Source organism: Azospirillum picis (assembly GCF_017876115.1).
Taxonomy (GTDB): domain Bacteria; phylum Pseudomonadota; class Alphaproteobacteria; order Azospirillales; family Azospirillaceae; genus Azospirillum; species Azospirillum picis.
Genome location: NZ_JAGINO010000012.1, coordinates 112,947 through 169,831 on the forward strand (window position 1 = coordinate 112,947; position 56,885 = coordinate 169,831).

General features: G+C 70.9%; 50 protein-coding genes (2 of these 50 cut by a window edge). 31 read left to right on the forward strand and 19 right to left on the reverse strand.

The genetic code is table 11. The features are described from left to right. A protein-coding gene (locus tag J2850_RS17185) for a FecR family protein (RefSeq protein WP_209983813.1) crosses the window boundary here: on the reverse strand, positions 1-865 show its 5' portion. The gene continues 146 nt to the left of window position 1, outside the view; only the first 865 of its 1,011 coding nucleotides appear in the window; it begins with the start codon at positions 863-865; the stop codon falls past the left edge of the window. Between the two features lie 148 nt (positions 866-1,013). After that, positions 1,014-1,529, reverse strand: coding sequence for a sigma-70 family RNA polymerase sigma factor (locus tag J2850_RS17190; protein WP_209983815.1), 516 nt, complete (start codon positions 1,527-1,529; stop codon positions 1,014-1,016). A gap of 349 nt (positions 1,530-1,878) precedes the next feature. On the opposite strand from J2850_RS17190, the gene J2850_RS17195 reads away from it, so the two are divergent. The 19 genes from J2850_RS17195 (at position 1,879) to J2850_RS17285 (ending at position 20,626) form a co-directional block, all read left to right on the forward strand. Further along, a complete protein-coding gene (locus J2850_RS17195) occupies positions 1,879-2,073 on the forward strand; it encodes a hypothetical protein (RefSeq protein ID WP_209983816.1) in 195 nt (64 codons plus the stop codon). A 29-nt stretch (positions 2,074-2,102) separates the two neighbouring features. Further along, on the forward strand, positions 2,103-3,434 hold the full coding sequence (locus tag J2850_RS17200) for a phenylacetate--CoA ligase family protein (protein WP_209983818.1): 1,332 nt from the start codon (positions 2,103-2,105) through the stop codon (positions 3,432-3,434). A 27-nt stretch (positions 3,435-3,461) separates the two neighbouring features. After that, positions 3,462-4,106, forward strand: a complete 645-nt coding sequence (locus tag J2850_RS17205; RefSeq protein ID WP_209983819.1) for a malonic semialdehyde reductase — start codon at positions 3,462-3,464, stop codon at positions 4,104-4,106. Positions 4,107-4,165: 59 nt separating this feature from the next. Continuing rightward, positions 4,166-5,206 carry an ABC transporter substrate-binding protein gene (locus tag J2850_RS17210; RefSeq protein WP_209983821.1) on the forward strand — a complete coding sequence of 347 codons (1,041 nt, stop codon included), beginning with the start codon at positions 4,166-4,168 and terminating at the stop codon, positions 5,204-5,206. A gap of 26 nt (positions 5,207-5,232) precedes the next feature. Beyond that, complete coding sequence (locus J2850_RS17215) at positions 5,233-6,297, forward strand: ABC transporter permease (RefSeq protein ID WP_209983823.1); 1,065 nt, start codon at positions 5,233-5,235, stop codon at positions 6,295-6,297. Continuing rightward, on the forward strand, positions 6,291-7,100 hold the full coding sequence (locus J2850_RS17220) for an ABC transporter ATP-binding protein (RefSeq protein ID WP_370878941.1): 810 nt from the start codon (positions 6,291-6,293) through the stop codon (positions 7,098-7,100). Before J2850_RS17215 ends, J2850_RS17220 begins: the two co-directional genes overlap by 7 nt. A 10-nt stretch (positions 7,101-7,110) precedes the next feature. Next, positions 7,111-7,737 (forward strand): cysteine dioxygenase family protein, encoded by a 627-nt coding sequence (locus J2850_RS17225; protein WP_209983826.1) that lies wholly within the window; start codon positions 7,111-7,113, stop codon positions 7,735-7,737. 73 nt (positions 7,738-7,810) lie between these two features. Further along, positions 7,811-9,403: a rhodanese-like domain-containing protein gene (locus tag J2850_RS17230; protein ID WP_209983828.1), complete on the forward strand. Its 1,593-nt coding sequence runs from the start codon at positions 7,811-7,813 to the stop codon at positions 9,401-9,403. 20 nt (positions 9,404-9,423) lie between these two features. Next, complete coding sequence (locus J2850_RS17235; protein WP_246513153.1) at positions 9,424-10,458, forward strand: ABC transporter substrate-binding protein; 1,035 nt, start codon at positions 9,424-9,426, stop codon at positions 10,456-10,458. Positions 10,459-10,467: 9 nt separating this feature from the next. Beyond that, the gene (locus J2850_RS17240; RefSeq protein WP_209983831.1) at positions 10,468-11,346 is read left to right on the forward strand and encodes a TauD/TfdA dioxygenase family protein; all 879 of its coding nucleotides are present in this window, start codon (positions 10,468-10,470) and stop codon (positions 11,344-11,346) included. A 71-nt stretch (positions 11,347-11,417) separates the two neighbouring features. Next, entirely contained in the window at positions 11,418-12,410 is a 993-nt protein-coding gene (locus J2850_RS17245) for an ABC transporter substrate-binding protein (protein WP_209983834.1), read from the forward strand. A gap of 36 nt (positions 12,411-12,446) precedes the next feature. Beyond that, positions 12,447-13,343 carry a LysR substrate-binding domain-containing protein gene (locus J2850_RS17250; protein WP_209983836.1) on the forward strand — a complete coding sequence of 299 codons (897 nt, stop codon included), beginning with the start codon at positions 12,447-12,449 and terminating at the stop codon, positions 13,341-13,343. A 150-nt stretch (positions 13,344-13,493) separates the two neighbouring features. After that, entirely contained in the window at positions 13,494-14,306 is an 813-nt protein-coding gene (locus tag J2850_RS17255) for an ABC transporter permease subunit (RefSeq protein WP_417281584.1), read from the forward strand. A 7-nt stretch (positions 14,307-14,313) separates the two neighbouring features. Next, positions 14,314-15,147, forward strand: a complete 834-nt coding sequence (locus tag J2850_RS17260) for an ABC transporter ATP-binding protein (protein ID WP_209983837.1) — start codon at positions 14,314-14,316, stop codon at positions 15,145-15,147. Between the two features lie 32 nt (positions 15,148-15,179). After that, a complete protein-coding gene (locus J2850_RS17265; protein ID WP_209983839.1) occupies positions 15,180-16,211 on the forward strand; it encodes an ABC transporter substrate-binding protein in 1,032 nt (343 codons plus the stop codon). A gap of 77 nt (positions 16,212-16,288) precedes the next feature. Beyond that, positions 16,289-17,401 (forward strand): LLM class flavin-dependent oxidoreductase, encoded by a 1,113-nt coding sequence (locus J2850_RS17270; RefSeq protein WP_209983842.1) that lies wholly within the window; start codon positions 16,289-16,291, stop codon positions 17,399-17,401. 115 nt (positions 17,402-17,516) lie between these two features. Beyond that, the gene (locus tag J2850_RS17275) at positions 17,517-18,326 is read left to right on the forward strand and encodes a class II aldolase/adducin family protein (RefSeq protein WP_209983844.1); all 810 of its coding nucleotides are present in this window, start codon (positions 17,517-17,519) and stop codon (positions 18,324-18,326) included. A gap of 40 nt (positions 18,327-18,366) precedes the next feature. Further along, positions 18,367-19,359 (forward strand): ABC transporter substrate-binding protein, encoded by a 993-nt coding sequence (locus J2850_RS17280; protein WP_209983846.1) that lies wholly within the window; start codon positions 18,367-18,369, stop codon positions 19,357-19,359. Between the two features lie 43 nt (positions 19,360-19,402). After that, positions 19,403-20,626: an acyl-CoA dehydrogenase family protein gene (locus J2850_RS17285; protein WP_209983847.1), complete on the forward strand. Its 1,224-nt coding sequence runs from the start codon at positions 19,403-19,405 to the stop codon at positions 20,624-20,626. A 125-nt stretch (positions 20,627-20,751) separates the two neighbouring features. Here J2850_RS17285 and J2850_RS17290 read toward each other — a convergent pair whose 3' ends face one another. The 5 genes from J2850_RS17290 to J2850_RS17310 form a co-directional block, all read right to left on the reverse strand. Further along, positions 20,752-21,456, reverse strand: a complete 705-nt coding sequence (locus tag J2850_RS17290; RefSeq protein WP_209983849.1) for an aspartate/glutamate racemase family protein — start codon at positions 21,454-21,456, stop codon at positions 20,752-20,754. A gap of 14 nt (positions 21,457-21,470) precedes the next feature. Further along, positions 21,471-22,301: an ABC transporter permease gene (locus tag J2850_RS17295; RefSeq protein WP_209983852.1), complete on the reverse strand. Its 831-nt coding sequence runs from the start codon at positions 22,299-22,301 to the stop codon at positions 21,471-21,473. 3 nt (positions 22,302-22,304) lie between these two features. Continuing rightward, on the reverse strand, positions 22,305-23,222 hold the full coding sequence (locus tag J2850_RS17300) for an ABC transporter permease (RefSeq protein WP_209983854.1): 918 nt from the start codon (positions 23,220-23,222) through the stop codon (positions 22,305-22,307). Between the two features lie 117 nt (positions 23,223-23,339). Next, positions 23,340-24,644, reverse strand: coding sequence for an ABC transporter substrate-binding protein (locus J2850_RS17305; protein WP_209983855.1), 1,305 nt, complete (start codon positions 24,642-24,644; stop codon positions 23,340-23,342). Positions 24,645-24,712: 68 nt separating this feature from the next. After that, complete coding sequence (locus J2850_RS17310; RefSeq protein ID WP_209983857.1) at positions 24,713-25,714, reverse strand: ABC transporter ATP-binding protein; 1,002 nt, start codon at positions 25,712-25,714, stop codon at positions 24,713-24,715. 236 nt (positions 25,715-25,950) lie between these two features. Between J2850_RS17310 and J2850_RS17315 the strand changes: the two genes are divergently transcribed. After that, positions 25,951-26,724 carry a GntR family transcriptional regulator gene (locus J2850_RS17315; RefSeq protein WP_246513154.1) on the forward strand — a complete coding sequence of 258 codons (774 nt, stop codon included), beginning with the start codon at positions 25,951-25,953 and terminating at the stop codon, positions 26,722-26,724. A 103-nt stretch (positions 26,725-26,827) separates the two neighbouring features. Here the strand turns inward: J2850_RS17315 and J2850_RS17320 are convergent, their stop codons facing one another. From J2850_RS17320 to J2850_RS17330, 3 genes are all read right to left on the reverse strand, one after another. Further along, positions 26,828-27,031, reverse strand: coding sequence for a hypothetical protein (locus J2850_RS17320; protein ID WP_209983859.1), 204 nt, complete (start codon positions 27,029-27,031; stop codon positions 26,828-26,830). A 132-nt stretch (positions 27,032-27,163) separates the two neighbouring features. Further along, positions 27,164-28,627, reverse strand: coding sequence for an N-acetylglucosamine-specific PTS transporter subunit IIBC (gene nagE / locus J2850_RS17325; RefSeq protein ID WP_209983861.1), 1,464 nt, complete (start codon positions 28,625-28,627; stop codon positions 27,164-27,166). Positions 28,628-28,743: 116 nt separating this feature from the next. Next, a complete protein-coding gene (locus tag J2850_RS17330) occupies positions 28,744-29,658 on the reverse strand; it encodes an N-acetylmuramic acid 6-phosphate etherase (protein WP_209983863.1) in 915 nt (304 codons plus the stop codon). Between the two features lie 229 nt (positions 29,659-29,887). On the opposite strand from J2850_RS17330, the gene J2850_RS17335 reads away from it, so the two are divergent. Further along, positions 29,888-30,643 carry a GntR family transcriptional regulator gene (locus J2850_RS17335; RefSeq protein WP_209983865.1) on the forward strand — a complete coding sequence of 252 codons (756 nt, stop codon included), beginning with the start codon at positions 29,888-29,890 and terminating at the stop codon, positions 30,641-30,643. Between the two features lie 45 nt (positions 30,644-30,688). Further along, a complete protein-coding gene (locus tag J2850_RS17340; RefSeq protein ID WP_209983867.1) occupies positions 30,689-31,357 on the forward strand; it encodes an HAD-IA family hydrolase in 669 nt (222 codons plus the stop codon). 56 nt (positions 31,358-31,413) lie between these two features. On the opposite strand, the gene nagA is transcribed toward J2850_RS17340, so the two are convergent. From nagA to ptsG, 3 genes are all read right to left on the reverse strand, one after another. After that, on the reverse strand, positions 31,414-32,583 hold the full coding sequence (gene nagA / locus J2850_RS17345) for an N-acetylglucosamine-6-phosphate deacetylase (protein ID WP_209983868.1): 1,170 nt from the start codon (positions 32,581-32,583) through the stop codon (positions 31,414-31,416). Next, a complete protein-coding gene (locus tag J2850_RS17350; RefSeq protein ID WP_209983870.1) occupies positions 32,583-33,629 on the reverse strand; it encodes an SIS domain-containing protein in 1,047 nt (348 codons plus the stop codon). Before J2850_RS17350 ends, nagA begins: the two co-directional genes overlap by 1 nt. Before the next feature lie 152 nt (positions 33,630-33,781). After that, the gene (ptsG, locus tag J2850_RS17355; protein WP_209983871.1) at positions 33,782-35,599 is read right to left on the reverse strand and encodes a PTS glucose transporter subunit IIBC; all 1,818 of its coding nucleotides are present in this window, start codon (positions 35,597-35,599) and stop codon (positions 33,782-33,784) included. Positions 35,600-35,930: 331 nt separating this feature from the next. Here ptsG and ptsP point away from each other — a divergent pair, with 331 nt between their 5' ends. Beyond that, on the forward strand, positions 35,931-38,516 hold the full coding sequence (ptsP, locus tag J2850_RS17360; protein WP_209983873.1) for a phosphoenolpyruvate--protein phosphotransferase: 2,586 nt from the start codon (positions 35,931-35,933) through the stop codon (positions 38,514-38,516). 120 nt (positions 38,517-38,636) lie between these two features. Here ptsP and J2850_RS17365 read toward each other — a convergent pair whose 3' ends face one another. Beyond that, entirely contained in the window at positions 38,637-39,839 is a 1,203-nt protein-coding gene (locus tag J2850_RS17365) for an ROK family protein (protein ID WP_209983875.1), read from the reverse strand. Between the two features lie 268 nt (positions 39,840-40,107). On the opposite strand from J2850_RS17365, the gene J2850_RS17370 reads away from it, so the two are divergent. From J2850_RS17370 to J2850_RS17395, 6 genes are all read left to right on the forward strand, one after another. Continuing rightward, entirely contained in the window at positions 40,108-41,601 is a 1,494-nt protein-coding gene (locus J2850_RS17370; RefSeq protein WP_209983877.1) for a sugar ABC transporter ATP-binding protein, read from the forward strand. A gap of 7 nt (positions 41,602-41,608) precedes the next feature. After that, complete coding sequence (locus J2850_RS17375) at positions 41,609-42,622, forward strand: ABC transporter permease (RefSeq protein WP_307354451.1); 1,014 nt, start codon at positions 41,609-41,611, stop codon at positions 42,620-42,622. Positions 42,623-42,685: 63 nt separating this feature from the next. After that, positions 42,686-43,666, forward strand: coding sequence for a substrate-binding domain-containing protein (locus tag J2850_RS17380; protein WP_209983879.1), 981 nt, complete (start codon positions 42,686-42,688; stop codon positions 43,664-43,666). Positions 43,667-43,770: 104 nt separating this feature from the next. After that, positions 43,771-44,826, forward strand: coding sequence for a sugar phosphate isomerase/epimerase family protein (locus tag J2850_RS17385; RefSeq protein ID WP_209983881.1), 1,056 nt, complete (start codon positions 43,771-43,773; stop codon positions 44,824-44,826). A gap of 12 nt (positions 44,827-44,838) precedes the next feature. Next, on the forward strand, positions 44,839-46,023 hold the full coding sequence (locus J2850_RS17390) for a Gfo/Idh/MocA family protein (RefSeq protein WP_209983883.1): 1,185 nt from the start codon (positions 44,839-44,841) through the stop codon (positions 46,021-46,023). Positions 46,024-46,166: 143 nt separating this feature from the next. Continuing rightward, the gene (locus J2850_RS17395; RefSeq protein ID WP_209983885.1) at positions 46,167-47,222 is read left to right on the forward strand and encodes an MBL fold metallo-hydrolase; all 1,056 of its coding nucleotides are present in this window, start codon (positions 46,167-46,169) and stop codon (positions 47,220-47,222) included. A 61-nt stretch (positions 47,223-47,283) separates the two neighbouring features. On the opposite strand, the gene J2850_RS17400 is transcribed toward J2850_RS17395, so the two are convergent. Both J2850_RS17400 and J2850_RS17405 read right to left on the reverse strand, forming a co-directional pair. After that, positions 47,284-48,933 carry a sensor histidine kinase gene (locus J2850_RS17400; RefSeq protein ID WP_209983887.1) on the reverse strand — a complete coding sequence of 550 codons (1,650 nt, stop codon included), beginning with the start codon at positions 48,931-48,933 and terminating at the stop codon, positions 47,284-47,286. Continuing rightward, positions 48,930-49,613, reverse strand: coding sequence for a response regulator transcription factor (locus J2850_RS17405; RefSeq protein ID WP_209983889.1), 684 nt, complete (start codon positions 49,611-49,613; stop codon positions 48,930-48,932). Before J2850_RS17405 ends, J2850_RS17400 begins: the two co-directional genes overlap by 4 nt. Positions 49,614-49,750: 137 nt before the next feature. Between J2850_RS17405 and creD the strand changes: the two genes are divergently transcribed. Then, the gene (gene creD, locus J2850_RS17410; protein ID WP_246513155.1) at positions 49,751-51,118 is read left to right on the forward strand and encodes a cell envelope integrity protein CreD; all 1,368 of its coding nucleotides are present in this window, start codon (positions 49,751-49,753) and stop codon (positions 51,116-51,118) included. Next, positions 51,115-52,539 carry a glycoside hydrolase family 3 N-terminal domain-containing protein gene (locus tag J2850_RS17415; protein WP_209983891.1) on the forward strand — a complete coding sequence of 475 codons (1,425 nt, stop codon included), beginning with the start codon at positions 51,115-51,117 and terminating at the stop codon, positions 52,537-52,539. The genes creD and J2850_RS17415 overlap by 4 nt, the downstream gene beginning before the upstream one ends. 32 nt (positions 52,540-52,571) lie before the next feature. Here J2850_RS17415 and J2850_RS17420 read toward each other — a convergent pair whose 3' ends face one another. The 3 genes from J2850_RS17420 to J2850_RS17430 all read right to left on the reverse strand — a co-directional run. Beyond that, positions 52,572-54,458, reverse strand: a complete 1,887-nt coding sequence (locus J2850_RS17420) for an AI-2E family transporter (RefSeq protein ID WP_209983893.1) — start codon at positions 54,456-54,458, stop codon at positions 52,572-52,574. A gap of 107 nt (positions 54,459-54,565) precedes the next feature. After that, on the reverse strand, positions 54,566-56,671 hold the full coding sequence (locus J2850_RS17425) for a hybrid sensor histidine kinase/response regulator (protein WP_209983895.1): 2,106 nt from the start codon (positions 56,669-56,671) through the stop codon (positions 54,566-54,568). A gap of 70 nt (positions 56,672-56,741) precedes the next feature. Beyond that, positions 56,742-56,885, reverse strand: partial view of a DUF1289 domain-containing protein gene (locus J2850_RS17430; protein ID WP_209983897.1) — the 3' portion only. Its footprint extends 192 nt past the window's final position; only the last 144 of its 336 coding nucleotides appear in the window; its start codon lies beyond the right edge, outside the window; it ends in the stop codon at positions 56,742-56,744.

A 56,885-nucleotide genomic window follows, 5' to 3' on the forward strand; every position in this document is an offset into this window, starting at 1 on the left:
CGAGCAGCAGGATCGGGCCGGAGCGGTAGCGGTTCAACTCGTCCACCACCTCCCGCAGGGTCCGGTCGTCGAAGACCACATGGCCGTCCCGCCATGCCGTCGCTCGTGCGACGCTCACCCCGGCCTCGCGGACGGGGCAGCGGTCCGGCTGATAGCGGGCGACCTCGCCGGCAGTCAGGCGCAGGCCGTCACCGGGACCGGCGGCACCATCCGGACACTGGACCTCGACCGTGCCCTCCTCCACCGAGACACGCGTCGCATTCTCCATCCGCCGTACGGCGAAGCGGGTGCCCACCACGCGGGTGACCGCCCCCATCGCCCTCACCTCGAACGGATGCTCGCGGTCGGGCGCCACCGTGAAGAAGGCTTCACCGCGCCGCAACGTCACCCGGCGGGTGGAGCCGCTGAAATCCACCGCGACGGCGCTGTCGGTGTTGAGCTGGATCTGCGACCCGTCGTCCAGCACCACGGTGCGGCGTTCGCCCACCGCCGTGCTGTGGTCGCTGCGCAGCCGGCCGAGCATCGTGGGACCGGCGAGGGCCGCCAGGGCCAGGCTGGCGGCGAGCAGCCCGACGGGCGCCAAGCGGCCGGCGGACCGCCGCCGCAGCGGCGTCGCGACGATCTTGTCCGTGGGCGGCCCGCGCAGCTCCTGCAAGGCGTCAAGTGATCCCCACAGGGCGCGTAGCCCGTCGAAGGCCGCACGGTGTTCCGGCCGGGCCGCCAGCCAGGCATCGGTGTCGCGCCGTTCCCCCTCCGTCACGGCGTCGGACTGCAGGCGCACGAGCCGGCGCGCGGCCTCCTCGGCAATGGCATCGGGGGCGGCATCGGGGCCGGCATCCGGTGCTGACATTTGATCGGAGGTCATTGCCTGTTCCTGACGCCTGCTGGCCAGATGCATGATGCGTGGGAAACCGCATCACCTCCGCTGTGCGCGGACGGCTCGACGGCTGACATGGCCATTGCGCCGTCCATGTCCAGCCGCCATGCTTTGCCCGATCCCCATGGCGACATGCTCAACCATGGTCGCCAAGCCTCTGCCGGCAATGCAGCAGTGCCTTGATGATGTGCTTTTCCACCATGTTGCGGGAAATTCCAAGGCGATTCGCAATCTCACCGTGGCTCAGCCCGTCGACCTTGTTGAGCAGGAACACCTCGCGGCAGCGGGGTGGCAGCGCGTCGACCACCTCCTGCAGGCCCCGCAACCGCTCGCGCGCTGCCGCGGCATCGTCGGGCCGTGCCGTCTCGCCGGCGCCGCCGGGATCGGGCAGGCAGTCGGGCAGGTCGACAGCGGTCCATCGGTCCTCGGAACGGCGGGCCCGGGCGAGGTCCGTCGCGACGTTCGCGGCGGTCGCGTAGAGGTAGGAGGTTTCATGTGCGATCGCCGCCGAGCCGGCGAAGCGCAACAGGCGCAGGTACACCTCCTGCGCCGCATCGGCCGCACGGTCCCGGCAGCCCAGGCGGTGGGCGAGGAAACGCAGTAGGCCGGAGTTGTGCTGCCGGAAGAGGCCATCGACCAGCAGGCGGCGCAAGTCGGAAGCCATGTCCGTCCCGAAGTGGCGTGTAACGCATCCCGTTGCCGCCGCTCCTAGCAAATATGAGAATGATTATCAATAGCGGGCGAAAAATCTTTGATTCCCGATGATGATCGTTCCGTGTCGACGGTCGTGTCCGGCCGTTGCGGTCGCGGTGCTTCCCTCTCGCCCCGGCATGGCTGCGCAAAAAAATCCGTCCGGCATGAAAGCCCGCTTGACGCCGATCCTATTTCCTATTTTCCTATAGGAAATAACGTTATTTGCACGTCCGTCACTTGTGTTTAATCGGCCGCAGCCGTCCCGGCCCCCGGGAGGCCGCCGCCTCCGACCAGACGAGGAGAGCGACATGCAGGGATTGGATGATCTGGACCGGATGTTGATCGCGTCGCTGTGCCCGTCGGGTGCCCTGATCCCTCCGCCGCTGCCTCCGGACGGGCCGCTGGCGGACCAAGCCGACGGGGTGACGGAAGCCTCCCTCCTGTCGCTCGGCCTCGGCGTCCTCGCCGCCATCCTCCTGGCCCTGCTGCCCGCGGTGGCCTGAGCCGCCGCCCCCTTCGAAGGACACCCACCGTGGCGGTTGACGACGACGCCTACTGGCACCCGGGACTGGAAACCCAAAGCCGGGCCGACTGGCGGCAATTGCAGCTCGATCTGCTGAAGGACCATCTGCGCCACGCCTACGACGGCTCGCCCTACTACCGCGCCGCCTTCGACGCGCACGGGGTGTCGCCGGAAAGCCTGCGCGGCCTCGACGATCTGCGGCGCTTCCCTTTCCTGGACAAGGCGACGATCCGCGACCGCCAGGTCGCGGCGCCGCCCTTCGGCGACTTGGTCGCCGTGCCGGAGCGGGAGATCGTCTACATCTCCGCCTCCAGCGGCTCGACCGGGGTGCCGACCGCCTCCCCCTTCACCGCAAAGGATTTCGAGGACTGGATCGACTACGAGGCGCGGCAGTTCTGGTCGAGCGGCCTGCGCCCATCCGACCGCTACGCCCATGCGCTGAACTTCTCGCTGTTCGTCGGCGGCCCCTGCGTGCTCGGCGCGCAGAAATTGGGTGCCCTCAGCATCCATGCCGGGACGCTGCCATCGGAACGGCTGCTGGCCGTTCTGGACCAGTTCAGGGCGACCGCGCTGTGGACCACCCCGTCCTACGCCTGGCATCTGGGCGAGACGGCGCAGCGCGAGGGCATCGACCCCGGCCGCGACCTTGCCGTCCGCCGCCTGTTCGTCGCCGGCGAGCCCGGCGGCTCCATCCCCGAGACGCGCGAGCGGATCGAGGCGCTGTGGGGGGCCGAGGTCTACGACTATTACGGCCTCTCCGACATCTTCGGCTCCTGCGCCGGCATGTGCGTGGAGAAGGACGGCCTGCACTGGGCGGAGGACCATATCCTGGTCGAGGTGCTGGATCCCGAAACCCGCGAGCCGGTGGCCGAGGGCGAACGCGGCGAGCTGGTGCTGACCACCCTGCGCAAGCGCGCCCGCCCGATCATCCGCTTCCGCACCGGCGACGTGGTGTCGGTGACGACGGAACCCTGCCGCTGCGGCCGCACGTCGCTGCGGCTGAAGGGGGTGCATGGCCGGCTCGACGACATGCTGATCGTCAAGGGCGTCAACCTGTTCCCGGGCGATGTCGAGGCGGTGGTGCGCCAGGATCCGGCACTGACCGGTGAATACCGGCTGGTGCTCGACCGGGTGGAGCGGCTGGACCGCCTGACCGTCGAGGTCGAGCACAGTCAGGGCTTCAACGGCGACCCGGAAGATCTCCGCGGACGCCTGCGCCGTCATCTGAAGGCCGCCACCGGCGTCGGTGCCGAGGTCGCCCTGCTGGCGCCCGGCACCCTGCCGCGCGCCGTCCACAAGGCAAAGCGCATCGACGACCGCCGCGCGCACCTGTGGTCGTGACCCAACCCATCGACGGAGACCGCTCCCATGCCGGACACCCATGTTGCCACGCCCGATCCCATGCTTGATCCGGTCGCCGACCCGGCTGACGAGCTTGCCCTTGCGCTGGCCGCCGACCGCCTGTTCCTGAGCGCCCGCACGCCGCAATCCTGGTCCGACCGCCCGGTGCCGGTGGAGACGCTGCACCGGCTCTACCGGCTGGTCCGGCAGGCGCCGACCGCCTTCAACGGCAGCCCGGCACGCTTCGTCTTCCTGTCCAGCCCGGAGGCCAAGGAACGGCTGCGCCCGGCGCTGAGCCGCGGCAACCACGCCAAGCTGAAGGCCGGGGCGATCGCCATCGTCGCCTACGACCGCCGCTTCTTCGAGCATCTGCCGTTCCTGAGCCCGCACTACGACCCGTCGCCGATGTTCGTCGACGAACCGTCCCTGGCCGAGACCACCGCCTTCCGCAACGGCACGCTGCAGGCCGGCTACCTGATCCTCGCCGCGCGCCTGCTCGGGCTGGACGCCGGGCCGATGTCCGGCTTCGACGCCGCCGCCGTGGACGCGGAGTTCTTCGCCGACGGCCGCCTGCGCACCAACCTGCTGGTGGCGCTGGGCCATGCCGACGGAACGCCGCCCCGGCCGCGGGCACCGCGCCTGGACGTGTCGCAGGCGGTGGCCGTCCTCTGATCCCCCTTTTTCCCATGCCCAGTCCTCCACGCCCATTCCTGCCCGCCGGAGCCGCCGTCATGCCGCCCTCGCCGACCGCCCTTTCCGCTACCCTCCCGCGCCGCACGCTGCTGCGCGCCGGCGCCCTGTCGCCGCTGGCCCTCGCGTCTCTCGCCAGCCTTCCCGTCGCCGCCGCGTCACCGGCTGCCGCCCCCGCCCCGGCCGCCCTCAAGCCGATCAAGCTGGCCTGGAACACCGGCGCCGTCTGCGGCGCGCCGATCGTCGTCGCCCAGAAGCAGGGCTTCTTTGCCAAGCACGGGCTGGACGTCGAATACGTCAACTTCGCCGGCTCGACCGAACAGCTTCTGGAGGCGATCGCGACCGGCAAGGCCGATGCCGGGCACGGCATGGCGCTGCGCTGGCTGAAGCCGCTGGAACAGGGCTTCGACGTCAAGATCGCCGCCGGCGTCCATGGCGGCTGCATGCGGCTGCTGGCCCCCAAGGCTGGCGGCGTCACCGACCTGGCCCAACTGCGCGGCAGAACCGTCGGGGTCAGCGACCTCGCCAGCCCGGCAAAGCACTTCTTCTCCATCCTGCTCGCCAGGCAGGGCATCGACCCCAACAAGGACGTGGAATGGCGCGTCTATCCCGGCGACCTGCTGGGGGTGGCGGTGGAAAAGGGTGAGGCACAGGCCATCGCCCATTGGGACCCGGTCGCCTACCAGTTCCTGAAGTCGGGCAACCTCGTCGAGATCGCCAGCAACCTGTCGGGCGACTACGCCAACCGGGTCTGCTGCGTGATCGGCGTGCGCAACAGCCTGCTGCGCGAGGACCGTCCCGCGGTGCAGGCGCTGGTCCGCGCCGTCTTAGAAGCCCAGGACTTCAGCGCCCGCAACCCGGCGGAAGCGGCCAGGGCCTACCAGGAATACGCCCCCAAGGCGAGCGTCGAGGATCTGACGGCGCAGCTCGCCAGCCACACGCACCACCATCACCCGCAGGGCGCCGACATCCGCCACGAGGTTGCGCAGTATGCCGAGGCGCTGAAGTCGGTGCAGGTGTTCAAGCCGACCACCGACAGCGCGAAGTTCGCCGATCGCGTCACCACCGACGTCCTGGGCTGACCAGCCGGCCCAACCGGAGGCACATCATGAGCGTGAACGACACGGCCGCCGCACTGCCGGCGGCCGATGGGGAAGCCTTGCCGTCGCGGGACCGCCTGCCACGGCAGGCGGTGCGCTTCGGCGCCGTGGCACTGCTGTGGCTGGCCGCGGCCGGCGTGACGGCGCTGTGGCCCGATGCCGACGAGTGGGAACGGACGGGCGAGTTCGCGAGCCTGCTGGCGGTAGCCGCCGGCATCCTGGCGGTGGCGGCGTCCTTGGCGGCTCCCCTGACCGCCGCCCCGGGCGGGACAGCCCGCCCCGCGCCGCGGAGCCGCCTGTCGCATGCCGCCGGGCGCCTGGCGGACTCCATGCCCTGGCTCGCCGTGCTGGCGCTGGCGCTGATCGGCTGGGAGGTCCTGACCGCCAAGCTGAACCTGCTGCCGCGCCCGTTCTTCGCCCCGCCGCAGGCGCTGCTGGAGGTCTATCTCGACGACTGGCCACGGCTGCTCGACTGCTTCGCCGCGTCCCTGACGCTGCTGGCCACCGGCTACGCGATCGGCTCGCTGCTGGGGATCGTCACCGGCGTCGCCATCGGCTGGTCGCGGGCGGTCGGCTACTGGGTCCATCCGGTGCTGCGGCTGATCGGGCCGCTGCCGGCCACCGCCTGGCTGCCCATCGCCTTCTTCGCCTTTCCCACCAGTTGGAGCGCCAGCGTCTTCCTGATCGCGCTGGCCAGCGGCGTGCCGGTGACCATCCTGACCTGGTCGGGGGTGGCCGGGGTCAACAGCGCCTATTACGACATCGCCCGCACGCTGGGGGCCTCGCCGCGCTTCCTGGTGACGAAGGTCGCCGTGCCGGCGGCGATGCCGCACGTCTTCGTCGGGCTGTTCATGGGGCTCGGCGCCTCCTTCGCGGTACTGGTGGTGGCGGAGATGCTGGGGGTGAAGTCCGGCATCGGCTGGTACCTGCAATGGGCCCAGGGCTGGGCCGCCTACGCGAACATGTACGCCGCCCTGCTGGTGATGGCGCTGGTCTGCTCCGGTCTGGTGACCCTGCTGTTCCGCGTCCGCGACCGGCTGCTGGCATGGCAGAAGGGAATGCTGAAATGGTAGCGCTGGAAACCACCGTCACCGGGCCGGCCGGCACCGCGCCGCGGGCCGCCGGCATGGCGATCGACGTGCGTGCGGTCAGCCACCGGTTCGAGCTGCACGGCGCGCCGCTGCCGGTGCTCGACGGGGTGGAGCTGCGGGTTGAGCCCGGCGAGCTGGTGGCCCTGCTGGGGCCGTCCGGCTGCGGCAAGTCCACCCTGCTGCGCCTGATCGCCGGGCTGGAGCCGCCGAGCAGCGGCCGCATCCTCGCCGACGGCCGCCCGATCGGCGGCCCCGACCCGTCGCGCGTCGTGGTGTTCCAGGACCCGACGCTCTACCCCTGGCGGACCGTGCGCGACAACGTGGCCCTCGGGCTGGAGGCGAGGGGCCTGCTGCGCAGCCAGGGCCGGCGGGTCGAGGAGGCGCTGGCCCTGGTCGGCCTGACCGGCTTCGCCAAGGCCTATCCGCACCAACTGTCCGGCGGCATGGCGCAGCGGGCGGCGCTGGCCCGCGCACTGGTCAACGACCCCCGCCTGCTGGTGCTGGACGAACCGCTCGGCAAGCTCGACAGCCTCACCCGGCTCGCCATGCAGAGCGAACTGGTCGAGCTGTGGCGCAGCTCCGGCTTCACCGGCCTGCTGGTGACGCACGACATCGAGGAAGCGCTGTTCATGGCGACCCGCGTGATCGTGTTCAGCGAGCGGCCCGCCCGCATCAAGGCCGACCTGCCCGTCGACCGCCCCTATCCCCGTCACCGCGGCGACCCGGTTTTGACCGAGCTGCGCCACCGCATTCTGGAACTGCTCGGCTTGGCCGAGACTTGGTGAGGAAGCCGCGATGTCCGACAGTTCCTCTCCCAACCTGCCGCGGCTGCGCGGCTTCGTCGGCGACTTCACCCGGCTGGTGGAGCGGCTCGGCGGCGACGAGGCGGCGCTGCTGGACGCCGGCCGCTCGCTGCTGGAGGCGCTGGTCGCGGCGGACGACTGGCTGCCCGACGCCTTCGCCCTGCCGGATCCCATGCGTTACCGGCAGTATCTCCTGCATTGCGACCCCTTCGAGCGCTTCTCCGTCGTCAGCTTCGTCTGGGGACCGGGACAGCACACGCCGATCCACGACCACACGGTCTGGGGGCTGGTCGGCGTGCTGCGCGGCGCGGAGCGCTCGCAACGCTACGACCTGCAGCCGCAGGGCGGCCCGCCGCTGGCCGTCCATCCGGCGGAGATCCTGCCCGCCGGATCGGTGGAGGCGGTGTCGCCCAGGATCGGCGACGTCCACGCCATCGCCAACGCGCTGACCGACCGCCCGTCGATCAGCATCCACGTCTATGGCGGCAACATCGGCGCCATCCGCCGATCGGTGTTCGAACCGCTGACCGGCGAGCGCAAGCCCTTCATCTCCGGCTACGCCAACACCACCCTGCCCAACCTCTGGGACCGCTCGGCCGTCCCCGTCCACGCCGCCTGACGACACACGCCGCCTGACGACACACGCCGCCTGACGACACACGCCGCCTGCCGACACACAAGGACCACCGACCATGCCGATCGCCACCCGCCCCCCCGAGGACGTCCGTAAAGCTTGGATCGCCGGCGACGAGATCGCCCTGCTCGACGCGCGCGAGGAAGGGCCCTATTCGCTGGCCCACCCGCTGTTCGCGGTGTCGGTGCCCCTCAGCCGGGTGGAGCTGCTGGCCTACGACCTGCTGCCGCGCCGCGACGTGCCGATCACCGTCTATGACGACGGCGAGGGCTATGCCGAGCCGGCGGCCCGGCGGCTGCAGGCGCTCGGCTACACCGACGTGACCCTGCTGGCGGGCGGCCTGGCCGGCTGGACCGCCGCCGGCTTCGAGGTTTATCGCGACGTCAACGTCCCCAGCAAAGCATTCGGCGAATGGGTCGAGCACCATCGCCGGACGCCCTCGCTGCCGGCCGCGGAGGTGAAGGCGCTGATCGACGCCAAGGCCGATCTGGTCATCCTCGACGCCCGGCGCTTCGAGGAGTACCGCACCATGTCGATCCCCGGCGGCATCAGCGTGCCGGGGGCGGAACTGGTCAAGCGCGTCCACGACATCGCTCCGAATCCGCAGACGCTGGTGGTCGTCAATTGCGCCGGACGCACCCGGTCGATCATCGGCGCGCAGTCCCTGGTGAATGCCGGCATTCCCAACCGGGTGGCGGCGCTGCGCAACGGTACCATCGGCTGGACGCTGGCCGGGTTGGCGCTGGACAGCGGACGGGAGGACCGCTTCCCCGAGCCGTCGGTGGACGGCGACGCCCGGGGACGGCGCGCGGCGCGCGCGGTGGCGGACCGCGCCGGCGTCGGACGGATCGGCGCCGCCAGGTTGGCGGCTTTCCGCGACGACCCGCGGCGCACGCTCCACCTCTTCGACGTGCGCACGCCGGAGGAGTACGAGGCCGGCCATCTGCCGGGCTTCCGCCACGCCGCCGGCGGGCAGCTCGTGCAGGCGACGGACGAATTCGTCGCGGTGCGCGGCGCCCGCATCGTGCTGGCCGACGATCCGGCCGGCGGCGGCGGCCCGCGCGCCGACATGACCGCCTCCTGGCTGGCGCAGCTCGGTTGGGAGGTGCATGTGCTGGACGGCGACGTTGCGGCGCTGGGCAGCGAGCGCGGTCCGGACCACCGCCGGCTGCCACCCGTCCCCGATGCGCCGGCGGAGACGGTGACGCCCGGCGACCTGCTGGCCCTGCTGGAGAACGGCGAGGCGGCGGTGATCGACATCACCCGCAGCCCACGCTACCGCGCCGGTCATATCCCCGGCGCCTGGTTCTCCACCCGCGCCCGGCTGGCCGAAACCATCGCCCGGCTGCCAGCGGGGGTGCGGCCGGTGCTGACCTGCGGCGACGGGACGCTGACCCGGTACGCCGTCGCCGACTTCCCCGCCGGCCGGCGACCGCTGCTGCTGGAGGGAGGGACCAAGGGCTGGGTGGCGGCCGGGCTGCCGCTCAGCACCGATCTCAACCGGCTGGGGCCGGAGCCGGACGACGTCTACAAGCGCCCCTACGAGGGCACCGACAACAGCGCCGCCGCCATGCAGGGCTACATCGACTGGGAGCTCGAACTGGTCGACCAGCTCAAGCGCGACGGCGCCCACAATTTCCGCGTCATCTGATGCGCTCGACGGGAACCGACATGACCAAGCCCTCGCCCATCCTGCGCCGGACCCTTCTGGGCACGGCCCTGCTGCTCGCCGCCGGACTGGCCGGACTGACGCCGTCGCCCGCCAGGGCGGAGGCGACGGAGGTCCACTTCGCGCGCAACCTCGGCCTCGGCTACCTGCCGCTCTACGTCATGCAGGACAAGGGACTGGTGGAGAAGCAGGCGCGCGCCGCCGGGCTGGGCGAGGTGAAGGCCAGCTATACCCCGCTCGGCAACCCGACGACGATCACCGAGGCCATTCTGTCCGGCAACGCCGATTTCGGCGCGGCCGGCGTGCCGGCCTTCATCATCGCCTGGGACAAGACCCGCGGGAATGCGAACCTGCGCGGGCTGGCGGCGCTGAACGCCCAGCCCGCCTACCTCAACACCAACCGGCCCGAGGTGCAGGGACTGAAGGACTTCACCGCGAAGGACCGCATCGTCGTGCCGTCGGTCCGGGCCTCCTACCAGGCCATCGTGCTGCAGATCGCGTCGGAACAGGCCTTCGGCCCCGGGCAGCATGCCCGGCTTGACGCGCAGACCGTCTCGCTGGCCCACCCCGACGGCACCGCCGCCCTGCTGTCCGGCAGGACGGAGATCACCGCCCACTTCACCAGTCCGCCCTATCAGGACCAGCAGTTGCGCGACCCCAGGATCCACAAGGTGCTGAGCAGCTACGACGTGCTGGGCGGGCCGGCGTCCTTCAGCGCGCTGTGGACCTCCGCGGCTTTCCACGACGCGAACCCCAAGCTGGTCAAGGCGGTGCTGGCCGCACTGGAGGAATCGGTGGCGCTGATCAAGGCCGACCCGCAGGAGGCGGCGCGCGCCTACATCCGGGTCGAGAATTCCAGGCTCGGCGTGGAGGAAGTGGCGGCGATGATCGCGCATCCCGAGGTCTCCTACGACCTCGCGCCGCGCGGCATCGGCATCTTCACCGACTTCATGGCGCGGATCGGGTCGATCCGCAACCGGCCGGCCGACTGGCGCGACCTGTTCTTCGCCGACATCCACGACCGCGCCGGAAGCTGAGAACCCGCCATGCCCCACTCCCACTTCGCCATCCATCCGGTTTCCCCGACGCTCGGCGCCGAGATCAGCGGGATCGACCTGTCGCAGCCGCTGGACCCCGCCGCCGCCGCAGGGCTGGCCGGGGCGCTGGACCGGCATCTTGTGCTGGTCTTTCGCGGCCAGACCCTGTCGGATGCCGACCTCGTCCGGGTATCGGGCCATTTCGGCCCGCTCGACAAGGCCCCGGTCACCGAGCATGGCAGGCTGCACGCGCCCGGCTTCGAGGAGGTCTACGTCATCTCCAACGTCACCGAGAACGGCCGGCCGATCGGCGCCCTGGGTGCCGGGGAGTCGGTGTGGCACGCCGACATGACCTATCTGGAAACCCCACCCTACGCCAGCAGCCTCTATGCGCTGGAGGTGCCGGCGGAAGGCGGCGACACCGGCTTCCTCAGCATGTTCGCGGCCTATGACGCCTTGCCGGCGGCGCTGAAGCGGCGGGCCGAGGGGCTGTCAATCAAGCATGACAGCACCACCAACAGCGGCGGCTACCTGCGCCAGGGCTTCGCCCCGCCGGCCGACCTCGCCACCTCGCCCGGCACCGTGCATCCGCTGGTCATCACCCATCCCGCGACCGGGGCCAAGGCGCTGCTGCTCGGCCGCCGGCCCCATGCCTACATCCCCGGCCTGGCCGTCGCGGACAGCGAGGCGCTGCTGGACGAGATCTGGGCGGCGGCGATCCGGCCGGAGCTTGCCTGGCATCACCGCTGGAGGGTCGGCGACCTTGTCATGTGGGACAACCGCTGGACCATGCACCGGCGCGACCCCTTCCCCGACGACCAGCGCCGCCGCATGCACCGCACCCAGATCGCCGTTCCCGCCGACGCCTGGAACCGTTCCGCCGCCTAAGCAGGATTTGCGAGCCCACCCACAGGAGGGCGGGCTCGCAAATCCTGCAAAACCCGCTTGGGAGGACTGCCATGCCCACGTCCCCGACATCCCGTTTCGCACGCCTCCACCGCCGCCACACCCTTGCGCTGGGGCTCGGCGCCCTGGCCGCCGGGCTTTTGCCGCCCCTGCCGGCCAGGGCCGCCATCCCGGCGGGCACTGTGCTGAGGGTCGGTGACCAGAAGGGCGGCTCGCAGTCGGTGGTGGAGGCGGCCGGCATCCTGGCCGACCTGCCCTACCGCATCGAGTGGAGCCAGTTCCCGGCCGCGGCACCGCTGCTGGAGGCGCTCAACGCCGGGGCGATCGACACCGGCTATGCCGGCGATGCGCCGACCACCTTCGCGCTGGCCGCCGGAACCTCGGCCAGGATCATCGCCGCCGTCCGCTCCAACCCGCACAGCACGACGATCCTGGTGCCGGGTGCCTCCGCCATCCGGGAGGTCGCCGACCTGAAGGGGAAGACGATCGGCACCGGGCGCGGCTCGATCGGCCATTATCTGGTGCTGGCGGCGCTGAAGGCGAACGGGTTGACGCCGGGCGACGTCCGGATCGCCTTCCTGCTGCCGTCCGACGCCAAGTCGGCGCTGGCCGCGGGCTCGATCGACGCATGGTCGACCTGGGGCATCTATGTGTCGCAGGCGCTGCTGGTCGACGGCGCCCGCGCGGTCGCCACCGGCAACGGCCTGATGAGCGGGCTCTCCTACCAGAGCGCCACCCTCGACGCCATCGCCGGCAAGCGCGACGCCCTGGCCGATTTCGTCCACCGCACCGCCGCCGCCCGGCTGTGGGCGCTGCGGAACAGCGACGGCTATGCCGACATCTGGGCGAAGGCGGTCGGCGTCGACCCAGCCATCGCCCGCCACACCTTCGGCGTCGAGCAGGCGCGGCCGGTGGCCATCGACGGTTCGGTCATCGCCGACCAGCAGGCGACATCGGATCTCTGGCGGGAGTTCGGCATCATCCCGGCGCGCCTGGACGCCGGGGCGATCTTCGACCCCGGCTTCAACAGCGCGCTGCCGGCCTGACGGCGCCGGCCCGATCCGCCGGACGCGGAGGCGGCGATGCTGCCCACCAACCTCGACATCGACGTGCTGCGGGCGCTGGTGATCGCCATGGAGCATGGCGGCTTCGCCCGTGCCGCCGAGCGGCTCGGCCGCACCCAGTCGGCGATCAGCCTGCAGATGAAGAAGCTGGAGGAGCAGGTCGGCCAGCCGCTATTCCGCAAGGCCGGCCGCACCGTGGCGCTGACCGATGCCGGCGACCTGCTGCTGGGCTATGCCCACCGCATCGTCGCGCTGAACGACGAGGCCCTGGCCGCCGCGCGCGGCCGGGCGATGGACGGCGCGGTCCGGGTCGGCTTTCCGCAGGATCTGGCCGAACGCTGGCTTCCGGCCGTGCTCGGCTCCTTCCACCGCGCCCACCCGCGCATCCATGTCGAGGCGCAGGTCGGCCGGGGCCGCGAGTTGCGGGAAAAGGTCGCCCAAGGCGCGCTGGACCTTGCCCTGGCCTTCGGCGAGATCGGCGGCGCTACCGCCGGCACCGGCGCGGCGACGCTCGCCCATCTGCCGGTGGCCTGGGTGGCGCCGGTGGACTTCCGCGCCGATCCCGACACCCCCCTGCCGCTCGCCCTGCTCGACGCGCCCTGCATGTTCCGCCAGCACGGCATCGACCGCCTCGACCGCGACGGCCGCCCCTGGCGGATCACCTTCACCAGCCCCAGCCTGTCCGGCCTGTGGGCGGCGGTCGAAGCCGGGCTCGGCGTAACCCTGCGCACGCCGCTGGGGCTGCCCGACACGCTGGCGACCCTTGGCCCCGACTGCGGCCTGCCGATGCTGGGATCGGTGCCGCTGGAACTCCACCGCGCCCCGTCGGCGGCGAACCCGGCGGTCGACCGCCTCGACGACCTTCTGACCGCTGCCCTGCACACGCTGCTGCCCGGCATGCCCCCGAAAAAATAACAAATATTTTTCGTTACTTAAGTTTTACTCAACGGTCAGATTTGTGTTTTTTGCTTTTCCCTACTTTAATAATAGGGATAACGTTCTCCCCACGACACCGATGCCGGGCCGTCCCGGTCCGGCTCGGGACAGCACCAAGTCGGGAGACGCATGATGGCCGCCACCGCCGCGACGGCACGGGGACACCGTTTCGGGTCGACCGCCCATTTCCCGGGCCTGCGCCGCTACGTCGTGCCGCTGGGGCTGCTGGCGCTGTGGCAGGCCAGCGTCGGGCTCGGCTGGATTTCCACCCGCTCCATCCCGTCGCCCGGCCAGATCCTGGCCACCTTCTGGGAGCTCGCCGCCAGCGGCGAACTGGCGATGCACCTGCTGGTGTCGCTGGGCCGGGTCAGCGCCGGACTCGCCATCGGGGTGTCGGTCGGCACGCTCTGCGCGCTGACCGCCGGCCTGTCACGCCGGGGCGAGGATGCGCTCGACCCGCTGCTGCAGATGCTGCGCACGCTACCCCATCTGGCCCTGGTGCCGCTGTTCATCCTGTGGTTCGGCATCGGCGAGACGCCCAAGGTCGCCCTGGTGGCGCTCGGCACCGCCTTCCCGATCTACCTGAACCTGTTCGCCGGCATCCGCACCGTCGACGCCAAGGTGGTGGAGGCGGTCTCCACCCTCGGCCTGACCCGGTGGGAGCTGATCGCCCACGTCATCCTGCCCGGCGCGCTGCCGGCCTTCCTGACCGGCCTGCGCTACGCGCTCGGCGTCGCGTGGCTCAGCCTGGTGGTGGGGGAGCAGATCAATGCGTCCAGCGGCATCGGCTATCTGGCGATGACGGCGCGGGAGTTCCTGCGCACCGACGTCATCATCGTCGCCCTGATCGTCTACGCGGTGCTCGGCCTCGCCGCCGACCAGATCGTCCGCCTCATCGAACGCGCCGCGCTCGGCTGGCGTCCCGTTTTCGTCAAGGAGTGAGCCCATCATGAGCCACACCCCCCTGCGATCCCCCGCCCGCCGCCCGCAGCAGGATCCGATCGTCCGCGTGCGAGGTCTGGTGCGGAGCTTCGGCCACGGCAACGTGCTGGACAACCTGTCGCTCGACCTTCAGCCCGGCTCCTTCACCGCGCTGCTCGGACGGTCGGGCTGCGGCAAGTCGACCCTGCTGCGGACCCTGGCGAAGCTGGACCCGGCGCCCGACGGGACGGTGGAACTGCCGGACCGGCGCGCCGTCGTCTTCCAGGAACCGCGGCTGGTGCCGTGGAAGCGGGTGCTGCGCAACGTCACGCTGGGCCTGCGCCATGCCGACGCCGACGCCCGCGGCCTCGCCGCGCTGGACGAGGTCGGGCTGCTGCACCGCGCCAACGCTTGGCCGCTGACCCTGTCGGGCGGCGAAGCGCAGCGCGCCGCCCTGGCCCGCGCCCTGGTGCGGGATCCACGCCTGCTGCTGCTGGACGAACCCTTCGCCGCGCTCGACGCGCTGACCCGGCTGCGCATGCAGGGGCTGGTGGAAACGCTGTGGAGCGCCCATGCACCGGCGGTGCTGCTGGTGACCCACGACGTCGACGAGGCGCTGCTGCTGGCCGACCGCGCCCTGGTGATGGCCAGCGGCACCATCGCCGCCGACATCCCGATCCCGCTGGACCGCCCGCGCCGTCACGGCGATCCCGGCTTCATCGCCCTGCGCAGCCGCCTGCTGGCCGAACTCGGCGTCGACGAGGAGCATCTCGCCGGACGGGAGCCGCAGCGCGCCGCCACCGGCGCCAAGCCGGGCGGCTACGGCCTGCCCGCCAGCGCCGTCGCCGCCCCCAGCCGCTGAGCCTGCGGCCTCCCAGGATGGACCCGTCCCCCATGCCCGACGCCATCGACACCTCCATCGCCGGGCCGGCTGCCGGCCTCGCCCGGCGCCGCCTGCTGAGCGGTGCCGCCGGGGCCTGCGGCGCCCTGCTGCTCGGCGGGCTGCCGGCGCCATTGCGCGCCGCCTCCGGCCCCACCGCCGACACCGTGCTCCGCATCGCCGACTACAAGGCGCAGGATGGGTTGGCGCTGGCGTCCTCCGGCCAGCCGCCCACCCCCTACCGCTCGCAGTTCGCCGAGTTCGCCTCGGGAAACCTGATCGTCGAGGCGATCAACGCCGGCTCGATCGACGTCGGGTCGAGCAGCGAGATCCCGCCGGCCTTCGGCATCGCCGCCGGCGCCCGCTTTTCCATCGTCGCGGTGGTGAAGGACGACGTGAACTGGCAGGTGGTCCTGGTGCCGCCGGGCAGTCCGGTCCGGTCGGTGGCCGAGCTGAAGGGCAAGCGCGTCGGCTATGTCCGCGCCACCACCACGCACTATTACCTCGCCAGGATGCTCGGCGAGGCCGGGCTGCGCTTCACCGACATCGAGCCGGTGAGCCTGACCCCGTCGGAAGGGCAGGCGGCCTTCGAACAGGGCGCGCTCGATGCCTGGGCGATCTACGGCTACTCGGTGCCCTTCGCCATCAGGAAGGGTGCCAGGGTCCTCGTCACCTCCCAGGGCTACCTGTCGGGCAACTACCTGTATCTCGCCTCGCCCGACGCCCTGTCCGACCCTGGGAAGGCCGCCGCCATCGGCGACTATTTCCTGCGGCTGCGCCGCGCCTTCGCCTGGCGGGCCGGCAACCTGGAGCGCTGGGCGCAGGTCCACTCCGCCGCCATCGGCGTGCCGGTGGAGACCGACCTGGAAATCCTGCGCAAGAACTCGCGCCAGCGCGACCTGGCGCCGATCACCGACGCCGACGTCGCCTCGGCCCAGGCCGTCGCCGACACCTTCCAGCAGCTCGGCGTCCTGCCCAGGCACGTCGACGTCGCCCCGGCCTTCGACCGCCGCTTCACCGACATCCTGTCGCGTCCGCTGAGCTGATCCGCCGCGGCAGTCCGCTCTCTTCCCGCTCCCTCCCGCCGCCTCCTCACGTCAATGCACAAGAAGGGACCACCGCCATGACCGCCTCCTCGCATCCGCTGCGCTTCGTCGGCTTCGTCGGCAACCACAATTCCTCGGAGATCATCCAGCGCCAGGGGCCGGTGGTCGACCGCGACTATATCGAGACCGTCGCCAAGGCCCATGAGCTGGGCGGCTTCGATTCCGTGCTGCAGGCCTTTCATGCCGACGCTCCGGACAGCCTGCAGGTCAGCCAGCACATCACCAGCGTCACCGACCGTCTGGGCGTGCTGATCGCCCACCGTCCCGGCTTCCAGGCGCCGACCATCCTGGCGCGCCAACTGGCGACCCTCGACCAGCTTAGCCGCGGCCGCGTCGCCATCAACGTCATCACCGGCGCGGAGCGCAGCGAGCTCGCCCGCGACGGCAACACCGTCGACGACAAGGACGAGCGCTATGCCCGCACCTCGGAGTTCCTCGACATCGTCCGCGCCGAATGGACCAGCGAGACCCCCTTCGATTACGACGGCAGGTTCTACCGTGTGGAGAAGGCGTTCTCGCAGGTGAAGCCCTACAGCCCGGCGGGCATCCCGGTGTGGATCGCCGGCGCCTCGCCGGCTGCCGTCGAGGTGGCAGGGCGCCACGCCGACACGTTCGCGGTGTGGGGAGAGACGCACGACCAGGTGCGCGAGCTGCTGGGCCGCGTCCGCGCCGCCGTCGCCAAGGCCGGGCGCCCGCAGCCGGCCTTCAGCCTGTCGCTGCGCCCGATCCTCGCGGACACCGAGGACGAGGCCTGGGCCAAGGCCGAGGCCATCTACGAGAAGGCGAAGATCCTGCTCGACAGGACCGGCTTCCGCCGCGGCGACCTGCCGAACAACGAGGGCGCGCGCCGCCTTCTCGCCATCGCCGACAAGGGGCACCGCCACGACAAGCGGCTGTGGACGGCCATCGCCGGCCTGACCGGCGCCAAGGGCAACTCGACCTCGCTGGTCGGCACGCCAGACCAGGTGGCGGACGCGCTGCTGGATTATTACGACCTGGGGGTGACCACCTTCCTGATCCGCGGCTTCGACCCGCTGCCGGACGCCATCGCCTACGGCCGCGACCTGCTGCCGCGCGTCCGCCGGCTGGTGGCCGAGCGCCAGCGCGCCCAGGCCGTCGCGGCCGAGTGACCGCGCGGTGTGGGCGGACGCACGGCCGGCCGTGATCCTGAACCAGCTCGGCCCGGCCGTGCGCCGGCTGCCGCCCCCACCCTCACGGAGCCTTCTTCCACGGAGCCCTCTCGCGATGACCCTTGCCCAACCTTTCGCCGACCCCGTCGTCCAGCCGCGGCCCCGCAAATTCTGGCCGCCGGCCGATCCCGTCAGCCACGACAGCGTCGAGGCGGAGCGGTTGCACCGCAAGCAGCGGCTCGCCGCCACCTTCCGCCTGTTCGGCCGCTACGGCTTCGACCAGGGGCTGGCCGGCCATGTCACCGCCCGCGACCCGGAGCATCCCGACCGCTTCTGGATCAATCCGCTGGGCCAGCATTTCCGCAGCATCCGGGTGTCGGACCTGCATCTGGTCGACGGCGACGGCACCATCCTTGAAGGCGACCGCGCCATCAACCAGGCCGGCTTCACCATCCATTCCGCCATCCACCGCGCCCGCCCCGACGTGGTGGCGGCCGCCCACACCCATTCCACCTACGGCAAGGCGTGGTCGACGCTCGGCCGTCCGCTCGACCCGCTCAGCCAGGACGCCGCCGCCTTCCACGAGGACCAGGTGATCTTCGATCCCTATTCCGGCGTCGTGCTGACCGAGGGGGAAGGCAGGCGGCTGGTCGAGGCGCTGGGCGACCGCAAGCTGGCGATCCTGAAGAACCACGGCCTGCTGACCGTCGGCCCGACCGTCGAGGCCGCCGTCTGGTGGTACATCACCGCCGACAACGCCGCCCACACGCAGTTGCTGGCCGAGGCCGCCGGCACGCCGCAGCCGATCGACGACGCGACCGCCCGGCTGACCCGCTCGCAGGTCGGCACCCACCAGGGCGGCGCCTACAACTTCCACCCGCTGTGGGAATGGATCGTGGCCGCCGAGCCCGACCTGCTCGATTGACCCCTTCCCTCCCTGCCCCGTCGACGAGAGCCGCCGCACCATGACCGACCGCCCAGCCCAGCCCCTCACCCGCCGCGGCCTGATTGCCGCCGGCGCCGTCTCGCTCGCCGCGCCCTTCGTCCTGCGCCGCCGGGCGGTGGCGGCGGAACCGCTGCGCCTGTCCTGGAACGCCGGTGCGGTCTGTTTTTCCGCCGTGCCGCTGGCCTTCCAGCTCGACCTGTTCAAGAAGCACGGCCTGGAGGTGGAGCTGGTCAACTTCACCGGCTCCACCGACCAGCTTCTGGAAGCCATTGCCACCGGCAAGGCGGATGCCGGGGTCGGCATGGCGCTGCGTTGGCTGAAGCCGCTGGAACAGGGCTTCGACGTGAAGATCTCGGCCGGGCTGCACGGTGGCTGCATGCGGTTGATCGGGTCGAAGGCCGCAGGCGTGACGACCATGCTCGACCTGCCGGGCAAGACCATCGGCGTCAGCGACATGGCCAGCCCGTCGAAGAATTTCTTTTCCATCGTGCTGACCAAGTTCGGCATCGACCCGACCAGGGACGTCGAGTGGCGCCAGTACCCGGCCGACCTGCTGGGGCTGGCGGTGGAGAAGGGCGAGATCCAGGCGCTTGCCGACGGCGACCCGCTGGTCTGGCGCCACACCCGGGATCCGCAGCTTGTGGAGATCACCAACAATGTCTGCGGCGAGTTCGCCACCCGCACCTGCTGCCTCGTCGGTGTGCGCGGCAGCCTGCTGCGCGACAACCGTCCGGCGGCCGCCGCCCTGACCGCGGCGCTGGTCGAGGCCCAGCACGCCGGCTACGCCGATCCGCGCGCCGCCGCCGCCGCCTATGCCCCCTTCGCCCCGAAGTTCCCGGTGGAGGAGCTGGAGGCGATGCTGCGCAGCCATGCCCACAACGTCACCCCGGTCGGCGACGAGCTGCGCCGGCAACTGGCGCTCTATACCGACGAGTTGAAGAGCGTGTCGGTCATCAAGCGCTCGACCGACAGCGGGCGCTTCGCCGGCCGCATCACCGTCGACCTCGCCTGAACCGGTTCCCCCGATCCCTTCCACCGCAGCGGATCCGCCCGTCATGCCATTCGCAGATTCCACTCTTCCCGCCATCGCTTTCGCCGGCGCCGCCGCCGCCCCGGCGGTGGACGAGGCGCTGATCGCCGGATTGGCGGCGGACTTCGCGTTGCGCGCGGCCGAGCACGACGCCGCGGCCAGCTTCCCCTTCGAGAACTTCGAGCGGCTGCAGGCGGCGGGACTGCTTGCGCTCGTCGATCCGCGTGCCGCCGGCGGCAAGGGAGGCGGGCTGGGCGACGCCCTTGCCGTGGTCGGCGGGATCGCGCGGGGCGAGCCGTCGACGGCCCTGGTGCTGGTCCTGCAGTATGTGATCCACAACCAGCTCCAGCGCAGCCCGGCCTGGCCCGAGCGGCTGCGCGACCGCATCGCCGCAAGCGCCGCCTCCGACGGCGCGCTGATCAACCTGCTGCGGGTGGAGCCGGAACTCGGCACGCCTCACCGCGGCGGCCTGCCGGCCACCGTGGCGCGCAAGGTGCCGGGCGGCTGGCGGCTTTCCGGGACCAAGATCTACTCCACCGGCATCCCGGCGCTCGCCTGGCTCGGGGTCTGGGCGCGCAGCGAGGGCGACGAGCCGCTGGTCGGGACCTGGGTGGTCCCGCGCGGTGCCGGCTTGGCGGAACAGGGGATCGAGGTGCGCGAGACCTGGAACCACATCGGCATGCGGGCCAGCGGCAGCCATGAGGTGGTGTTCCACGACGTCTTCGTTCCCGACGGCCATGTGGGCGAGCTGCGCCCGCCCGCCGGCTGGGCGGCGCCCGACGCGGTCGGCACAGCCTGGATGTCCACCCTGTTCAGCGGCGTCTATGACGGCATCGCCCGCGCCGCGCGCGACTGGCTGGTCGGCTTCCTGCACGCCCGCAAGCCGACGGCGCTGGGGGCGGCGCTGGCGACCGTCCCGCGCCTGCAGGAGGCGCTTGGCGGCATCGAGGCGCTGCTGTTGACCAACCGCGTGCTGCTGCGCTCGCTGGCGGCGGCGGTCGACGGCCAGTCGCCGCCGCCGCCCAGCGAGAGCCTGCTGGTGAAGTACACCGTGACCAGCAACGCCATCGAGGCGGTGGCCCGGGCGCTGGAGGTGACCGGGAACCCCGGCCTCTCGCGCGACAACCCGCTGGAGCGCCACCACCGCGACGTCCTGTGCGCCCGCGTGCATGCCCCGCAGAACGACATGATCCTGACCGGTGCCGGCCGCGCCGCGCTGGCCCGCCGGACGGCGGACGGCGCCGGGTGAGGGCGGGCCTTCGCCACCGACGCCGACGCCGACGCCGACGCACAGGGGGGGACCTGTGGCGACCGTGTTGTGCAATGGACGGCGTTGGTGTGGATCAGGCCGCCCCCCGGATACCTACCCGGCTTTCACCGCACCTTCGGCAGCGGCGCGGCATAGCCGCCGGCCTTGCTGGTCCGCAGCCCCAGGGTCACCAGCCCCTCGATCAGCTTGACCGCGGCGGTGACGCCGTCGACCACAGGAACGCCGGTTTCCTCCGCCAGCATGCGGGCGAGGTCGGCCATGCCGGCACAGCCCAGCACGATGCTTTCCGCCCCATCCTCCTCCACCGCACGGCGGATGCCGGCGCGCACACGGTCGACGGCACCCGATGCCGGGTCCTCCAGCGCCAGCACCGGAACGCCGGCGGCGCGGATGGTGCAGCGTCCGGCCATGCCGTAGCGCCGGGCGAGCTGGTCGAGCGCCGGCACCGAACGGGCCAGCGTGGTGACCACCGAGAAGCGGCCTCCCAGCAGGCTCGCCGTCTGCATCGCCGCCTCGCAGATGCCGACGACCGGGCCGGTGGCGAGGCTCCGCGCCGCGTCCAGCCCGACGTCGTCGAAACAGGCGATCACCGTGCCCTGGACGCCGATTTCGCGTTCATGCCGCTCGATCGCCGACAGCAGGCCCGGAACGGCCAGCGCCTCGTCGTAATAGCCTTCGATGCTCTCCGGACCGCCCGGCGGGTTGACCGCGAGGATCTCGGTGCCGGGGGCGGCGACTCCCTTCGCCGCCGCGCCGATCCGCGCGGTCATGGAGGCGGTGCTGTTGGGGTTGACGACCAGGATTCGCATGATGGCGGGATACCTCAGTCCTTGGCGCCGCGGCGCCGGCGGTGGCTGCGCAGGGCGACCAGGCCCAGCAGGAACAGGCCGATCACGGTGAAGGAGAAGACCGTCGTCAGCGATCCCAGCGCATAGAGCACCGGCGTGGTGACGTTGGTGGTCATCCCGTAGATCTCAAGCGGCAGCGTGTTGAAGGAGCCGGCGGTCATCAGCGTCCGCGCGAACTCGTCGTAGGACAGCGTGAAGCCGAACAAACCGACGCCGACCAGGCTGGGCAGCAGGATCGGCAGCACGACATGGCGCACCGTCTGCCATGGCGTGGCGCCCAGGTCGCGCGCCGCCTCCTCGTAGGCCGGGTTGAAGCGGTTGAAGATGGCGAAGACGATCAGCAGGCCGAAGGGCAGCGTCCAGGTCAGGTGCGCGCCCAGCGCCGAGCTGTACCACGCGGGCTCAAGGCCGAGGATGTTGAACATCAGGCCGATGCCCAGGCTGACCAGGATCGACGGCACGATCAGGCTGGCGACCGCCAGGTAGAACAGGGCGCCGCTGCCGCGGAAGCGGCGGCGGAAGGCGAAGCCGGCCAGCAGCGACACCACCACCGTCAGCACCATCACCGCCAGCCCCAGCGCGATCGACCGGCGGAAGGACCCGCCGAAGTCGCCCACGGCCTGCTGTTCGAACAGGTTGCGGAACCAGTGCAGCGAGACGCCGTTCATCGGGAAGGTCAGGCCGCCGTCCGGGCCTTGGAAGGACAGGATCAGGATGGTGGCGGTCGGGCCGTAGAGGAACAGCACGAACAGGGCGAAGAAGGCGGCCAGCAGGTAGAAGGACAGGCCCCGGCGGGTCTCGCGCATGGCTCACAGCTCCTTGCGGATGTCGACGACGCGCAGCATCGCCGCGACCATGATCAGCACCACCGCCAGCAGGACGGTCGCGTTGGCGGCGGCCGCCGGGTATTGCAGGAGCGAGATCTCGTTGGCGATCATCAGCCCGATGGAGGCGCTCTGGCCGCCGCTCATCAGCCGCACCGTGATGAAGTCGCCCATCACCAGCGTGACGACGAAGATCGAGCCGATGGCGATGCCGGGCTTGGTCAGCGGCAGGATGACGTTCCACAGGATCTGGGCGCCGCTCGCCCCGCCGTCGCGCGCGGCCTCCACCAGCGACCGGTCGATGCGCATCATCGAATTGAAGATCGGCACCACCATGAACAGCGTGTAGAGGTGCACGAAGGCCAGCACGACGGCGAAGTCGGAGAACAGCAGGAACTCCAGCGGATGCTCGATGATCCCGGCGGAGATCAGCCCCGAATTCAGCAGGCCGTTGCGTCCGAGGAACGGGATCCAGGAGATCATCCGGATGATGTTGGAGGTCCAGAACGGAATGGTGCACAGCAGGAACAGCACCATCTGCCAGGTTGTCGAGCGGATGTGGAAGGCCAGGAAATAGGCGACGGTGAAGCCGATCCCCAGCGTCGCCGCCCAGGCCAGCGCCGCGTATTTCAAGGTGTTCAGGTAGGTCTTCCAGGTGACCGGCGAGGTCAGCAGCTCGACGTAGTTGGTCAGCACGAAGTCCGGGTAGATGCGCACGCTGTCATAGTCCCAGAAGCTGACCGCGACGATGGTCAGGATCGGGACCAGCAGGAACAGCAGCAGCGTAACGGTCAGCGGCGCCGCCTGGAGATAGGGAGCCACCCGCGGCAGCAGGCGGGAACGCTTCGCCCTGCGGGCGACGGCCGGAGCGGGCGATCGGGACGTTTCGGCGGTCACGGTCATCGGCAGGGCTCCCTGCGGTTGGTGGAGGCCGGTGCGGGCGCCCCCTCCCGTCTTACGGGCTCCCCCGCCCGCGCTTTCGGCGGCGGAGGGATCGGGAGGGGGTATCGGGCGACGACGTCAGGCCGCGATGAACTCGTTCCATTTGCGGACCATGTAGCGGTCCTCGTCCATCACCGCGTTCCAGCAGGCGACCCGCCCCATGCGCTCGGCGAAGGAGCCCCCGTCGCGCACGGCCCCGGCCTTTTCCATCACCTTGCCCTCGGGGCTGAGGATGTCGGCCTTGGCGGGCTTGCCCTCCATCCAGAAGCCCCACTCGTCCTCGGACATGTTCTGCTTGGCGGTTTCCGGCACCGCCGAATAGTAGCCCTGGCGGTTCAGGTAGGCGCCGACCCAGCCCGACAGGTACCAGTTGATGTATTCGTAGGCGACGTCCAGCTCCAGCCCGCTCAGGTGCTTGGCGATGCCGAGGCCGCCGCCCCAGGCGCGGTATCCCTCCTTCAGCGGCTGGTAGACGCAGGCGATGCCCTTGGCGCGGACGGCGGCGACGGCCGGCGACCACATGGACTGGATCACCACCTCGCCCGACGACATCAGGTTGACGCTCTCGTCGAAGCTCTTCCAGAAGGCGCGGAACTGGCCCGACTTCTTGGCCTCCGTCATGATCCGGAGGGTCTTGTCGATCTCCTCCTTGGTCATGTTGCCCTTGTCGCCGTACTTCACCTCGCCCATCGCCTCGCAGACCATGGCGGCGTCCATGATGCCGATGGACGGGATGTTCAGCAGCGACGCCTTGCCCTTGAAGGCCGGGTCCAGCAGGTCCTTCCAGCTCGCGACCGGCCGCCCGACCAGATCGGGGCGGATGCCCAGGGTGTCGGCGTTGTAGATGGTCGGGATCAGCGTCATCCACTGGGTCGGCGCCTTGGCGAACTTGGTGCTGTCCTTGCCCTCGACGAAGCCGACGGTGTGCGGGGCGGTACCCTGGGCGATGGCGCCGTCCGGCGTCAGCCGGCCGGTGACGAAGATCGGGACGATCTTGTCGAAGTTCTTGATCTTCGACACGTCCATCGGCTGCATGACGCCTGCCGGAAAGACCTTCTTGCCGATCCAGTATTCGATGTCGGCGATGTCGTAGGATTTGGGCTGCGTGACGGCGCGCTGGGTCACCGCATCGGAGTCGAGCGCCGTCATCTGCAGCGTGAATCCCAGGTCCTCCTTCACCTTGTCGGCGACCGCGTTCAGGTTCGACACGCCGGTGCCGAACTGGCGCAGCGTGACGTTCTTGATGTTCTGCGCCCAGATGGTCGGGAAGCCGGTGATGGCGCCGGAACCGGCGGCGGCGCCGGCCACCGCGGCGGTGCCCTTCAGCAGGGTGCGGCGGCTGATGCCGCCGATGGTCTTTGAACCGGAACGGGTGTCGGTCATCGGTGAGCCTCCAGTCTGTTCGTCGTTGTTTTTCGAGTTTCTTGGAAAGACATCCTGAACGCGGCGGTTCACGACGCCAGCGGATGGACGTCGGTGCGGTTCCAGCCGGCGCGCACGCGGTCGCCGATCGCCACCGGCGCATCGAAATAGCCGGCCTCGTCGAGCACGACGGCGAACTCCTCGGCTCCGGCGACGTCGAGGCCGAGATGGACGGTCGCACCGTGATACTCCAGCGAGCGCACGGTGCCCTCGACCTGGATGTCGGCGGGATGGGCACCGCCCAGCCGGATGCGGTCGGCGCGCACGGCGCAGCGCCCGGCATCGCCGATCACCCCCGCGTCGATGACGTTGTGGCCGCCGATGAAGCGGGCGACGAAGGCGGTGCGCGGCCGGTTGAACAGCTCGCGCGGCGGTCCGGCCTGTTCGATGCGTCCCTGGTTCATCACCACCGCCAGGTCGGCCAGGGCCATCGCCTCGGTCTGGCTGTGGGTGACGTGGATGAAGGTGATGCCGATGTCCCGGTGCAGCCGCTTCAACTCCTCGCGCATGCGCACGCGCAGGAAGGGGTCGAGCGCCGACAGCGGTTCGTCCAGCAGCAGCACGCCCGGCCGCGTGATCAGCGCGCGCGCCAGCGCGACGCGCTGCTGCTGCCCGCCGGAAAGCTGCGCCGGCAGGCGGCCGGCGTAGCGGCCCATGTCGACGAGGTCGAGCATCTCCGCCGCCCGCCGTCGCCGCTCCTCCTTCCCAACGCCCTTCATCTTCAGGCTGAAGGCGACGTTGTCGACGCAGTCGAGGTGCGGGAACAGCGCGTAGCTCTGGAACATCATCGCCGTGCCGCGCCTGGCCGGCGGCTCGCCGTTCACCACGCTGTCGCCGATCAGCAGGTCGCCGTCGCTGATGTCCTCATGCCCGGCGATCATGCGCAGCGTGGAGGTCTTGCCGCAGCCGCTGGGACCCAGCAGGCAGCAGTAGGATCCGGCGGCGATGCGCAGGTCGATGCCGTCCACCGCCACCGTCGATCCGTAGGTCTTGCGCAGCTTCACCAGTTCGACGGTCGATCCCGCGGTCATGGACGCCTCCGGAATTGTGCACAATGTGGCGACTGCTTGTGATCCGACGGAGCTTCTGCATGACCCGTGCCAGTAGCACGGTGGCGGTTTCCTGCCGCTTCGCCGCTTCGCCCACCGGCAATTGACGGAAAAACCGGCGCAATGGCGCCGCTTTGGGCAGGAAGCCGTCAAGGTGCCGACCGGCCTCGGCGAAGCGATTTCAATTCCCCGCCTGGCCTGCTTTGTGCACAATCCGCATGTCCGAATTCGTCGTTCCCACCCCTCTGCCCCAAGACATGACCACCGCCCCGACCAGCAAGCCGTCCCGCCGCCCCGCACACGGTCGCAGCAGCGCCGAAGCGCGGATCGTCCGCAGCATCGGCGAGGCCATCGCCGACCGCAGACTGCCGCCCGGCACCAAATTGACGGAGGAGAGCCTGGCCGAAGCCTTCGGCGTCAGCCGGGAACGGGTGCGCAAGGTTCTGCTTCTGCTGGCGCAGCGGCGGGTGGTGACGCTGGTGCCGAACCGCGGCGCCTTCGTTGCCAAACCGACGCCGAAGGAGGCGCGGGAAGTGTTCGAGGCACGCCGCGTCATCGAGCGTGCCATCATGGAGCGCCTGCAGTCTTTTCCGCTTCCACTGCCGCCGGAGATGCTGGACCGGCTGCGCGAGCATGGAGCGCTGGAGGACGAGGCGGAGCGCGCCGCCGACCGCAAGGCGATGATCCGCCTGTCCGGCCAGTTCCATCTTCTGCTGGCGGACTTCGCCGGCAATGCAACGCTGGCAGCGATCCTTGCCGACCTGATCGACCGCTCCGGCCTCGCCATCGCCGCATTCGAACGGCGCAGCGCCCATACCTGTTCCGCCGAGGACCACCGACGCCTGATCGCCGTCCTGGCCGGCACCGCGCCGGGCGAGGCGGCGGCGCTGATGACCCGGCATCTGGACAGCGTCGAGGCCCAGCTCGACCTCGACCCCAAGGCGGATTTGCCCATCGACGTGAGGGCGGTGTTCGCCGGGGAACCGGCCTGACCGCACTGTCGGCCCTGGTGGCGGACCGCTTCCCGACATGCCACGGGGCGCGGGCGGGTGCCCGGTGCCCCGTCCCGCGCCCCGTGGATTCAGCAGGCCATGCTCAGTTGCGGCTGCCCTCCGGCCGGGTATTGCCCTTGCCGTAGCCGGCCTCTCGGGCTTCCTTGCCCTTGGCCTTGTTGTCGGCAGTCTCCGCGCCGGCCTCGCGGGCGTGGGTGGCATGCGCGCCGGTGCCGGCCGACTGCTGGTCACCCTGGTTCGCCGGCTTGATGCCGTCGGGATTCCTGTTCTTCTTGCCGTCGCTCATGGAACGCCTCCTTGGGGCGAGGGAAAAGGGGTAAGGCGAATGGGAACTCCTTTTCAACCTCGTCCGCGCTTCAGGGTTCCAGTCCTTTCAGCCCCCGGCTCGCGCGTCCTTTCGCTGACGCCCTCCCTCCGCTCAAGCCTGGATGCCGGCGGGGGTGCGCAGCACTTCCTGGATTTCACCGGAAAGCTGGTCGGCCACCGGTCCGACGATGACCTGCACCGAATTGGCGGACGGCTTCACCACGCCGCGGGCGCCGAGCCGCTTCAGCTCCGCCTCGTCGACGCGGCCGGCGTCGGCGACGCTGAGCCGCAGACGGGTGGTGCAGGCCTCGACCGAGCGCAGGTTGCCGGCCCCGCCCAGGGCGGCGACATAGGCGGCGGCCCGGCTGTCGGCGGGGGATACCGATGGGGCGGCCGCCATCGCCGGCCGCAGTCCGGCCGCTGCGGGCTCGGCCTGGCCGGCCGGCAGGGTCATGTCGTCGCGGCCCAGCGTCTTCAGGTCGAAGCGGCGGATGGCGAAGCGGAACAGGCCGTAGTAGACGGCGAAATAGACCGCGCCCACCGGCAGCAGCAGGATCGGGTTGGTCGCCTTGCCGTAATTCAGCACATAGTCGAACAGGCCGGCGGAGAAACCGAATCCGAGCTTCACGTTCAGCGCATCCATCAGCACCATCGACAGGCCGGTCAGCAGCGCGTGGACGGCGAAGAGCACCGGGGCCAGGAACATGAAGGCGAACTCGACCGGCTCGGTGACCCCGGTCAGGAAGGCGGTCAGCGCCATCGACAGCAGCACGCCGCCGACCGCCGCCCGGTTCTGCGGCTTGGCGGTGTGGTACATCGCAAGACAGGCGGCGGGCAGGCCGAACATCATCACCGGGAAGAAGCCGGCCATGAAGGCGCCGGCCGTGGGATCGCCCTTGAAGAAGCGGTTCAGGTCGCCGGTCACGCCCTGATAGTCCCCCAGCAGGAACCAGGCGATGTTGTTGATGATGTGGTGCAGGCCGGTGATGATCAGCACCCGGTTCAGCACGCCGTAGAGGAAGAGCCCGAGCTTGCCCAGCCCCAGCACGCCGGTGGTCAGCGCGCTCAGCCCGGCATCGACCGCGGGCCAGCCATAGCCGAACAGCACCGCAATTCCGAGCGCCGCCAGCCCGGTCACGATCGGGACGAAGCGCCGCCCGCCGAAGAAGGCGAGATAGTCCGGCAGCTTGATGTCCTTGTACCGGTTGTAGAGCTGCCCGGCGATGATGCCGATCAGGATGCCGACCGGGATGCTGATGCGGCTCGACATCTTCGCGACCATGTCCGGGGCGACGCCGCTCAGCACCACCGCCCCTTTCACGGCGACGAAATAGCCGACGGCGCCGGCCAGCCCGGCGGCGCCGTGATTCTCGCGCGCGAAGCCGATGGCGATGCCGACGGCGAACAGGACGCCGAGATTTGAGAAGACCGCGTCGCCGGCAGCGGCGATGAAGGCGATGTTCAGCAGGTCGGGCTGGCCGATGCGCAGCAGCAGGCCGGCGATCGGCAGCACGGCGATCGGCAGCATCAGCGCCCGCCCGAGCCTCTGGACGCCCGAGAAACGGTCGGTGGACATTCGGACCTCTCCCCATGCAGCGGGCCGGGCCCCAGGGTCCCTGGCCTCCGTGTGGTCTGTCGCCGGGACGCCCCCGCAGCTCCGTGAAGGCGCGCCCCCGCGAGATTCCGCCCCCGTCAGAGGGAAGGTGGACGGTTCTGTGCGGCTCCGGCGCGTTCCATCGCGCGGCGCAGGCTGCCGCCGGTCTCCGCCAGGATGCGGTCGATCTCGGCGCTTTCCACGCCGCCGAGCCCGAGCACGGCGCGGCGGACGTCGCCGTAGCGCTCCAGCGCCGCCACCGCGGCCGGCTCGCCGACCCCGGCGATGCGCGCGACCATGGCGGCGCAGCGCCGGCGGAGCTTCGCATTCTCCGGCCGGACATTGATCATCATGTTGTCGTAGACCGAACCGAGCGCCGTCATGACGCCGGTCGAGAACAGGTTCAGCACCACCTTCTGCGCGGTCCCCGCCCCCAGCCGCGTAGAGCCGGCGATCACCTCCGGGCCGGTCAGGGTAAGGATCGGATGCTCCGCCGCCTCCAGCAGCGGCGCCCCGGCAACGCTCCCCACCGCGAGCGTCAGGGCGCCCCGTTCCCGCGCCGCCCGCAGCACGCCGACGGTGTAGGCGCTGGCGCCACTGGCCGACACGCCGACGACCACATCCTCCGGCCCGGCACCGGTCCGGACGAGATCGGCACGCCCCGCCGCCTCGTCATCCTCGGCGGCGCCGGCCAGCCCGCGGGACAGGTCGAGCCCGCCGGCGATCAGCAGGACCAGGCGGTCCGCCGGCCAGTCGAAGGTCGGTCCGAGATCGAGCGCATCGAGCGCCGCGACCATCCCGGACGAACCGGCGCCGGCATAGATCAGCCGGCCCGACCCGGTGGACAATCGGGCCGCCGCCGCTTCGGTCGCAGCGGCCAGGGCGGGCAGGACCGGCGCGCAGGCGGCGAGCGCCCGCGTCTGACCCTCCCACAATGCCGTCAACAGCTCCCCGGCCGGCCAGACGTCCAGCCGACGATACCGGTGCGCCGCCTCCTCCGTACCGCCCGCCATTTCCCGCTCCCGGCCAGTCGCCTGCTCGGATGATGCTGGTATTAGATTGGACTATGTACGAAGCTTACCAAAACGCTGCCGTCACGCAACCGCAAACTGGTTGTATGGCGTTTAAGGCCAAACGATCGGAGAGGATGTCGACCGAAGGCGGCGTGCAGCCGGACATCGGTCCTGTTGCCGGGTGGCCTTTCAATGGTATTATGTTTCTCCGGAACTGGAGGGGTTGCCGATGTCCACAGCCGCCGCGGCCCGTTTCGATCCGACCGCGCTGTCCGACGCCCTGCCGCTGCCGCTCTATCTCCAGTTGGCGCGGCACCTGCGCGGCCTGATCGTCGAGGGGCGACTGACCGACCAGGATGCCCTGCCGGGCGAACGCGAACTGGCGGAAGCCTTCGGCGTGTCGCGGGTCACCGTGCGCAAGGCCCTGCGCGAACTGATCGCGGAAGGGCTGCTGTACCAGCGCCAAGGCGCCGGCACCTTCGTCAACCGCAGCCCGCATGTGGAGCAGCGGCTGTCGACCCTGACCAGCTTCACCGAGGACATCGGTGCCCGCGGGCTCAAGCCGGCGTCGCATTGGCTCGGCCGGTCGGTCGCCGCGGCGACACCGGACGAGGCGATGGCGCTCGGGCTGCGGCCGGGCGCGGAAGTGGTGCGGCTGCACCGCCTGCGGCTGGCCGACGGGACGCCGCTGGCGATCGAACTGAGCGCCCTGCCCGCCGCCATCCTCCCGGATCCCGGCCTGGTCCAGGGGTCGCTCTACGAGACGCTGCGCCGCCTCGGCCATCCGCCCTTCCGCGCCCTGCAGAGGCTGTCAGCCATTCGCCTGCCGACGGACCAGGCCGCGTTGCTGGGGGTTCCCGACGGCGCCCCGGCTCTTTACATTGAGCGCCGCACCTTCCTGGAAAACGGAAGCCCACTGGAGTTCGTCCGTTCCCACTATCGCGGCGACTCCTATGACTTCGTGGTGGAGCTGTCGCTCGTCTGATACCCCTCCCCCATTCCCGCCGAGACATTCCTGCGAGAGCGCGCGATGAAGCCTGCCCTTGATGCCCCGTTCCGTGTCCAGGCGATCCTGTTCGACATGGACGGAACCCTGATCGACACCAAAGGTCCGGTCGAGCGCGCCTGGCGCGGCTGGGCCGCCCATCACGGCCTCGACCCCGACGCCATCCTGGCGGTCGCCCACGGCCGCCGCACCCTGGAGACGGTGCGCCGCTTCGCCCCTGCCGGCCTCGACATCGAGGAGGAGGTGCGGCTGCTCGAGCAGCGCTACACCAACGACACCGACGGCGTCTTCGCCGTGCGCGGCGCGCTGGACCTGCTGCAGGCGCTGCCGCGGCGGCGCTGGGCGGTGGTCACCTCGGCGCCGCACGCGATGGCCGAGCTGCGCCTCCGCCAAGCCGGCCTGCCGCTGCCCGACCTGCTGATCGGCGGCGACGAGGTCAGCCACGGCAAGCCGGACCCGGAAGGCTACCGCAAGGCCGCCCTGGCGCTGGGTTTCGACCCGCGCGACACCCTGGTGTTCGAGGACGCCCCGCCGGGCCTGGACGCCGGCCATGCCGCCGGGGCCGCCGTCATCGCGCTGACCACCACGCTGCGCCCGGACGAGTTGCCCGGTAACCTGTGCCTGCCCGACTTGACGGCCGTGCGGGTGCGGGTCGACGGGGACGGGCTGGAGGTGGTGGCGACCACGGAATGACGGGGCGTGCATCGACCGCATGAGCGCCGGCCGCTCCGCCGCCCGTCCATTCCCCGTCAGCTCCCGTCGGCCGCCCGCCATTCCCCATCCACCCAGGTGCCGCGCACCGTCAGGTCGGACCGCAGCAGCACGAGGTCGGCCCGCCAGCCGGGAGCGATGCGGCCGCGCTCGCCGGCCATGCCGAGGAACTCCGCCGGATAGAGCGAGGCCATGCGCAGGCACTCCTCCAGCGGCAGGCCGATCAGCCGGGCGGCGTTGCGCACCGCCGCCGCCATGTCGAGGTCGGCACCGGCCAGCGTGCCGTCGGCCAGCACCAGCCGGCCGTCGCGGCGATAGATGGTGCGGCCGTTCAGCTCGAAGCTGGCGGCGTCGGTGCCGGTCGGCGGCATGGCGTCGGTCACCAGCATCATCCGGCCGCGCGGCCGGGCGGCCAGGGCGGCGCGCATCATCATCGGATGGACATGGTGGCCGTCGGCGATCAGCCCGCACCAGGGGCGCCCGTCGGCCAGCGCCGCGCCGGCCGGTCCGGGCTGGCGGTTGGCGATGCCGGGCATGGCGTTGTAGAGGTGGGTGACCCCACGCACGCCGAGGTCGAAGGCCTCCGCCACCCGCTCGGCAGCGGCCATGGTGTGGCCGACCGACAGGATGATTCCGGCGGCCAGCAGCCGCGACATGGCGGCGTCCTCCACGCATTCCGGCGCCAGCGTCAGCAGCACCCGCCCTCCGGCCAGGCGCGCCGGCAGGCCGCAGAGGAACTCCAGATCCGCCGCGTCCGGTGCCCGGACGAAGCGCGGGTCGTGGGCACCGACCCGCTGCGGACTGATGAAAGGCCCTTCGAAATGGATGCCGAGCACGCCGCCGCCCGGTTGCGCCACCGCATTCACCGCCGCCTCGGCGGCGGCCCGGTGGCAGTCGGGGGTGTCGGTGATGATGGTCGGCAGCAGGCCGGTGGTGCCGAAGCGCCGATGCGCCGCCGCGATGGCAAGCGCCGCCTCGGCGGTCGGCCGCTCGTTGAACAGCACGCCGCCGCCGCCGTTCACCTGGACGTCCAGGAAGCCGGGCGCAAGCAGGTCGCCAGCCTCCAGCGCCACCGTCCGCTCCACCGCGGGCGGGATCCGTCCCGGAGCGACGATGTCGGCGATGCGGCCGTCCTCGACCAGCAGGCCGCGGCCGTCGAGGATGGTCTCGCCCGTGAAGATCCGGGCGCCTGTCAGGAGCTGTCGCATCAGACGGTCTTCGTCACTTTTGCAAGGTTCGGCGGGTTGTCGGGATCAAGGCCGCGCGCCAACGCCAGGTCATAGACCGCGCCGTAGAAGCTCTGCAAGGCGGCCAGCGGCGCCGCCTCCGGTGCCAATCCCGGCAGGGCCGGGAGCGCCACGGTCCCGTGCAGGCCCGTCTCGGTGGTGGCGACGGCAGCGCCGAGCCCGACGATGCGCTCCACCACGGCACGGGTGTGCGGCTCGGCCGCGTCGGCCTGGGTCAGGGCCAGGACCGGGAAACCGGGGCCGACCAGCGCCAGCGGGCCATGCACCACCTCGGCGGCGCTGAACGCCTCGGCATGCAGGCGGCAGGTCTCCTTGAACTTCAGCGCCATCTCCAGCGCCGCGCCGAAACCGACGCCGCGCCCCAGCACATAGAGGTTCGTCGCGCCGGCGAGCGGCATCAGCGCCGGCCGCCAGTCGAGCGCCGCCGCCCGTTCCAGCGTCTGCGGCAGGTCGGCCAGCGTCGCGGCCAAGCCGGCATCCTGCTGCCAGTGGACGACCAGTTGCAGGTAGGCGGCCAGCGAGGCGATGCAGGATTTGGTGGCGGCGACGCTGCGCTCCGGCCCGGCCGACAGCGGCAGGCAATGGTCGCAGAGCGCAGCAAGCGGTGTTTCCCCGGCATTGACGAAGCCGACCACCAGGGCGCCGCCGGCCTTTGCCGCCTCCACCAGGCGCAGCAGGTCCGGGCTGCGCCCCGACTGGGACACCGCGATGAACAGCGCCCCCTCCAGGTTCAAATGGCCGCCATAGACCGAGGCGACGGACGGGCCGATCGAGGCCACCGCCAAGCCAAGCCTTGTCTCGATCAGGTACTTGCCATAGGCGGAGGCATGGTCGGAACTGCCGCGGGCGCAGGTCACCACGAAGCGTGGGGGATGACGGCGAAGCCGCTCGCCCAGCGCCGCGAAATCGGCGCCGTTGCGCTGGATCTGCCGGGCCACCGCGGCGGGCGCCTCGGCCGCTTCCAACGCCATCAGGGGAACGGTCGGGTGCGGCTGCGGATCGGGCATGACACTGCTCGCGGAGTGGAGAGCGATAGATACCAATGTAAGACCTCCAGGCTCCGGACGCCAGCAAACAATGGTAAAACGTCGAAAGGCGCGGCCGTAACCGACCACGCCTTTCGATAACGCCAGTCTGATACCAGTCGGGAGAGGGTTCGCTACTCCGCGGCGCGCCGGCCGGTGTGGCGAAGCCGGTTGAGCGCTTCGGCCAGGGCGCCGGCGTCGTTGCCGACGATCAGGTCGAGGCCGTTCGCCCCGAGCCCCATCACCGCGCGCACACCGGCCCGCTTCAGTGCCGCACCGTCCGACTTGGCCGCATCGGCCAGCTCCACCCGCAGGCGGGTGGTGGCGAAGGCGGCGAGGTCCTTGATGTTGCCGGCCCCGCCGAGGGCTTGGGCGATGCCGGGGGCGGCACGATCGGATTGCCGGTCCGGAGAAGCCGCGGAGGACGCCGCGGACAGACCGGCGGACGCGCCTCCCGGCGTGGCCGCAGCGGCCGGAACGGGCGCGGCGGACGGCCCGTCGGCCTCCGCACCAGCGCTGCGGAGATACTCCTGCATCTCGGTCTTCAGATTCTCCGACAAGGTGCCGAACACGGCCTGCACGCTGTCGCGCACCCTGAGCACGCCCGAGGCGCCCATGCCGCGCAGCCGGCCCTCGTCGACGCGGGCGGGGTCCCGCACCACCACGCGCAGGCGGGTGATGCAGGCGTCCAGGTTCGCGATGTTGCCCCGCCCGCCGAAGGCCAGGACGAGGTCGCGCGCCCGCTCGCTGCCGCCGGTGGCGCCGGTGGCGCCCTCCGCCGTGTCCTCGCGGCCGGGGGTCTTGAGGTTCAGCGCCTGGATGGTGTAGCGGAACACCACATAGTAGATCGCCGCGTAGGCCGGTCCGAGGATCAGCACCAGCCACCACTTCTGCGAATAGGGGCTGAGCACGTTGAACAGGACGAAGTCGATGCCGCCCTGCGAAAAGGTGAATCCCATGTGCGCACCGAGCGAGTTCATGATGAACTGCGAGCTCGCCGCCAGCACGGCATGGATCAGGTAGAGCACCGGCGCCAGGAAGAGGAAGGAGAACTCGATCGGCTCGGTGATGCCGGTCAGGAAGGAGGTCAGCGCCGCGGAGATCATGATGCCGCCGACCCGCACCCGGTTCTCCGGCTTGGCGGCGTGCCACATGGCGATGGCGGCGGCCGGCAGGCCGAACATCTTGAACAGGAAGGCGCCGGACAGGATGCCGGCGGTCGGGTCGCCGGCGAAGTAGCGGTTGATGTCGCCGTGCACGACCTGGCCGGCCGCGGTCTGGAAGGACCCGATCTCGAAGAAGAAGGGCACGTTCCAGATATGGTGCAGGCCGAAGGGGATCAGCAGGCGTTCGACGAAGCCGTAGATGGTCGCCGCCAGGCGCGGGTCGCCGACCGCCGCCCAGCGCGAGAAGCTGTTGATGCCCTCCTGGACCGGCGGCCAGACAACCGACAGCAGGCCGCCCAGCACGATGGCGGCGAGTGCGGTGATGATCGGCACGAACCGCTTGCCGGCGAAGAAGCCGAGATAGGCCGGCAGCGCGATCTTGTAGAAGCGGTTGAACATGGCCGCGGCCAGGCCGCCGGCCAGGATGCCGCCGAACACCCCGGTCTCCATGGATTTGATGCCCATGATCGGCTTGGGCTCCAGGCCCCACACCCCGGCCATGACGCCGAGCGTCGCCAGCATCACGATGTAGCCGATGGTGGCGGCGATGGCCGACACGCCGTCATTCTCTGTGAAGCCCAGCGCCACCCCGATGGCGAAGATCAGCGGCAGGTTGCCGAAGATCACGTCGCCGGAGTTCTTCATCAGCATCGACAGCAGCGGCGGCATCCACTCGAAGTTGGCCGCGCCGATGCCCAGCAGCAGGCCGGCCACCGGCAGCACCGCCACCGGCAGCATCAGCGACTTGCCGATTTTCTGTAGGAACGCAAATGGGTCCAGTGCCATGGCGGATCTCCCGCAATTTGCCCGGCGGCGGTTCCGTCGCCGCCCTTGACGGGAATACAGCCCGACCCTGTCGCAGGTTGCAAGACATGGACGACAGATTTGGCCGGCGGGACTTGCGGCTTATCCCCAAAGCGCCACCGGGGGCGCGGATTGGCCGCAGGTCCCCGCCTTTTCCCGACAGGATCTTCGGTTAATCTATATCGCGAATTGCGCTTGAACCATGCGGCGTCTGCGCACATACGCTGCAATGCGGCAGCCATGAGACGATCGCGTCCGTTGGACGGCCGCGACGCCACCGGGCCCAAACCGCCAGGAATGAGGACCAGCAATCATGACCGCGATCACGCTTGCCGCACCGCTCTCCGGCTGGGCCATGCCCCTCCAGGAAGTGCCGGACCCCGCCTTCTCACAGGGGCTGGTCGGCGTCGGCATGGCCATCGACCCCACCGCGAACGAGCTGCGCAGCCCCTGCGACGGCGTCGTGCTGTCGGTCCATCGCGCCCGCCATGCCTGTACCGTCCGCGCCGCCAGTGGCGCCGAGGTGCTGCTGCATCTGGGGGTCGACACCGTCGGGCTCAAAGGTGAGGGCTTCACCGCCCATGTCCAGGACGGCCAGGCCGTGAAGGTCGGCGATCCGCTGATCAGCTTCGACATGGATCTGGTCGGCAGCCGCGCGCAGAGCCTCGTCAGCATGATGGTGGTGGTGAACGACGGCTTCACCGTCGACGGCCAGTCGGTCAATCGCGAGATCGCGGCCGGCGAGCCGGCGATGACCGTCAGCGGCGGCGGTGCGGCCGGCGCTCCCGCCGATGCCGCCGTCGTCCTCTCTTCGCCGGGGGCCGCCACGGCGGAGTCGGCGCAATGCACGGTTCCGCTCCGCATCGCCCACGGCCTACACGCACGCCCGGCCGCCGCGCTGGTCGCCGCGGCGAAGGCGCATTCCGGCCCCGTCGCCATCCAGTGCCGCGGCCGGAACGCCAATGCCAAGAGCGTGGTCGCGCTGATGGGGCTCGGCACCGTGCTGGGCGACGAGCTGACGGTCCGCGCCGAGGGACCCGGCGCCCGCGGCGTGGTCGAGTCCATCGTCGCGCTGATCGACTCCGGCCTCGGCGACCCGCTGGTGGAGGGCGCCGGGGCGCCGCCGGCCCATCCGGCGACGGCGGCGACGGCAGCACCTGTTGCCCCGACCGCGGCCGAGGAGGAGATCGGCCCCCCCTTCACCGCCGGCGAGGAGGTGCTTCTGAAGGGCACCATCGCCGTCCCCGGACAGGCGGTCGGCAGCGTCGTCCGCCGCTTCCGGCGCGTGGCGCGGGTCGAGGAGCAGGGCGCCGGCGCCGCGGTGGAGGAGCCGCGGCTGCGCCAGGCGCTCGACCGCATCGTCGCCGGCCTCACCGATTCCGCCCAGCGGATGCCGGAGCATGCCGCCATCTTCCAGGCGCACCGCGAGCTGCTGGACGACCCGGAACTGCTGGACGGAGCCCTCGCCGACATCGGCGCCGGCAAGAGCGCCGAGTGGGCTTGGCAGCGTGCCGCCCGACAGCAGGCCGACACGCTGGCCGCCCTGCCCGATCCGCGGATGGCCGAGCGGGCCGCCGACCTGCGCGACCTCGAACAGCAGGTGCTGGCCGCCCTGTCGGGCGAGGCGCCGAGCGTCGGGCTGGCCGGCCTTCCGGAGGGCAGCATCGTGCTGGCCGACGAAATCCTCCCCTCCGAGCTGGCCGGCGTCCCGGCCGGGCGGCTGGCCGGGATTGGCATGGCCCATGGCGGACCGACGTCGCACGCCGTCATCCTGGCGGCGGCGCTGGGCCTGCCGACCGTGGTCGCGCTCGGCCGGCAGGCCGAACGGGTTCCTGACGGCGCCCCGGTGGTGATCGACGGCAACCGCGGCGAACTCCATGTCTTCCCGCCCGACGCGGCGCTGTCCGCCACCCGCAACGCGGTCGCCGCCCGCGCCGCCCGCCGCGAGGAGAACCGCCGGACGGCGGGCGAGGTCTGCCGCATGGCCGACGGCACGCGGATCGAGGTGTTCGCCAACCTGGGGCGGGTCGGCGACGCCGCCCCCGCCGTGGCCGAGGGGGCGGAGGGCTGCGGCCTGCTGCGCACCGAATTCCTGTTCCTGGAGCGCCAGTCGGCGCCGACCGAGGAGGAGCAGTACCAGCAGTACCAGCAGATCGCCGACGCGATGGGCGGGCGGCCGGTGATCATCCGCACGCTCGACGTCGGCGGCGACAAGCCCCTGTCCTACCTGCCCCTGCCGAAGGAGGAGAACCCGGTGCTCGGCCTGCGCGGCGTCCGGGTGGGCTTGCGCGAGCCCGGGCTGCTGCGCACGCAGATCCGCGCCATCCTGCGGGTGAGGCCGGCCGGCGTCTGCCGCATCATGGTGCCGATGATCACCTCGCCGTCGGAGCTCCAGGCGGTGCGTGCCATGGTCGACGAGGAACGGGCGGCGCTCGGCCGGCCGGAACCGATCGAACTGGGCGCCATGATCGAGGTGCCGGCCGCCGCCCTGACCGCCGACCGCATCAGCGTGGCCGCCGACTTCCTGTCGATCGGCACCAACGACCTCACGCAGTATGTGCTGGCGATGGACCGCGGCAACCCGCATGTCGCGGCCCAGCTCGACGCCCTGCATCCGGGGGTCCTCCGGCTGATCCGCCAGACGGTGGCGGGGGCCGCCGGGCTCGGCCGGATGGTGGCGGTGTGCGGCGGCTCCGCCTCCGACCCGATGGCGGCCCCGCTGCTGATCGGTCTCGGCGTGACAGAGCTGTCGGCGACGCCGGCGGTGATCGCCGACCTGAAGGCGTTCATCCGCACCCTGCGCCTGGAGGACTGCCGCCGCGTCGCCGAGCAGGCCCTCGCCGCCGACAGCGCCGATGAGGTTCGCCGCCTGGCGGCGGAGGCCTGGCCGGCACGCTGACCCGGCCGTTCCGGAACGGAACGGCGAACGGCCCCCTCCCCGTCCCTGCGGGAAAGCCCCCTGCTGCGCGGATATAGCGTGTCGCGACATTCGCGCAGCAGGGGGCGTCAGCGGCGCTCGTCAGCGGCGCTCAGGCCCGGCCAGCATGGTTTCCTGGACCGCCATCACCCCGGCGCCGATGACGCCGGCGCTCTCGACCTGCGGCACATACTGGATGTCGAGGTGGCGGGTGGAAAGCGCCAGCGACCGCTGATAGACGCTCTGCCGGATGGAGGCCAGGAAGAGCGGCCCGACCTTGGCGACGCCGCCGCCGATGAAGATGTGCGACGGGTTGAAGAAGTTCACCACCGCCGCCAGCATGCGGCCGATCCAGCCGCCGGCCTGCTGGACGATGGCGTTGGCGGCGGCGTCGCCGGCCCGGCTGGCGTTGCCGAGATCCATCGGGCTCAGCACGCCGTTGCGGTCGAGCAGTTCCTTCAGCAGCGCGCTTTCTCCGGCGTGCGCCGCCGCCTCCGCCATGCGGGCGATGGCCGGGCCGGCCGCCATCGCCTCGACGCAGCCGGCATTGCCGCAATGGCAGAGCGGACCATGGGGATCGACGCAGATATGGCCGACGTCACCGGCCGACCCGTCGGTGCCGCGATAGACGGCGCCGTGGCAGATGATGCCGCAGCCGATGCCGGTGCCGATCTTGATGACCAGGAAGTTCCGTAGCTGGCCGCGCAGGCGCCAATGGGTGCCGAGCGCCATGATGTTCACGTCGTTGTCGACGAAGACCGGGGCCGCATACTCCTCCGCCAGGCAATCGCGGATCGAGAAGGTCTCCCACCCCGGCAGCAGCGGCGGGTTGACCAGCATGCCGCTGTCGAAGGCCACCGGACCGGGAACGCCGACCCCGATGCCGAGGACGCGCCCCGCCGCGATATCGTGGCGTTCCCGCATCTGCCGCAGCAAATTTCGCACGCGTGCGAACACCAGCGGGGCACCGGCATGGACGTCGGCGGCCTCCGACCGGTGGTCGATCAGCGTCATGTCGGGAGCGAGCAGCGCAACGTCGATGCTGGTGGCACCGATGTCGATCGCCGCCAGAACCCCCATCCCGTGGCTCAGCCGCAACAGCTCCGGCCGCCGGCCGCCGGTGGACGGCTGCACCCCGCCCTCCTCGATCAATTCGCGGCCGAGCAGGCTGGCGATCGCCATGTTGGCCTTGCTCTTGGAGAAGTCGACCGACGCCGCCAGGTCGCCGCGCGACAGCCCGCCCGTCCAGAACAGACGTTCCAGCAGGGCCCGCTCCCCGTCCGACAGGTGATGCCAGTCCACCATCTTGCTCCCGGTCCTCTCCCGGCCCCCATCACCCTTCCATAGCATGCCCGCCCACTTTTGCCAAATTATGTCCGAAGTTGAACATTGTCTGTTCAAAGGGAGGCTCCTATCATCGGGGTAACGAACGAAGCTGCGATGGCGAGAGACGGCGGCCAAGCTCCGGCATCTCCCGAGGCGACAGTCTTCGCAGTGGGAGAAACGTCATGGACGGTGTCCTTCGTCCGGTCGCGGTGCGATCGGTGCGGTGGGCGCTGCGGAATGCGGCGCCATGAGCCTGCACATCGCCTTCGACGGAATCGTCAAGGAATTCGGCGCCGTGCGCGTCCTGCACGGTGTTGGCTTCGACCTGCATCCCGGCCGCGTGTACGGGCTGCTGGGCGAGAACGGCGCCGGCAAGTCGACGCTGATGAAGATCCTGGCCGGCTACCACGCTCCCACCGCCGGCACCCTGCTGATCGACGGCCAGCCGGCCCGCTTCCGCAACTCGCGCGACGCCGAGACACGCGGCATCGTGCTGATCCACCAGGAACTGAACCTCGCCGACGACCTGACGGTGACCCAGAACATGTTCCTGGGGCACGAGTTGCGTCGCGGCTGGCTGCTCGACGAGCGCCGGATGCGGGAGCGCGCGGCCGAGGCGTTGCGCCAGGTCGGCTTCGAGGGCGATCCCGACACCAAGGTCCGCGACCTGATCGTCGCCGAGAAGCAGCTCGTCGAGATCGCCAAGGCACAGCTCCGCAACGCGCGGCTGCTGATCATGGACGAACCCACCGCCAGCCTGACCCCGTCGGAGTGCGAGCGGCTGTTCGGCCTGATCGGCCGGCTGCGGCGGGACGGCGTCACCATCGTCTACATCTCCCACAAGCTGGACGAGGTCGAGCGCATCACCGACGAGGTGATCGTGATGCGCGACGGCCGCTTCATCACGCGCGCCCCCACGGCCGGGACGCCGCGCGCCCGCATGGCGACGCTGATGGTCGGCCGCGACCTGACCGACATGTTCCCGGAAAAGCGCGACCCTCCGCCGGCCGGGCGCCCGCTGCTGGCGGTACGCGGCGTCACGGTCCCCGGCTGGGCCGAGGATGTCGGCTTCGACCTTCGCCCCGGCGAAATCCTGGGCTTCGCCGGCCTGGTCGGCGCCGGCCGCACCGAACTGTTCGAAGGCATCCTGGGCCTGCGCCCGCGCAGCGCCGGCACCATTGAGATCGACGGCCGCCCGGTCCGGCTGCGCAGCCCGCGCGAGGCCATGCGCAACGGCCTGACCTATCTGAGTGAGGACCGCAAGGGCAAGGGGTTGCACGTCCGCATGGGCCTGCGCGACAACCTGACCCTGATGACGCTGCGCCACCACGCGCAGCCCCTGCTGTCGCCCGCCTCCGAGGAGAAGGCGCTCGAGCATGCCGTCGCCGCCTTCGGCATCCGCGGCGACCCGCGGGGCGTCGCGGCCTCGCTGTCCGGCGGCAACCAGCAGAAGCTGGCCATCGCCAAGTTCCTGGAGCCCGACCCGCGCGTCTTCGTTCTTGACGAGCCGACCCGCGGCGTCGATGTCGGCGCCAAGCGGGACATCTATTTCCTGATCGCGCGGCTGGCCGCCGAAGGGCGGGGCGTCGTCGTGATCTCGTCCGAACTCATCGAACTGATCGGTCTCTGCCACCGGGTGATCGTGATGCGCGGCCGCAGGGTGACCGCGACCGTGCCAGCCGAACGGCTCAGCGAAGAGGAGTTGATTGCCCATGCCATCGGCACCCACACCCGTCCCTGACGCTCCCGTGCCGGAAGCGCGAAACGGCGGCGCCGCGCCGGCCAAGGGTGCCGGCCGTTCGGCGGCCGGCCGGTTCGACCCCCACCGCTTCGGGCCGGTGATCGGGCTGATCCTGCTGCTGGTCGTCGGCACGGCGCTGAACCCGGATTTCGCGACCTGGGACAACCTGATGAACGTGCTGACCCGCACCGCCTTCATCGGGATCATCTCGATCGGCATGTGCTTCGTCATCATCTCCGGCGGCATCGACCTGTCGGTCGGGTCGATGGCGGCGCTGATCGCCGGCGCCATGATCCTGGCGATGAACGCGCTGCAACCGCTGCTCGCCTCGCCGGTGGCGGTGGTGGGGCTGGGCATGCTGTTCGCGCTGCTGCTCGGCGGCGGCTTCGGCCTGGCGCACGGCCTGCTCATCACCCGCGGGCGGATCGAGCCCTTCATCGTGACGCTGGGCACGCTCGGCATCTTCCGCGCGGTGCTGACCTGGCTGGCCGACGGCGGCGCCATCACGCTGGACGGCGACCTGTCGGACGCCTACGGGCCGGTCTATTACGGCAGTCTGCTGGGCGTGCCGGTGCCGGTCTGGATCTTCCTGCTGGTGGCGCTGGCCGGCGCGCTGCTGTTGAACCGAACCGCCTTCGGCCGCTATGTCCAGGCCATCGGCTCCAACGAGCAGGTGGCGCGCTTCGCCGCGGTCGAGGTCGACCGCGTGAAGGTCCTGACCTACGGCCTGCTCGGCGTCTGCGTCGGCATCGCGACGTTGCTCTACGTCCCGCGGCTCGGCTCCGCCTCCCCCACCACCGGCATCCTGTGGGAGCTGGAGGCGATCGCCGCGGTGATCGTCGGCGGCACCTCCTTCAAGGGCGGCGAGGGGCGGGTCGCCGGCACGGTGGTCGGCGCGGTGCTGCTGTCGGTCATCAGCAACATCCTCAACCTGACCAGCATCATCAGCGTCTACCTCAACGCGGCGGTCCAGGGCTGCGTGATCATCGCCGTCGCCTTCCTGCAGCGCCGCCGCCCCTGAGCCGGCCTGCAAGGGCACAGTTCGAACAGCCTTCCCCATAAGAACATTCGGAGGAGAAACGTCATGTCGGAAGTTGCGCGTTTCAGCCGGCGCGTCCTGCTCGGCACCGGTCTGGCGGTGGCCATGGCCGCCGGTTTCGGCGGAGCCGTCCTGGCGGCCGACCCGGTGAAGCTGGGCGTCAGCATCCCGGCCGCCACCCACGGCTTCACCGGCGGCATCGTCTGGTGGGCGAACGAGGCGAAGAAGGAGCTGGAGAAGGCCCACCCGAACCTGAAGATCACCGTCAAGACCGCCAGCAACGCGCCGGAGCAGGCCAACCAGCTCCAGGATCTGGTGACGGTGACCAAGATCGACTCGCTGGTGATCTTCCCGTTCGAGTCCGCCGCCCTGACCCAGCCGGTGGTGCAGGCCAAGAAGAAGAACGTCTACGTCACGGTGGTCGACCGCGGCCTGACCGATCCCAACGCCCAGGACGCCTACATCGCCGGCGACAACACCGCCTTCGGCCGCATTCCCGCCGAATACATCGCCAAGAAGTACAACGGCAAGGCCAACGTCGTCGCCCTGCGCGGCATTCCGACCACGCTCGACAACGAGCGCTGGGACGCCTTCACCGCGGTGATGTCGAAGCATCCGGACATCAAGATCCTCGACGCCAAATACGCCAACTGGAACCGCGACGACGCCTTCAAGGTCACGCAGGACTTCCTGACCCGCTTCAAGGACATCGACGTCATCTGGGCGGCTGACGACGACATGGCCATCGGCGTGCTGAAGGCGATCGACCAGGCCAAGCGCACCGACGTCAAGGAGGTGTTCGGCGGCGCCGGCTCGAAGGTGATGGTGAAGACCATCCTCGACGGCTCCAACCCGCTGATCCAGGCCGACGTCTCCTACTCGCCGAAATTCATCTACGACGCCATCAAGCTGACCGCCGAGGCGCGGCTGAAGGGCGAGAAGCTGCCGGCGACCCACATCATCCCGTCGTCGCTGATCACCAAGGAGAACGCGAAGGAATTCTACTTCCCGGATTCGCCGTACTGAGTCCGGGCGCGTTAGGCCCCACCTCGGTTCTCCCCCGCTCCCGCGGGGGAGAACCGCCGCCGCATCACCGATCCGGCACCTCTCCCCGTCAGGGAGCCAAACCCATGAAGACCATCAAAGGCCCGGCGATCTTCCTCGCCCAGTTCGCCGGCGACGCAGCCCCCTTCGACAACCTCGACGGCATCGCCCGCTGGGCCGCCGAACTGGGCTTCAAGGGCGTGCAGATCCCGAGCTGGGACCGCCGCCTGTTCGACCTGGAGAAGGCGGCCTCCAGCAAGGCCTATTGCGACGAGGTGAAGGGCATCCTGGCCGATGCCGGCGTCGAGCTGACCGAGCTGTCGACCCACCTCCAGGGCCAGCTCGTGGCCGTGCACCCGGCCTACGACTCCCTGTTCGACGGCTTCGCCCCGCCGGAACTGCACGGGAAGCCGGCAGCGCGGCAAGCATGGGCGGTGGAGCAGTTGCATCTCGGCGCGAAGGCCTCGGCGAACCTGGGGCTGACGGCGCACGCCACCTTCTCCGGCGCGCTCGCCTGGCCCTACCTCTATCCCTGGCCGCAGCGCCCGCCCGGGCTGATCGAGACCGCCTTCGACGAACTGGCCAAGCGTTGGCGCCCGATCCTCGATGCCTTCGACGAGGCCGGCTGCGATCTCTGCTACGAGATCCACCCCGGCGAGGACCTGTTCGACGGCACCACCTTCTCGATGTTCCTCGACCGGGTCGGCGGACACAAGCGCTGCAACATCCTGTTCGACCCCAGCCACTTCGTCCTGCAGCAGCTCGACTATCTCGGCTACATCGACGTCTTCCACGACCGCATCCGCATGTTCCACGCCAAGGACGCAGAGTTCAACCCCAGCCCCCTCCAGGGCGTCTACTCCGGCTATGCGCCGTGGCAGGACCGGGCCGGACGCTTCCGCTCGCTGGGCGACGGGCAGGTCGATTTCCGCGGCATCTTCTCCAAGCTGACGCAGTACGGCTTCGACGGCTGGGCGGTGCTCGAATGGGAATGCTGCCTCAAGCATCCCGAGCAGGGAGCGGCCGAGGGTGCCCGCTTCATCGCCGACCACATCATCCGCGTCACCGACCGCGCCTTCGACGACTTCGCCGACGCCGGCACCGACGAGGCCGCCAACCGCCGCATTCTCGGGCTGGCGTAAGAAAGGGGCATCATGAGTCCGGATCATCCCTCCTCCCCCGGTCCCTCGTCGGGCCGGCGGCTGCGGCTCGGCATGGTCGGCGGCGGCCAGGGCGCCTTCATCGGCGCCGTCCACCGCATCGCCGCCCGGCTGGACGACCGCTACGAGCTGGTCGCCGGCGCGCTGTCCTCCGACCCGGAGCGGGCACGGGCCAGCGGGGCCGAGCTGTTCCTGGCGCCGGACCGCTGCTACGACGACTTCCGCGCCATGGCCGTAGCGGAGGCGGCGCGGCCGGACGGCATCGACGCGGTGGCGATCGTCACCCCCAACCACCTGCATTTCCCGGCGGCCAAGGCCTTCCTGGAGGCCGGCATCCACGTCATCTGCGACAAGCCGATGGTCAACACGGCCGCCGAGGCTGAGGAGCTGGCGGCACTGGTGCGCGAGCGCGGCCTCGTCTTCGTGCTGACGCACAATTACAGCGGCTACCCGATGATCCGGCAGGCACGCGCGATGGTCGAGGCCGGCATGCTGGGCCGGCTGCGGGTGGTCCAGGTCGAATACGCCCAGGACTGGCTGGCGACGGCGGTGGAGGAAAGCGGGCAGAAGCAGGCGGCGTGGCGCACCGATCCGGCGCGCAGCGGCATCGCCGGCTGCGTCGGCGATATCGGCACTCACGCCTTCCACCTCGCCGAGTTCGTCACCGGGCTGCGTTGCACGGCGCTCGCCGCCGATCTCGGCACCTTCGTGCCCGGCCGCCGGCTTGACGACAACGCCCACATCCTTCTGCGCTTCGGGTCGGGTGCCCGCGGCATGCTGTGGGCAAGCCAGGTCTGTCCCGGCACCACCAACGGCCTGCGGCTGCGGGTGTTCGGCGAGGCCGGCGGTCTGGACTGGCAGCAGGAGCAGCCCAACGAGCTGCGCTTCACCCCGCTGGGCGAGCCGCCGCGCACCCTCCTGCGCAACGGTCCCGGCAGCCTGCCGGCGGCGAGCGGCATCTCGCGCCTACCGGCAGGCCATCCGGAAGGCTATCTGGAGGGCTTCGCCCAGATCTACCGCGATGCCGCCGACCTGATCGACGCCCGGCTGGACGGCCGGCAGACGCCCGCAGTCCCGCTGCCGACGGTGGAGGACGGCCTGCGCGGCGTGCGCTTCATCCATGCCGCGGTGGAATCGAGCGGCCGCGACGCCGCCTGGGTGGATATGGCGGGACATTGAGCGAAGAGGCGGCCGCCCTTTTCCGGAATGACGGCGTGCCTCCGGGGGTTGAGACGGACGGCATGCACGCCCATCTGCATGCCTCGCCGGCCGGGCGGAGCCCCGGCCGGACAGCCCTTCCCGCCCCCATCCCGCGGTCGCCCATGCCCAAGACCTCACCAGATCGCCGTGATTCGGCGGCGCTTCCCGGCAAGCGCGACCGGCAGGCCGGCTACTATGCCGGCCCGCGCACCGACCATTTCGACGGCACCTCGTTCTTCAATCCCGACGGCGAGGGGCCGAAGGGCTTCCTCGACGTCCTGCGCTGGCAGTTCAGCAGCCGGCGCGAGCGCTGGCCCGATCGGGTGCCGAGCCCTTTCCCCCCAGACCGGCCGCCGCAACGGGTCGACGGCGGGCTGCGCGTCGCCTTCGTCGGCCATGCGAGCTTCCTGATCCAGGCGGGCGGGCTCAACATCCTGACCGATCCGGTGTGGTCCGAGCGCGCCAGCCCGTTCACCTGGGCCGGGCCGCGCCGCTACAACCCGCCCGGGATCGCCATCGACCATCTGCCGCCGATCGACGTGGTCCTGGTCAGCCACAATCACTACGACCACCTCGACCTCGCCACGCTTGCCGCGCTGTGGCGCCGCGACCGGCCGCGCTTCATCATGCCGCTCGGCAACGATGCGGTGGTCAACGGACGCTTTCCGGACATCGTGGTGGAAACCGCCGACTGGGGCGACGGCATCGCTCTCGGGCCTGAGGCCGTCGTGTCGATCGAGCCCGCCCACCATTGGTCGGCGCGGGGCACGCGCGACCGCAACCGCGCCCTATGGGGGGCCTTCGTGATCGCCGTCGGGGGCCGGACCCTCTATTTCGCCGGTGACACCGGGTTCGGCGGCGGCCGGCACTTCGCCCGCACCGCCGATCGCTTCGCCCCGATCGATCTCGCCCTGCTGCCGATCGGCGCCTATGCGCCGCGCTGGTTCATGAAGGGGCAGCACATGAATCCGGAGGACGCCGTGCAGGCGTTCACCCTGCTCGGCGCCGCCCAGGCGCTCGGCTACCACTGGGGAACCTTCCAGTTGACCGACGAGGGCGTCGAGCAGCCGGCGATCGATCTCACCGACGCCCTGGCCTCCCGCCAGATCGCCCCCGACCGCTTCCTGCCCATGCGCCCGGGCCAGGTCTGGTCGACGGGCCTTCGGGGCGATCGCTGAGCGGTCCGGCGTCGACCGCAATCCTGCGCCGTCCACACCCCCTGCTCCGTCGTGAGCAGCGCTATCGCCGGACCCGGCGCAGGGTGACCTCGAACAGGGCTCCGCGGTCCGAGGGCAGCAGGGCGATGCTGCCGCCATGGGCCTCGACCAGCCCCCGCGCGATGGTGAGGCCGAGGCCGGTGCCGCTGCGGTCGCGCGCGGTGGTGAAGAAAGGGACGAAGACGAGATCGGCATTCGCCGGCGAGATGCCCGGCCCGTCGTCCGCAACTTGCAGGATCGCGCGCTCGCCCTCGGCCTTCAGGGTGACGGTCACCCGGGCGGCCGCGCCGGCATGGTTCCGCGCGTTCTCGATCAGGTTCGCCAGGACGCTTTCCAAAGCCTCCCGCTCCATGGCGACCGGCAGCGACGCCGGCAGCGACGCGTCCGCGCCATGGCGGTCGGCCAGGCGGGCGGCGACCGGCACGGCGTCCGTGGCCGCGTCGTCCGTCACGGTCATCACGTCGGCACGGGCCAGCTCCAGCAGGCGGCGGACGAGGCGGGACAGGCGCTCGGCCTCGGCGTCCATGTTGGCGAGGAAGCGGTCGCGGTCCGCGGGGGGCATGCTGTCCAGGTGGTCGCGCAGCAGCTCGACGGTGCCGCGGATGGTGGTCAGCGGCGTCTTGAACTCGTGTGAGACGTGGGCGGCGAAGTCGCGGATATAGTCGGCGCGCTCCTCCAGCGTCCTCGCCATCCGGGCCAGCGCATCCGACAGTTCGGCGACCTCACGCACCACCGGGCGCGGCAGCGGGACCATCACGCCCCTTTCGCCGTCGGCGGTGCGCTTGGCCAGAGCGGTGACCGCGCGGAGCGGGCGGGCGATGGCGACCGTCCCCAGCCGCGCCAGGACCCCGACCGACAGGAGCAGCAGCAACGCCAGCCCGGCCAAGGGCCAGCGCTTGCCGTAGAGCGTGTCGGCAAGGCTGCGCGGCGTGCGCGACAGCACCACCACGCCGACGACGCGCCCGGCGTCGAGCACCGGCTGGGCGGTGAAGACCCGCACCGACCGGCTGCGGTCCGGAACGGTCTGGCTGTCCCGCCCGGCCCCATAGCCCATGCGGTCCTGGGCAGTACGGTCCTGGGCGGTGCGCTCCTGACCGGTGCGCTCATGCCCCATGCGCTCGCGCAGGACGCTGGCGGCCTCGCCGGCCAGGGCGCGGCGGACCTCCTCCTGCCGCGCCAGGGACAGGCCCATCTCCTCGCCGGTGCTGGCGACGACCACGCCCTGGTGATCGGTGACCCTCATGCCCGCCAGGGTGGTCCTCTGCGCTTCGCGCAGGATGGGGGCGAGCGTCGATCCGGCGATGGCGGCAGCGAACTCCGTCGCCATCGCCGGAACCGGATCGGGGGCGGGGGGCAGGACCGGATCCTCGGCCAGGTCGAGGCTGGCGAACCGCGGCGTCCAGGGCGGGTCGAAGCCCGGCGGGCGCGTCCAGGCCGGATCGACCGGCGGGCCGAGCGCCTCCGGCTTTCCGCCGGCCCGCCGCCAGGCGTCGCGGTAGAAGGCGGCGACCACGCCGGCCTGGGCGATCAGCTCCGATTCCGTCTGGCGGATCAGGGCGCTCTCGTAAAGGCGCAGGATCCACAGGCCGCTGAGCGGCAGCACCAGCGCCGCCACCGTCATCCCCAGCAACACGGCGCCGATCGACGGACGCCGTCCGAACGGCGGCCTCATCGGCAGTCCGACAGCTTGTAGCCCAGCCCATGCACGGTTTCGACCGGGGCGCCGCCCACCGCCTGGAACTTGGCGCGGACGCGGCGGATATGGCTGTCCACGGTGCGGTCGGCCACATAGCGTTCGGTGGCGTAGGCGCCGTCCATCAGGGCGTCGCGGCTGAACACCTTCCCCGGCCGGTCGGCAAGGGTGCGCAGGAGGCCGAACTCGGTGGCGGTCAGCACCACCTCCGTCTCGTCCCAGTAGGCGCGCACGCCCTCCGGATCCAGGCGCAGGCGGTTGTGGCGGAGGACCGGGTCCGGGGCCGCCGGCTCCGGCGGGACCGTCCGGCGCAGCACCGCCTTGATCCGCGCCGTCAGCTCGCGCGGCGAGAAGGGCTTGGTGACGTAGTCGTCGCCGCCCAGTTCGAGGCCGAGGATCCGGTCGATCTCGTCGTCGCGCGACGACAGGAAGATGATGGGAACCCGGCTGTCCCGGCGCAGCCGGCGGCAGACCTCGGTGCCGTCCATCTCGGGCATGCCGATGTCCAGCAGGATCAGGTCGGGGGACTCGTTTTGGGCCAGCGCCAGCCCTTGGACGCCGTCCCCCGCCTCGATCACGGCGAAGCCTTCCCGCGCCAGGGCGAAGCGGACGATGTCGCGGATATGGGGATCGTCGTCGATCAGCAGGATCTTGGTCATGGCACCGCAACCCTACCCGATAATCTGCACAAGTTCTGCACGGAGATTCCTTCCCGTCTGCACGGCGGCGTCATCGCCACGGCATGCCGGGCCGCCACGCTGTGGGCCTGTCCGCCATCCCGTCGTGGAGAGTCCGAATGACCGTGCCGCCCGCGCCACCACCCGCCCCTCCCGTCGCCCCGCCCGCTGCCTCCCCACCCGCAAGCCGGGGCCGCCGGTCCACCAAGCTGCTGCAGGTGGTCCTGCTTCTGGTGGCGACGCTGATCGCCGGCCTGCCGGTTTCCTTGATCATCGGCGAGCGCACCGAACGGCAGGCCGAAATGCAGGAGGAGCTGATGCGGAGCTGGAGTCCCGAGCAGACCGTGCAGACGCCGCTCCTGGCGGTTCCCTATCTCGCCGCCGACGGCAAGACCCGCGGCTACCTGAAGATCGCGCCGGCGACGCTGGCCACCCAGGCGACCCTGACGCCCGAGCGCAAGAAGCGTGGCCTGTTCTCCGCGACCGTCTATACCGCCTCCCTGGAGATGACCGGAACATTCGCCGCCCCGTCCGCGACCAGCCTTGAAAAGCTCGTCGGCCGCGGCGGCTCCATCGCCTGGGAGGACGGCATCGTCCTGCTTCAGGTGTCGGGCCTCGCCGGCATGACGGCGGAGGACCACATGGTCTGGAACGGCGAGTCCATTCCCTGGCGGGGCTGCCAGGAGGTGGTCGCCCGCACCGAAGACTGCTGGGGCGCCTCGCTCACCGCCCGTCCGACGATCAGGGCCGCACCCGCCGCGAACGCGGAGATGAAATTCCAGGCGACGGTGACGCTGCGCGGCACCGGGGCCTTCCGTCAGCTCCTCGACAGCAGGCAGGCCACGGCGGTCATCCGGGCGCCATGGCCGACGCCGAGCTTCGTCGGCACCGCGCTGCCGTCGGATCCGACCGTGACCGCCGACGCCTTCGAGGCGCGCTGGAACCTCTCCGACTATTCCAGGCCGCCGCTGCGGTCCGACGCCACGCTCATGGACTCGCTTGAACCCCAATATCTCGCCACTGCCGGCGTGGAGCTGCTGGAGGCGGTCCCCACCTACCGGATGATCAACCGGGCATCGAAATACGCGAGCCTGTTCGTCGTCCTGTCCTTCACGGTCTACGCGCTGTTCGAGCTTCTCGCCGGCGTGCGCATCCACATCGTGCAATATGGGCTGGTCGGGCTGTCGATGACGCTGTTCGCCCTTCTGCTGGTGTCCTTCGCCGAACCGCTCGGCTATGTCGCCGGCTACTGGATCAGCGCGGCGCTCGTCCTGGTCCAAGCGACGGCCTACACCTGGGCCGTCACCCGGCGCATCGGGCCGACCCTGGTCTTCGCGACAGCGCTGGCGAGCCTGTTCGGCTTCCTCCACCTGCTCCTCGGCCTGGAAAACTACTCGCTGCTGGTGGGCACGATCGCGCTGTTCCTGGTCCTGTCGGCCATCATGGCCGTCACCCAGCGCGTGGACTGGCAGGGAGAGGAAGCGTGAGAGCCGTCGCATGGTGTGGCCGCGCCCTGCGGGCGAGCGCCTGGTGGGGAGGCGGCCTGCTGCTCGCCCTCGCCGGCGCCAACATCCACGATCCCTACATGTTCCCCGCCAAGGGCTGGTCGCTGCCGCTGATCGTGGCGGCCGGATTGTGCGGCCTTCTGGTCCTGCGGCAGGCGGGCCTGGGGCGGGCAGGCCTGGGGCGGCGGCCGGTGCTGGCGCTGCTCTGGCTGGCGGTACCCCTCTGCACGATGGGCGCGGAGGCCGTGTTCCAGCTCCGCAAGGCGCAGGTCCTGTCGATGGGGGATCCGCTGGCGGTCGAGCTGGGGCGGCACTTCATCGTCGGCTACCGGCGGGTCGAGGAGGTCGAAACGCTGGCGGCCCGCGGGCTGATCGGCGGCGTGTTCGTATCCAGGCACAATCTGTCCGGCCGACAGGGCGACGGAGCCGCCGCGATGCTGCGCGCGGAGATCGCCCATCTGCAGGACATCCGGCGGCGGGCCGGCCTGCCGCCCCTGCTGGTGGCCGCCGATCAGGAGGGTGGCATCGTGTCCCGGCTGTCGCCCTGGCTTGCCCATCGGCCGGCCCCGTCGGCTTTGGCCGACCTGCCGCCCGCCGAGCGCCGGGCCGCGGCGCGCGCGCTCGGCCTTGCACACGGGCGGGATCTGGACTCGATCGGCGTGACCGTCAATTTCGCGCCGGTCCTCGACCTGCGCCGCGACCGTCCGCCCGATCCGCTGGACTTCCACAGCCTCATCGCGCAGCGGGCCATCTCCGACGATCCGGAGGTGGTGGCCGAGGTCGCCTCCGCCTACGCCGAGGGGATCGTCGACGCCGGCTTGCGGCCGACCGCCAAGCACTTCCCCGGCCTGGGCCGGGCGGAGCGCGACACCCACCATTTCCGCACCGCCATCGGCGAATCGCGCGAGGTGCTGGAAGCGACCGACTGGCACCCCTTCCGCCGCGTGCTGGCTGCCGAGCCGCAGACGCTTCTGATGCTCGGCCACGCCGTCGTCTCGGCCGTCGATCCCGATCGGCCGGCCTCCCATTCGCGGCGGCTGGTGGACGGGGTGATCCGCCGGGATTGGGGTTTCGGCGGCCTGATCGTCACCGACGACATGCTGATGACGCCGGTCTATCAGTATGGCCTGTGCCGGGCGGTCGTCGAGGCGCTCAACGCCGGCGTCGACCTTCTGCTGCTCGCGCTCGACGGCAGCCATTTCTACCGCGCCATGGCCTGTGCGGTGGAGGCGGGCAAACGCGGCGAGCTCGACCAGGGCATGCTGGCGGCAAGCCGCGAACGCCTGCTGGAGTCCGGGCAGCCTGGCCTGACCAGCCGGAACTCGCAGGAGCGGCCGGACATCCGCGCCGCGCTGGCGGCCGGTGTCGCGGATTCCCCGGCGACGCCGCGCGCGATCAGGTGACGGCATGCGGTGATGCTGCGCGGGGCCGTCCGCTACGCGGCGGGCTGCGCCCCGCCGGGCTCCTCCACCGCCCGGACCTCCACCCCTTTCACGCCCAGGGCCTCCAGGCGCGACAGGGCGCCGGCCATGTTGGTGGCGATGCCGTCCGCTTCGCTTTCGGCGCCCGCCCTTGCAGGGACCTCGGCCTCGGGATGGGCGCTCCACAGGCAGAGCAGGATCGGGATCCTGTGGCCGAAATGCAGCCGCAGCCGACGCACCAGCCGCCGGGCATGGTTGAGCGCCGCCGGGTTCAGCGAGGAGACGGCGATGGCGTCGATCCCCGCGGTGCCCAGGCTGGCGATCGTCCGGCTCGACGCCATTTCGCAGGGGATGGCATCGGCGTGCACGCCCCGCCCGGCCAGCACGTATGCCAGCAAATGGGCCGCCGCCTCGTCCAGGTTGTTGCGGGCGCCGACGCAGAGGACGCAGGGCGCCTTCCCGGCAAGGTCCCGGTGTTCGCCGAGCTCGTCCAGCAGCGCCTCCATCCCCTCCGCCACCGCCAGCCGGCCGTCCGGGTTCAGCGACCGCCGCTGGCGCTCCTGCTCGGCCAGCGACAGGGCGGGCAGAAGCAGGGTGTCGACCATTTCCACCGGCGTGCCCTGCTCAAGCCGCTCCTCCGCAACCTCGGTCGCCTCGGCGGGGTCGCGGGCGAGCAGCCGCTGATAGACCTTGGCCTCGTCCGGCAGGACCGGCCGGTCGCCGAGCATCACCTCCAGGAAATGGAGCTGCGGCACGTGACGGCCGAGCACCACCAGACAGACGGTCAGCGGCGTCGACAGCAACAGCCCCACCGGCCCCCACAGGGTGGTCCACACCACAGCGGCGACGATGATCGCCAGCGAGGACAGGCCGGTGGCCGAGCCGTAGAGCCATGGCTCGACCACGTTGTTGGAAAACAGCTCCACCGCGATGAACAGCGCGATGCACAGCAGCGGCAGAGTCCAGCCGGTATCGACGGCGAAGGACAGCAGGATCGGGAACGCCGATGCGATCACCGGCCCGAGGAACGGAATGAAGCGCAGCACCGTCGCCAGCAATCCCCACAGGAGCGGGTTGGGCACGCCGAGGAGCCAGAGCCCGATGCCGATCGGCAGGCCGTAGGTGACGTTGACCACCACCTGCATCAGCAGGTAGCGGCTGACCCGCTCGCCTGCGTCGTTCATCGCCTCCGTGGTGCGGCTGAGGTCGCCCGACCCGGCCAGGCGGATCATGCGGTCGCGCAGGTCCTCGCGCTGCAGAAGCATGAAGATGGCGAAGACCAGCACGAGGCCGGCGGTGGCCACCGGCGTCAGGGCCGGACCCAGCACCTCGCGCACGAGGTCGAACAAGCCGGTGCTGGACTGGTCGATGCGCACCGGCACCGGCTCGCGGGGGGGCGGTTCGCCCGAGGGTGCGGAGGCCGCGGCAGAGGGCGGCTGGTCGTTGCCGGTGACGCGCTCCAGCTCCTGCCTCAGGTCGTGGAACGCGTCGGTCGCCTGCTTGATCACGCCGCGGTCACCGGCGGACTGACTGGCCCGGCGCAGCGATTCCATCTTGGTGTGGATGTTGCGCTGGTAAGTCGGAAGGTTGTCCGCCAGATCGCCGAGCTGGTTGCCGACCACCGCGCCGAAGCCGATGATGGCCATGAACAGCAGCACGACGACCGCCAGCACCGACGGTATGCGCCCCAGCCGCCAGCGCTCCAGCCGGCGGACAATGGGACTGAGCACGAAGCTGAGCAGCACCGCCAGCGCCAGCGGCATCAGGATGTCGGCCGCCAGATACAGCGTGGCGACGATGAGGGTGATGATCAGCAGGATCGTCTGGGTCGGAACTGTCGGGGCGGCCGGCGCCACCGCGATGGGACGTGCCTGGAGCTGGCGGGCGGTGTCCTCGGCCATGGTCGGTCGGGCCTTCCTGTATGGAGAATGCCCAACATGAACACCGCCGTATGCCTCCCGTTCCGCAAGCTCGACCCTGGCCGCACCGTCACCCTTGTTCCTGCCGGTCAGCTCCGCGCGGCGGCGACGGCACGGGACGCGGTGACGGCCATGCGCAGGGCCCCGATCAGGTCGGCCCGGGCGACCGGCTTGTCGAGAATGCTCACCCCTTCAGGCAGGCCGCCGGCCGGTGTCTGCCTGTAGCCTGTCATCAGCACCATTGGCAGGCCGGGGCACCGCTTCCGGAACAGCGGCACCAGATCCAGGCCCGACGGTCCGCCGGCCAGCATGATGTCCGACAGCACGGCGTCGAAGGGTCCTGCCTGCTCGAAGCGCTCCAGCGCCGCGGCTCCGCTTGCGGCATGGACGACATTGCACCCGGCATCCGCCAGGATCGCCGTGACGCCGTCGGCCACCTCGGGATCGTCCTCCACCAGCAGCACCGCGATGCCCGCCACGCCGTCGGCGCCGCCGCCGGGCTCCACCGCGACCGTGCCCGTCCCCTGGTCCCCGGCGCCGTCCGGCTTGCCGGAGGCCCGCGGCAGATAGAGGGTCACCGTGGTGCCGGCCCCCACCCGGCTTTCGACGGACACCGCCCCGCCCGACTGCTTGGCGAAGCCGAGGACCTGGCTGAGCCCCAGGCCGGTGCCGCGATCGACAGGCTTGGTGGTGTAGAAGGGCTCGAAGATGCGGTCCAGATCCTCCGGCGCGATGCCGGTGCCGCTGTCGCACACGCCGATCGCCACATGCTCGCCGCTGAGCCCCGCGGGATCGCCGCGCCTGCCCGTGAGCACCACGTTCGCAGCCCCCACCGCCAGCCGGCCACCGCCGGGCATGGCGTCGCGGGCGTTCACGACGAGATTGACCAGCGCCACCTCCAGCGCGTCCGGGTCGGCGAAGACCGGCCAGAGGTCGTCAGGCACCGTCAGGCTGGTGGCGATGTCGGCCCTGGCCGAGCGTTCCAGCAGCGGCAGCAGGTCGGCGGCGCGCTCCTGCAGGCGGAAAAGACGGGGCGCCTGCGGGCTTCGGCGCGCGAAGGCCAGCAGTTGCCGCGTCAGGGCTGCCCCGCGCTGGACGGCGGTGATGATCGAGTCCGCATAGGCGGCCACGCGTTCGGGATCGCCGGCCCGGCGCTTGATGGCCTCCGCCCCGCTCTGGGCGATCATCAGCAGGTTGTTGAAGTCATGCGCCACGCCGCCGGTCATGCGGCCCAGCGCCTCCATCCTGCGGCCGCTCTCCTGCGCCGCCTCCACCCGCCGGCGGGCCTCGGCCTCCCGCACCAGCAAGACCAGGAAGCCGCCGGCCAAGGCCAGGCTGGCCAGCACGCCGATCGCCAGGATCCACTGCGCCGTGCGGAGCGGCGCATAATACTCGGCGATCGGCATCGTGACCTGCACCGACCAGTTCCAGCCCGGCAGCATGCGGAAACCGCCGGCCAGAAGCTCGCCATCGACGCTGGCGCCCTCGAACAGCCCTTCGCCGCCCCGCGCCCGCGCCGCCTGCACGTTGGCGCTGGCCGGCTGGGCGATCAGCGATGGATCGCCGAAGGTCCGCGCCGCAAGGCGGCCCTCGGAGTCCGCGACCGACCCGCGCCAGCCCTCCGGCACGTTGTCGCGCAGCAGCCGGTTGATGGTATCGGGCGAGACCACCGCGGAGAGGACGGAAACGACCGTACCGTCGCGCAGGACCGGCACGCGGATGGCGAAGGCCGCCCGGCCCTGGGGACCGCGGCGGATGCCGCCGACCGCCGGCGTCTTGCCGGCCACGGCGCGGGCATGGCTCTCCATGTCGATCACCGGTCCCGCCCGTCCGGCAATCGGCCTCGGCACGTCGACCAGCCGCTGCCCCTGCGGGTCGCTGACCGACAAAATCTGCCAGATCCCGACCTGCCGCCGTACCCGTTCCAGCAGATCGGCGACGGCCGCCGCATCCTGCGGCCGGTCGGACAGCGGCGCATCGAAGACCGGCGACTGCGCCAGCACCAGCAGCGTCTCGACCTGCTCCTCCAGCTCGCGCTCGATCGCGGTCGCCGCATGGCGAACCTGATCGAGGGCCGCCCGCTCCATGTCGGTCTGCTTCTGGTGCAGCCATGCCGCGCCCAGCAGCGCCGAGAGGAGAATCAGCGGCAGGAGCGCCGCCAGCGCCAGCAGGATCAGGGGTCGGCTTTGAGACATGATCCTGGTGGTCCTGGGGCAGACAGGCGCCGACTATAGCGCCGGCCGCAGGAAATGCCCACAGCGTCCGTCAGCCGGAAACCTGCTCCTCCCGCGGCACGGCGGCGCCACCCGCCCCGGCCGTTTCCCGCTCCCGGCGCAGGGCGGCGAGCCGGGCCTCCAGCTTCCGGATCTTCTTGTCGAGCTTGCGCAGGCGCTTTGCAGCGGTCTTCCC

Coding starts and splice junctions, on each gene's coding strand:
- J2850_RS17195 (WP_209983816.1), top strand. CDS start 1,879: ATGCAGGGATTGGATGATCTGGACCGGATGTTGATCGCGTCGCTGTGC.
- J2850_RS17205 (WP_209983819.1), top strand. CDS start 3,462: ATGCCGGACACCCATGTTGCCACGCCCGATCCCATGCTTGATCCGGTC.
- J2850_RS17210 (WP_209983821.1), top strand. CDS start 4,166: ATGCCGCCCTCGCCGACCGCCCTTTCCGCTACCCTCCCGCGCCGCACG.
- J2850_RS17215 (WP_209983823.1), top strand. CDS start 5,233: ATGAGCGTGAACGACACGGCCGCCGCACTGCCGGCGGCCGATGGGGAA.
- J2850_RS17220 (WP_370878941.1), top strand. CDS start 6,291: ATGGTAGCGCTGGAAACCACCGTCACCGGGCCGGCCGGCACCGCGCCG.
- J2850_RS17225 (WP_209983826.1), top strand. CDS start 7,111: ATGTCCGACAGTTCCTCTCCCAACCTGCCGCGGCTGCGCGGCTTCGTC.
- J2850_RS17230 (WP_209983828.1), top strand. CDS start 7,811: ATGCCGATCGCCACCCGCCCCCCCGAGGACGTCCGTAAAGCTTGGATC.
- J2850_RS17235 (WP_246513153.1), top strand. CDS start 9,424: ATGACCAAGCCCTCGCCCATCCTGCGCCGGACCCTTCTGGGCACGGCC.
- J2850_RS17240 (WP_209983831.1), top strand. CDS start 10,468: ATGCCCCACTCCCACTTCGCCATCCATCCGGTTTCCCCGACGCTCGGC.
- J2850_RS17245 (WP_209983834.1), top strand. CDS start 11,418: ATGCCCACGTCCCCGACATCCCGTTTCGCACGCCTCCACCGCCGCCAC.
- J2850_RS17250 (WP_209983836.1), top strand. CDS start 12,447: ATGCTGCCCACCAACCTCGACATCGACGTGCTGCGGGCGCTGGTGATC.
- J2850_RS17255 (WP_417281584.1), top strand. CDS start 13,494: ATGATGGCCGCCACCGCCGCGACGGCACGGGGACACCGTTTCGGGTCG.
- J2850_RS17260 (WP_209983837.1), top strand. CDS start 14,314: ATGAGCCACACCCCCCTGCGATCCCCCGCCCGCCGCCCGCAGCAGGAT.
- J2850_RS17265 (WP_209983839.1), top strand. CDS start 15,180: ATGCCCGACGCCATCGACACCTCCATCGCCGGGCCGGCTGCCGGCCTC.
- J2850_RS17270 (WP_209983842.1), top strand. CDS start 16,289: ATGACCGCCTCCTCGCATCCGCTGCGCTTCGTCGGCTTCGTCGGCAAC.
- J2850_RS17275 (WP_209983844.1), top strand. CDS start 17,517: ATGACCCTTGCCCAACCTTTCGCCGACCCCGTCGTCCAGCCGCGGCCC.
- J2850_RS17280 (WP_209983846.1), top strand. CDS start 18,367: ATGACCGACCGCCCAGCCCAGCCCCTCACCCGCCGCGGCCTGATTGCC.
- J2850_RS17285 (WP_209983847.1), top strand. CDS start 19,403: ATGCCATTCGCAGATTCCACTCTTCCCGCCATCGCTTTCGCCGGCGCC.
- J2850_RS17290 (WP_209983849.1), bottom strand. CDS start 21,456: ATGCGAATCCTGGTCGTCAACCCCAACAGCACCGCCTCCATGACCGCG.
- J2850_RS17295 (WP_209983852.1), bottom strand. CDS start 22,301: ATGCGCGAGACCCGCCGGGGCCTGTCCTTCTACCTGCTGGCCGCCTTC.
- J2850_RS17300 (WP_209983854.1), bottom strand. CDS start 23,222: ATGACCGTGACCGCCGAAACGTCCCGATCGCCCGCTCCGGCCGTCGCC.
- J2850_RS17305 (WP_209983855.1), bottom strand. CDS start 24,644: ATGACCGACACCCGTTCCGGTTCAAAGACCATCGGCGGCATCAGCCGC.
- J2850_RS17310 (WP_209983857.1), bottom strand. CDS start 25,714: ATGACCGCGGGATCGACCGTCGAACTGGTGAAGCTGCGCAAGACCTAC.
- J2850_RS17315 (WP_246513154.1), top strand. CDS start 25,951: ATGTCCGAATTCGTCGTTCCCACCCCTCTGCCCCAAGACATGACCACC.
- J2850_RS17320 (WP_209983859.1), bottom strand. CDS start 27,031: ATGAGCGACGGCAAGAAGAACAGGAATCCCGACGGCATCAAGCCGGCG.
- nagE (WP_209983861.1), bottom strand. CDS start 28,627: ATGTCCACCGACCGTTTCTCGGGCGTCCAGAGGCTCGGGCGGGCGCTG.
- J2850_RS17330 (WP_209983863.1), bottom strand. CDS start 29,658: ATGGCGGGCGGTACGGAGGAGGCGGCGCACCGGTATCGTCGGCTGGAC.
- J2850_RS17335 (WP_209983865.1), top strand. CDS start 29,888: ATGTCCACAGCCGCCGCGGCCCGTTTCGATCCGACCGCGCTGTCCGAC.
- J2850_RS17340 (WP_209983867.1), top strand. CDS start 30,689: ATGAAGCCTGCCCTTGATGCCCCGTTCCGTGTCCAGGCGATCCTGTTC.
- nagA (WP_209983868.1), bottom strand. CDS start 32,583: ATGCGACAGCTCCTGACAGGCGCCCGGATCTTCACGGGCGAGACCATC.
- J2850_RS17350 (WP_209983870.1), bottom strand. CDS start 33,629: ATGCCCGATCCGCAGCCGCACCCGACCGTTCCCCTGATGGCGTTGGAA.
- ptsG (WP_209983871.1), bottom strand. CDS start 35,599: ATGGCACTGGACCCATTTGCGTTCCTACAGAAAATCGGCAAGTCGCTG.
- ptsP (WP_209983873.1), top strand. CDS start 35,931: ATGACCGCGATCACGCTTGCCGCACCGCTCTCCGGCTGGGCCATGCCC.
- J2850_RS17365 (WP_209983875.1), bottom strand. CDS start 39,839: ATGGTGGACTGGCATCACCTGTCGGACGGGGAGCGGGCCCTGCTGGAA.
- J2850_RS17370 (WP_209983877.1), top strand. CDS start 40,108: ATGAGCCTGCACATCGCCTTCGACGGAATCGTCAAGGAATTCGGCGCC.
- J2850_RS17380 (WP_209983879.1), top strand. CDS start 42,686: ATGTCGGAAGTTGCGCGTTTCAGCCGGCGCGTCCTGCTCGGCACCGGT.
- J2850_RS17385 (WP_209983881.1), top strand. CDS start 43,771: ATGAAGACCATCAAAGGCCCGGCGATCTTCCTCGCCCAGTTCGCCGGC.
- J2850_RS17390 (WP_209983883.1), top strand. CDS start 44,839: ATGAGTCCGGATCATCCCTCCTCCCCCGGTCCCTCGTCGGGCCGGCGG.
- J2850_RS17395 (WP_209983885.1), top strand. CDS start 46,167: ATGCCCAAGACCTCACCAGATCGCCGTGATTCGGCGGCGCTTCCCGGC.
- J2850_RS17400 (WP_209983887.1), bottom strand. CDS start 48,933: ATGAGGCCGCCGTTCGGACGGCGTCCGTCGATCGGCGCCGTGTTGCTG.
- J2850_RS17405 (WP_209983889.1), bottom strand. CDS start 49,613: ATGACCAAGATCCTGCTGATCGACGACGATCCCCATATCCGCGACATC.
- creD (WP_246513155.1), top strand. CDS start 49,751: ATGACCGTGCCGCCCGCGCCACCACCCGCCCCTCCCGTCGCCCCGCCC.
- J2850_RS17420 (WP_209983893.1), bottom strand. CDS start 54,458: ATGGCCGAGGACACCGCCCGCCAGCTCCAGGCACGTCCCATCGCGGTG.
- J2850_RS17425 (WP_209983895.1), bottom strand. CDS start 56,671: ATGTCTCAAAGCCGACCCCTGATCCTGCTGGCGCTGGCGGCGCTCCTG.